This window comes from Streptomyces albus subsp. chlorinus, assembly GCF_013302895.1.
GTDB classification, from domain to species: domain Bacteria; phylum Actinomycetota; class Actinomycetes; order Streptomycetales; family Streptomycetaceae; genus Streptomyces; species Streptomyces chlorinus.
This window is the reverse complement of sequence record NZ_VJOK01000001.1, coordinates 4788804-4830309: the sequence shown is the minus strand read 5'-3', so window position 1 is coordinate 4830309 and position 41506 is coordinate 4788804. Positions and strand designations below refer to the sequence as shown.

The following is a 41506-nucleotide window of genomic DNA, read 5'->3' as shown; positions in this document are numbered from 1 at the left end:
GCCCTTCCGTTCTCTTGCTCGTCCCGCTCCCGGCCGCCCCCGGAAAGGGGCCGGGGGCGCGGACACCGGCGCCGGGTGGCACCCGATGTCACCGCCGCTTGCCCACCTTACGGCAGTTGTGCGCTACCTCACTTCCCGGTCGCGGGCCGCAGATGGACGATGTCACCGGCAGCGACCGGACGCTGTACGCCCTGTTCCGAGGCGATGACCAGCCGTCCGTCGCCGTCCACCGCGACGGCCTCCCCCACCAGGTCGTCCCCGCCGGGCAGCATCGCCCGGACGGTCCTGCCGAGCGTCACGCAGCCGGCCGCGTAGGCGTCGAGCAGCGCGCCGGCCGACGGGTCGCCCCCGGCTTCGGTCCAGCGGCCGTACCAGTCCTCCAGCGCGCGCAGCACCGCCCGCAGCAGCGGGTCGCGGTCGGTGCCCCGCGCGCCCGCCAGCGCGAGGGAGCCGGCGGTGGGCACGGGAAGCTCGTCCTCGCGCAGGGTGACGTTCAGGCCGATGCCGAGGACGACGTGGTGCTCGTCCACCCGCTCCGCGAGGATGCCGCCGATCTTGCGCTCCTCGTCCTCGTGGACGGCCAGGACGTCGTTCGGCCACTTCAGGCCCGTGTCCACCCCCGCCGCGCGGGCGAGGGCGCTCGCGACCGCCACGCCCGCCAGCAGCGGGATCCAGCCCCAGCGCTCGGGCGGCGGGCCGGGCCGCAGCAGTACCGAGAAGAAGAGGCCGGAGCGGGGCGGGGCCGACCAGGCGCGGTCCAGCCGGCCCTTCCCCGCCGTCTGCTCCTCCGCGATCAGCACGGTGCCGGGGGCCGCCCCGCCCTCGCGGGCCCGGCGCACCAGCTCGGTGTTGGTCGAGCCGAGTGACTCGGCCACCTCCAGATGCGTCCACAGGGAGCCGTCCACCACCAGTGCGCGGCGCAGGGCTGTCTCGTTGAGCGGGGGGCGGTCGAGGTCGGACCAGCGAGCGGAATTCATGCCGCCAGGCTAGGACGCCTTCCTGGGGGTGTGGTCAACGACGCACTCCGTAAACGGGCGGGCGCCGATAGCCTACGGGTCGGTAGCCAACCCGCGACGGTAAGGAGCCCTCCCAGATGTCCTCGCCCAGTCCAGACGTCGACGACATCGACATCCACACCACCGCGGGCAAACTCGCGGACTTCGAGCGCCGTACCAGGGAAGCCGTCCACGCGGGCTCGGAGCGTGCGGTGGACAAGCAGCACGCCAAGGGGAAGCTGACCGCGCGCGAGCGCATCGAACTGCTCCTCGACGAGGGGTCGTTCACCGAGCTGGACGAGTTCGCCCGGCACCGCTCGACCAACTTCGGGCTGGAGAAGAACCGCCCGTACGGCGACGGCGTCGTGACGGGCTACGGCACCGTCGACGGCCGCCCCGTCTGCGTCTTCTCGCAGGACTTCACCATCTTCGGCGGTGCGCTGGGCGAGGTGTACGGCGAGAAGATCGTCAAGGTGATGGACTTCGCGCTCAAGACCGGCTGTCCCGTCATCGGCATCAACGACGGCGGCGGCGCCCGGATCCAGGAAGGGGTGGCGGCCCTCGGGCTGTTCGCGGAGATCTTCCGCCGCAACACCCACGCCTCCGGGGTGATCCCGCAGATCAGCCTGGTCCTGGGCCCGTGCGCGGGCGGCGCGGTCTACTCGCCCGCCATCACGGACTTCACGGTGATGGTGGACCAGACCTCGCACATGTTCATCACCGGCCCCGACGTCATCAAGACGGTCACCGGTGAGGACGTCGGCTTCGAGGAGCTGGGCGGGGCGCGCACCCACAACACCACCTCCGGTGTGGCGCACCACATGGCGGGCGACGAGAAGGACGCCATCGAGTACGTCAAGGCGCTGCTGTCCTACCTGCCCTCCAACAACCTCTCCGAGCCGCCCGCCTTCCCGGAGGAGGCGGACCTGGAGACCTCCGAGGAGGACCGGGAGCTGGACGTCCTCATCCCGGACTCGGCGAACCAGCCCTACGACATGCACACCGTCATCGAGCACGTGCTCGACGACGGGGAGTTCCTGGAGACCCAGGCGATGTTCGCGCCGAACATCATCACCGGGTTCGGGCGCATCGAGGGCCGGTCGGTGGGTGTGGTCGCCAACCAGCCGCTCCAGTTCGCGGGCTGCCTGAACATCGACGCGAGCGAGAAGGCCGCGCGGTTCGTGCGCACCTGCGACGCGTTCAACGTGCCGGTCCTCACCTTCGTGGACGTCCCCGGCTTCCTGCCGGGCACCGACCAGGAGTACGACGGGATCATCCGGCGCGGCGCCAAGCTGATCTACGCGTACGCGGAGGCGACGGTGCCGCTGATCACGGTCATCACGCGCAAGGCGTTCGGCGGCGCGTACGACGTGATGGGCTCCAAGCACCTGGGCGCCGACCTCAACTTCGCCTGGCCCACCGCCCAGATCGCGGTGATGGGCGCGCAGGGCGCGGTCAACATCCTGCACCGCAAGAAGCTGGCCGCGGCCGGCAGCCCCGAGGAGACCGAGGAGCTGCGCGCCCGGCTCACCCAGGAGTACGAGGACGCGCTGCTCAACCCGTACGTGGCGGCCGAGCGCGGCTATGTGGACGCGGTGATCCGCCCCGCCGAGACCCGCCGCCACATCACCCGCGGCCTGCGCACCCTGCACACCAAGCGCGAGCAGCTCCCGCCGAAGAAGCACGGCAACATCCCGCTGTGAGGAGGCCGCGATGACCACTCAGTCACCCGAGCCGGCGCCGCAGGGCGCCGAGCCGTCGATCCGGGTCGTGCGGGGCAACCCGACGCCCGAGGAGCTGGCCGCCGCGCTGGCGGTGGTGCGGGTGCGTGCGGCAGCCGTCGAGCCGGGACAGCCGGGCGGACCGGCACCGAGCGCGTGGTCCGATCCGGCGCGCACCATGCCGCGCCGGACCCCCGCGCCCGGCCCCGGCGCCTGGCGCCGCACGTTCTGGCCCGGCTGAGCACCGCGCCGCGGCGACGGGGCGCCCGCTTCTGAGTACGCGTACTCAGGCGCGGGCGCCCGTGCGCCCTCCAGCATGGAGGGATGCTGTGGTCCGACCCCCGGGACGAGCCGCCGCCGGAACTGCGCAGGACCCAGGAGAAGGTGCACCGCCTCGGCTGGGTGCTGCTGGTGGTGACGGCGGTGGTGATGCTGCTGCTGATGTCGGCGGCCTACTCGTGAGCGACGGGCCGGCGTTCCGGGCGCGGGGCCGGGCGCCGGGCGCGGCGGAATCCTTACGATGGCCGCATGAACTCACCGCGTCTCGTTCTCGCCTCCGCCTCCCCCGCCCGTCTCGCGCTGCTCCGCCAGGCCGGCCTGGCTCCCGAGGTCATCGTCAGCGGTGTGGACGAGGACGCGCTCAGCGCCCCCACCCCCTCGGCGCTGGCGCGGGTGCTGGCCGAGGCGAAGGCGACGACGGTCGCGCGGCGCGCCGAGGCCGCCGGGGCGCTGGTCGTCGGCTGCGACTCGGTGCTGGAGCTGGACGGGCGCCCGCTGGGCAAGCCCGCGGACGCCGAGGAGGCCACGGCCCGCTGGAAGGACATGCGGGGCCGCTCCGGCGTGCTGCACACCGGGCACTGCGTCATCGACACCCGCACCGGCGGCGCGGAGGGCACCCGCCGCTCGGTGACGGCCTCCACGACGGTGCACTTCGGCGAGCCGACGGACGAGGAGATCGCCGCCTACGTCGCCAGCGGCGAACCGCTGCACGTGGCCGGGGCGTTCACGCTGGACGGCCGCTCGGGCCCGTTCGTGGACGGTATCGAGGGGGACCACGGCAACGTGCTGGGGCTCTCGCTGCCGACGCTGCGCCGGCTGCTGCGCGAGGTCGGGGTGGCGGTCACCGACCTGTGGGCGGAGCGCTGACCTCGCCCTCCCCCGGGGCCGGCGCGGGCCCTGGGGACGGCGCGGCGCCCTCCATGGCCTCGCCGTACCAGGTCAACGACCAGACGAGGAGGCCGAGGACGGCCATCATGAAGGCGAAGGCCGTCCACCCGACCAGCCCGACGCAGAAGGCGCCGAGGACGCCGTGGACCACGGCGCAGCTGATCAGCACGACGCGCGGGAAGCCGCGCGGCGGCACGTCACGCACCGCCGTGCGCACGAGGACCAGCGCGCAGCCGAGCACATAGCCGCCCACCAGCACGGCGCCGATGACCGCGGAGACCTCCATCGCCCGCGGGTCGATGCCCGCCAGCGACATCTGCTGCACGTCGGCGACCTTGCCGAGGAAGAGATTGAGCCCCACCAGCACGGCCGCCTCCAGCGTCAGCACCAGTGCCGTCACCGCGGCCACCGCCCGCCTGCGCCCCGCCACCGCGCCACCCCCTCCTCGGATGTCCTTCCGTCCCTCATCTCCCCCGCGCCGGGCCCGCGTTGGGGCCCGCGCCGGGGTGCGCCCGCGCGGCGCGCCCGGGTTACTCCAGGTACGCGCTCCGGCAAGGCGAACGCTACTGGTGGGTAGATGCGGGGGCAAGGGAAACGGCGGAAAGCAAAATTTCGCCCGCCGTCTCGTAGGGATTCCACAAAGACAACCGCCTGTGACGCACGACTCGGACAGAGAGCCGGCCCACACCCTCAAGCCGGACGAAACAGCCCCCGAGGCGGCGTACCGTGGGATGACAAGGGGAGATCCGGTTGCGCACGGGCAGCGAGTGACACTCCGTGTGGGCAAGCTCACCCCCCTTGGCGGCTCGGCGTCAGGTGTCGCCAGTACCTAAACTCAGCTTGTTTCAAGGAGGGAGCCATCGTGCGCAAGGTGCTCATCGCCAACCGCGGCGAAATCGCCGTCCGCGTCGCCCGCGCCTGCCAGGACGCGGGAATCGCGAGCGTCGCCGTCTATGCCGAGCCGGACCGGGACGCGCTCCACGTCCGGGTCGCCGACGAGGCGTTCGCCCTGGGCGGTGACACCCCGGCGGCCAGCTACCTGGACATCGGCAAAGTACTCAAGGCCGCCGCCGACTCCGGCGCCGACGCCGTCCACCCCGGTTACGGATTCCTCTCGGAGAACGCGGAGTTCGCCCAGGCCGTGCTGGACGCCGGACTCATCTGGATCGGCCCGCCGCCGCAGGCCATCCGCGACCTGGGCGACAAGGTGGCGGCGCGGCACATCGCGCAGCGCGCCGGCGCCCCGCTGGTGGCCGGCACCAAGGACCCGGTCTCCGGCGCCGAGGAGGTCGTCGCCTTCGCCGAGGAGCACGGCCTGCCCATCGCCATCAAGGCGGCCTTCGGCGGCGGCGGACGCGGCCTCAAGGTCGCCCGCACCCTCGAAGAGGTGCCCGAACTCTACGACTCGGCCGTGCGCGAGGCCGTCCAGTCCTTCGGCCGCGGCGAGTGCTTCGTCGAGCGCTACCTGGACCGCCCCCGGCACGTGGAGACCCAGTGCCTGGCCGACAAGCACGGCAACGTGGTCGTCGTCTCCACCCGTGACTGCTCCCTCCAGCGCCGCCACCAGAAGCTGGTGGAGGAGGCCCCGGCGCCGTACCTGACCGAGGAGCAGAACGCGGAGCTGTACCGCGCCTCCAAGGCGATCCTGCGCGAGGCCGGCTACGAGGGCGCGGGCACCTGCGAGTTCCTCGTCGGCCAGGACGGCACGATCTCCTTCCTGGAGGTCAACACCCGCCTCCAGGTCGAGCACCCGGTCACCGAGGAGGTCACCGGCATCGACCTGGTCCGCGAGATGTTCCGCATCGCCGACGGCGAGGAACTGGGTTACGACGACCCGCCGATGCGCGGTCACTCCTTCGAGTTCCGCATCAACGGCGAGGACCCGGGCCGCAACTTCCTGCCCGCGCCGGGCACCGTCACCACCTTCGCGCCGCCCGCGGGACCGGGCGTCCGGCTGGACGCGGGCGTCGAGTCGGGCTCGGTCATCGGCCCGGCCTGGGACTCGCTGCTGGCCAAGCTGATCGTCACCGGCGCCACCCGCCGCCAGGCCCTGGAGCGGGCCGCGCGGGCGCTGGACGAGTTCACCGTCGAGGGCATGGCCACCGCGCTCCCCTTCCACCGCACCGTGGTCCGGGACGCCGCCTTCGCCCCCGAGATCGCCGGACGCGAGGGCGAGCCGTTCGACGTCCACACCCGGTGGATCGAGACGGAGTTCGTCAACGAGATCAAGCCGTTCGCCGCGCCCGCCGGGGAGACGGACGAGGACGAGGCGGCCGGCCGCGAGACCGTCGTCGTCGAGGTCGGCGGCAAGCGGCTGGAGGTCTCCCTGCCCTCCTCGCTCGGCATGCCGCTGGCGCGCGCCGCCGTCGAGGGCGGAGCGCGCAAGCCGCGGCGCAAGTCCGCCAAGAAGTCCGCCTCCGCCGTCTCCGGCGACGCGCTGGCCTCCCCCATGCAGGGCACCATCGTGAAGGTCGCCGTCGAGGAGGGCCAGCGGGTGGAGGAGGGCGAACTCATCATCGTCCTGGAGGCGATGAAGATGGAGCAGCCGCTCAACGCCCACCGCTCCGGCACCGTGAAGGACCTGCACGCCGAGATCGGCGCCTCCGTGTCCGCGGGCGCCGTCATCTGCGAGATCAAGGACTGACAGCCGTCGGCGGGGCGCCTCAGCGAGGTTCGCAGACCAGCGCCCCGTCCGCGTCCGTCCCCACCCGTACGCCGAACCGGCCGCTGACCCGGTCCAGTACGGCCCGCAGCCACTCCGTGTCCGCGGCCGGGGCGCGGGCCAGGCTCAGGCGGCGGGCCCGGAAGGGGACGAGGCGGACACCGGCCGGCTCCGCCGCGGGCCGGCCGAGGGTGACGGACCACAGCACACGCAGGTCGTCGCGGTAGGTCTCGTGGCCGCCGATGCCCTCGTAGTCGTCGACGAAGTCCCCGCAGCCGTAGAGGACGGGCCTGCCCCGGTACAGCTCGACGGGGCGCGGGTGGTGCGAGGAGTGTCCGTGGACCAGGTCCACGCCGCCGTCGATCAGCGCGTGCGCGAACCGCGTCTGCTCCGGCGGGATCTCGTGGCCCCAGTTCGGCCCCCAGTGCACGGAGGCGACCGCCAGATCGCCCGGGCGCCTCGTCCCGGCGACCTGGCGGGCGATCTCCTCCGCGTCGGCCCGCGAGAACTCCCGCACCAGACGCACGCCCGGCCGCCGGCTCGTCGCGGCCCAGTCGGGCGGGATACCGCTGGACGGCGACCCCATGGCGAAGACCAGGAGCCGCCCGCCACCGGGCAGCGGCACGCTCGCGGGGGCACGGGCCCCCGCCGCGTCCCGCCCCGCCCCGGCGGTCCGCAGCCCCGCGTCCGCGAGGGCGTCCAGGGTCTCCAGGAGGCCGCCGGTGCCGAAGTCGCCCACATGGTTGTTGGCCAGGACGGTCACATCGGGGCGGGCGACGCCCAGCGCGGGCAGGTTGGCCGGGCTCATCCGGTAGTGGACGTCCTTGCCCGGGGCGAAGCCAGCGGTCCTAGCGGCGCCTGGGTGCCAGGTCGGCCACCCTGGGTGGCGCCTGGGCCGAACGCAGATGGGTGGGACCGGCGGGCCCCTGGGGCGGGCTCCCGCTCTGCGGGGCGGCCCGCCGCGGGGTGGGCATGGGGACGTCCTGGCGGCCCCTCTCGGCGGGGGCGGCACCGGTGCCGGCGACCGCGATCTGCACCCCGCGGTCGGCCAGCGCCTGCAGCTCGGTCTCCGCGCGGTCGTCGTGCGCGGGCGGCTCGTCCGTCACCAGCCGGGTGATCACATCGGTGGGCACCGTCTGGAACATGGTGTCGGTGCCCAGCTTGGTGTGGTCGGCCAGGACCACCACCTCCCCGGCCGCCTGCACCAGCGCCCGGTCCACGCTGGCGGAGAGCATGTTGGAGGTGGACAGACCGCGTTCGGCCGTCAGTCCGCTGCCGGACAGGAACGCGCGGGAGACGCGCAGCCCCTGGAGGGACTGCTCGGCGCCGCTGCCGACGAGCGCGTAGTTGGAGCCGCGCAGCGTGCCGCCCGTCATCACCACCTCCACCCGGTTGGCGTGCGCCAGCGCCTGCGCGACCAGCAGCGAGTTGGTGACCACGGTCAGCCCGGGGACCCGGGCGAGCCGGCGCGCCAGCTCCTGGGTGGTCGTACCGGCTCCGACGACGACGGCCTCGCCCTCCGAGACGAGACCCGCGGCCAGGTCGGCGATCGCCGTCTTCTCCGCGGTGGCCAGATGGGATTTCTGGGGGAAGCCGGACTCCCGGGTGAAGCCCCCCGGGAGCACGGCGCCGCCGTGCCGGCGGTCGAGCAGTCCCTCTGCCTCCAGCGCCCGTACGTCCCGGCGCACGGTCACTTCGGAGGTCTGGACGACGCGGGCGAGCTCACGGAGAGAGACGGCCCCGTTGGCGCGCACCATTTCAAGGATCAGTTGACGACGTTCCGCAGCGAACACGAAACTGACAGTAACCCCAACGACCGTCTGCTTTCAGCGGTATGCGCCGATTAACAGAAGTTGTTCGTACGGAAGCCCCGAACGTGGTATAGGAGGCCGTTTCGGACGCCTCCGTCCGTCGCTCTCAGTGCAGCCCGGCCAGCTTACGGGTGTGCAACTGCCGTGCGACCTCGGCGATCGACCCGGTGAGGGAGGGGTAGACGGTGAAGGTGTTGGCGATCTGCTCAACGGTCAGATTGTTGTCAACGGCGATCGCGATCGGATGGATCAGTTCACTCGCGCGGGGCGCCACGACCACGCCCCCGACGACGATCCCGGTCCCCGGCCGGCAGAACAGCTTCACGAAACCGTCCCTGATGCCCTGCATCTTGGCCCGCGGATTGCGCAGCAGCGGCAGCTTCACCACCCGCGCCTCGATGGCGCCCTTGTCGATGTCCGCCTGGGTGTAGCCGACCGTGGCGATCTCCGGATCGGTGAAGACGTTCGCCGAGACGGTCTTGAGGTCGAGCGGGTTCACCGTGTCGCCGAGGAAGTGGTACATCGCGATCCGGCCCTGCATCGCGGCCACCGACGCGAGCGCGAGGACCCCGGTGCAGTCGCCCGCGGCGTAGACGCCGGGGGCGGACGTGCGGGAGACCTTGTCCGTCCAGATGTGGCCCGACTCCTTGAGGCGGACCCCCGCCTCCTCCAGCCCCATGTCCGCGGTGTTCGGCACCGCGCCGACGGCCACCAGACAGTGCGTGCCGGTGATCGTCCGGCCGTCCTGGAGAGTGACCTCCACCCGGTTGTCCTCGGTGCGCTTGGCGGAGGCCGCACGGGACCGGCTCATCACGTTCATGCCGCGCCGGCGGAAGACGTCCTCCAGGACCGCGGCGGCGTCCGGGTCCTCCCCGGGCAGCACCCGGTCGCGGGAGGAGACCAGCGTGACCTGCGAACCGAGAGCCTGGTAGGCCCCCGCGAACTCGGCGCCGGTCACACCGGAGCCGATGACGATCAGCTCCTCGGGCTGCTCCTCCAGGTCGTAGACCTGCTTCCAGTTCAGGATCCGCTCACCGTCCGGCCGGGCGTCCGGTATCTCCCGCGGATGCCCGCCCGTGGCGACCAGCACGGCATCCGCCGTCAGCTGCTCCTGGGAGCCGTCCGCGGCCGTGACGGTCACCACCCGGGAACCGTCGGCCGCCTGCCCCGGCTCCAGCCTGCCGCGGCCCCGCATCACCCGGCCACCCGCACGGGTGACCGAAGCCGTGATGTCGTGCGACTGGGCCAGGGCCAGCCGCTTCACCCGGCGGTTCACCTTGCCCAGGTCCACACCGACCACCCGGGCCGGGTCGTCCGGATCGTGCGTCGTGTCCTCGATACGGATACCCAGCTCCTCGTAGGAGGAGTCGAAGTTCGTCATCACCTCGGCCGTGGCGATGAGCGTCTTGGACGGCACGCAGTCGGTGAGGACCGAGGCGCCGCCGAGGCCGTCGCAGTCGACGACTGTCACCTCCGCGCCGAGCTGGGCGGCTACCAATGCCGCTTCGTATCCGCCGGGGCCGCCGCCGATGATCACGATCCGAGTCACGCCCCCATTGTCCCGCACCCCGTGCGCCCCCACTCGCTGGGGCCTCATTCCCGTGGCCCCGGCCCCCGGACCCCTCCCCCACGCTGGTGCCCCACCACTGAGGGCCTCCACCCTCGTACCCCTCCCCCATGCTGATGCCCCACCACTGAGAGCCTCCGCCCTCGTACCCCTCCATACATCGGGGGCTCCGCCCCCCAGTGCAGGGAAGAGGGGGATTCACGGGGCGGAGCCCCGGTCAGGGGAGGGGGGTGAGCCCCCATTGGTGGGGGTTCCAGGGGAGGGGGGCTCCCGTAGGCTCGGGGGATGTCGCTCTACGCCGCATACGCCGGGAACCTAGACCCCCGCCTGATGGCCCGCCGCGCCCCGCACTCCCCCCTGCGAGGCACCGGCTGGATCACCGGCTGGCGGCTCACGTTCGGGGGCGAGCACATGGGGTGGGACGGGGCGCTGGCCACCATGGTGGAGGCGCCCCGCTCGGAGCTGTTCGTCGCGCTGTACGACATCGCGCCGATGGACGAGGACTCCATGGACCGCTGGGAGGGCGTGGGGCTGGACATATACCGGCGGATGCGGGTGCGGGTGCACACGCTGGAGGGCGAGGAGCCGGCCTGGTGCTACGTCCTGAACGGGTACGAGGGCGGCCTGCCCTCGGCCCGCTACCTGGGGGACATCGCGGATGCGGCGGAGTCCGCGGGCGCCCCGCACGACTATGTGACGGAGCTGCGGAAGCGGCCTTGCTAGCACCGGGTACCGGGGCCGTGGCCCGCATCCGGGTGCCGGTGGCCGCGGGGTTCCGGTGGCGCCCGGGTGCCGGCCGCCGCAGCCCGTCCACATCGGGTGCCGGCCGCGGCGGAACGTCCACATCGGGTGCCGGTGGAACCGGCCCCGTCCGTACGTTCGTCCGGAGTTGCGTCACACGTCTACGCGCGTAGGCGAGAAACGGCTACTCTCGTCGCGTGAACGCTTCAGCCAGTACGCACCTCCCCGATGACCCTTACCGCTCCGCCGAGGAGGCCGCCGCGAAGCTGCGGGCCCTGACCGGCGAGGAGAGCCACGACGTGGCCCTCGTCATGGGCTCCGGCTGGGTTCCGGCGGCCGACGCGCTGGGGGTGGCCGACCACGAGCTGTCGGTGACCGACCTGCCGGGGTTCCCGCCGCCGGCCGTCGCCGGGCACGCGGGCAAGATCCGCTCGCACAGGATGGGTGACAAGCGCGCGCTCGTCTTCCTCGGCCGCACGCACGCGTACGAGGGCCGCGGTGTCGCGGCCGTCGCGCACGGGGTGCGTACCGCCGTGGCGGCGGGGTGCAAGACCGTCGTGCTCACCAACGGCTGCGGCGGCCTGCGGCCCGGGATGCGCCCGGGCCAGCCCGTCCTGATCAAGGACCACATCAACCTCACCGCCGCCTCCCCCATCGTCGGCGCCAACTTCGTCGACCTGACCGACCTGTACTCCCCGCGGCTGCGGGCGCTGTGCCAGGAGATCGACCCGACGCTGGAAGAGGGCGTGTACGTCCAGTTCCCCGGGCCGCACTACGAGACGCCCGCGGAGATCGGTTTCGTCCGCGCCATCGGCGGTGACCTGGTGGGCATGTCCACGGTGCTGGAGGCCATCGCGGCGCGGGAGGCCGGCGCCGAGGTGCTCGGTGTCTCCCTCGTCACGAACCTCGCCGCGGGCATGACCGGCGAACCCCTCAACCACGAGGAGGTCCTCCAGGCGGGGCGCGACTCGGCCGCCCGGATGGGCACGCTGCTCGCCCAGGTGCTCCAGCGGCTCTGAGCACACCGATCCCAGCCCTCCCCTCCCACCGCGAAAGGCAGGACTTGAGACGATGAGCGAGAAGCCCGCCGGGGCCGGCGAGCCCACCGGAGCGCGCGGCGCCGCCGAGGCGCCGGGGTCCGGTGCCGGTGTGCCGGGGTCCGGAGCCGGTGCCGGTGTGCCGGAGTCCGAGGAGGCCCTCCTGGCGCGGGCCCGTGGCTGGCTGGCCGAGGACCCGGACCCTCAGACCCGCGAGGAGCTGGCGAAGCTCGTCGAGGCCCGGGCCACGGACGAGCTGCGGGACCGGTTCTCCGGCACCCTCCAGTTCGGCACGGCGGGGCTGCGCGGCGAACTGGGCGCGGGCCCGATGCGGATGAACCGCGCGGTGGTCATCCGCGCGGCTGCCGGGATCGCCGCGTATCTGCGCGCCGAGGCGGCACAGGGCGCCGGGGCGGCGGCACAGGGCGCCGAGCCGCTGGTCGTGATCGGGTACGACGCGCGGCACAAGAGCGCCGACTTCGCCCGCGACACCGCGGCCGTCATGGTCGGTGCGGGACTGCGGGCGGCGATGCTGCCCGCGCCGCTGCCCACCCCGGTGCTCGCCTTCGCCGTCCGGCACCTGGGCGCCGCGGCCGGTGTGATGGTCACCGCCAGCCACAACCCGCCCCGGGACAACGGCTACAAGGTCTACCTCGGTGACGGTCTGCAGATCGTGCCGCCGGCCGACGGTGACATCGCGGCACGGATCGCGGCCGTCGGCCCGCTGGACGGGGTGCCCCGCGCGGAGTCCGGCTGGCAGGTGCTCGGCGATGAGGTGCTGGACGCCTACCTGGCGCGCACCGGCGCCGTTCTCACCGAGGGCTCGCCGCGGCAGGTGCGGGTGGTGCACACGGCCATGCACGGTGTCGGCCACCGCACGGCGCGGCTGGCGTTCGAGAGGGCGGGCTTCCCCACGCCGGTGCCCGTCGAGGAGCAGGCCGAGCCGGATCCGGACTTCTCCACCGTCGCCTTCCCCAACCCCGAGGAGCCGGGCGCGCTGGACCGGGCGCGGGCGACCGCCCGCGCCTGGGAGGCCGAGCACGGCGAGCGGCCGGACCTGATCATCGCCAACGACCCGGACGCGGACCGCTGCGGTGTGGCCGTCCCCGACGCGGCGGCCGAGGGCGGCTGGCGGATGCTGCGCGGCGACCAGGTGGGCGCGCTGCTGGCAACCCAGCTGATCCGCAAGCGGGCGAAGGGCACGTTCGCGACGACGATCGTCTCCTCCTCGCTGCTCTCCAAGATCGCGGCGGCGGCCGGACTCCCGTACGCCGAGACGCTCACCGGCTTCAAGTGGCTGGCCCGGGTGGACGGGCTGCGCTACGGCTACGAGGAGGCGCTGGGCTACTGCGTCGACCCGGAGGGCGTCCGCGACAAGGACGGCATCACGGCGGCCCTGCTCGTCGCCGAGCTGGCGGCCGAGCTGAAGCAGGCGGGGCGCACCCTGGCCGGTCTGCTGGACGAGCTGGACGTCGAGTACGGCGTCCACGCCACCGATCAGCTCTCGGTGCGCGTGTCGGACCTGTCGCTGATCTCCTCCGCGATGGAGCGGCTGCGCGCGCAGCCGCCCACGGCACTGGGCGGGCTGGCCGTGGAGCGGACCGACGACCTGAGCGCGGGCTCGGAGTCGCTGCCGCCCACGGACGGGCTGCGCTACCTGCTGGCCGGGGCTGACGCGGCCGGCGGTCCGGTGGCCGGCGGCCGGGTCGTGGTGCGGCCCAGCGGTACGGAACCCAAGCTCAAGTGCTATCTGGAGGTGGTCGTCCCGGTGGATGGTGCGGCCGGCCTGCCTCCGGCGCGGGAGCGCGCCGCCAGGGTGCTGAACCTGTTCAAGGACGACCTGCGCGAGGCCACCGGCCTCTGAGCCTCCATGACGCGCACGAAGGCCCTGCCCCGCAGCACCGGGCAGGGCCTTCGCACCACCGAATGCACGACTCCCCTACCGGTTCAGTAGTGTTCGACCGTCTCTCCCGGGGGGACCTTGTAGCAGCCGGAAATCACACTCACGATAAGCATCGGCGGATTTTCCTTCGGGCTACTCGTGATGTCCACACTGAATTTCTTCTCATCATGGTCAGCGACGAGGTTCACATTTTTATTGGCGCTACCATCGGGCCCATACCTCTTGATATCCCAGCCACGCCTGGGTAGTGACTCCTTGAGTTCCCGCACGGCTTCATCCAGTTTCACCGCATCGCTGCCGGACGGAGTTACACTCCAAGTGTGCAGCATGCGGTAATACTTGTCCGCGTTTTTCCCTTCACAAGGGACCACGCCGGGGCCAGGTTTCGACACCGCCCCTTTCAGTGCAACGAGATCCAGTATCTCGCTCGAAATCTTCTTGATTCGAGCGTCGGCATCACCCTGCCGCTGAATCCCGGATGAAGGCACCTCACCAGAGTTCTGCGATGAATTCTTGCCGTGATCACTCATGCTGCACCCTGATAGAAATACAAGACAGGCAACAAGAGCCGCTCCAGCCGCCAGCCGCTTCCCCGCACAATTAGTCGTCAAGGTGTACGTCACCATGCCTTCCCGCAACGACACGGGCCTGGTTCTTCAGACTAGTTGTGTTCTCATCCCAGTAATCGCTGTGTCCGTGCGCGGCTTCGGTCTTGCGCCCGTTCCACTCGTCCGCACCTGTATTCAGCTGATGAGCGCCGAACTCCTCATCGCTTGGGTTCAGCCACACCCCTCCCCCCATCTTCCACTGGCTTCCACCATGTCCATAGCGGCCGATATCCGGCACGACGTCGCCTTCCGCTTCTTCGTTCCAGACGTGGCCTTTCGGTACATCCATCTCCTTCGCAGATCCAACCTGCACTCCCGGGCTGCCCGCGAATATTACGTCGTCCGCGTTGAGATTTCCCTGCCTGGCAGCTGAGCCGATCAGTGTTGTGCCGTACGAGTGGCCGATTGCCGTTCTGTGGGGCGACCCATCCCCTGCGTGAGAGGCTTCCAAACCTTCATTGAACCGATCGAATGCTGATGCACCATCATTCGCATAGCGAGGAGAAGGTGAGTCGGTGACAACGTTTTGAGGCGCATCGTATCCAAGCCACGTGATGGTGGAAACAGGAGCACCACCAGTCAGTGGCTGAGCCTCCCGCCACACAGATTTCATGCGGTCCATATCCTTTTCGATGTCGCCCAGATTCGCCGTCGTTCCGGGTACGTAGACGGCCTGATGTACCGCCTCGTCCGGATTCCCATTCGCGACGATTGCCCGGCCGTGACCCTCAGGTTTGAAACCCAGCAAGTAGGCATCGGGAAGACCCTCCTTACCAGTGGCTTCGAATCGGCCCTCAATTGCACGCATTCCCGAGAGGGAACTCTTCAGATGCCGGTACCTCTCCCCATACTTCTTGTTCCACGCGATCCACTCATCCGTATAGGCCTGGGAGGTAGCTCCGCCGGCAGAGACCGACGAATACTTGTTCCGCGGCTCAGGAGGAAGCTTGTCCAATTCGAGCTGGTATTTCGCCTTCGCCTCCGCCAGCACTGTGCGATTGGCTTCGTCCCGCGCCGCTGCCGGTAGCCCGTCCATACCTCCGATACTCGCCGGGTAAAGCGCTACATAGTCATCCTGCTGTTCCTTGGAGAGTTTTTCCCACCATGCGGCGTTCTCCTTGGGCGAGCCTTTCTTAGGGGGCTTCAGATAGTCGTCCGCCCCCGCCCGAACCCCCCGCATATCCTTCGTTACATCCGTCCAGTCTTTGCGGGACACATGCAGATCGTCATCCGCTTTCAGGGCACGGAGTTTTGGTGCCCACTTCCTGTCGGCTATCGTGGCCTCTTCGAGGGCCTCCGCGATGCGATCGGCGATTTCGACAGCTTTGTGATGGTTCGGGTTGGGGTTCGCCTTGTCCGCCTGCTTCTCCAAGGACTCGGCCAGCATGTTGGCGTCAGCGGCCGGGTCGATGGGGCCTCCAGTGGGCTTGCTCCCGGTCTTCCCGTGCACGGTCCCGCCTTCGGGTTTCCTGCCATCCACCTCTTCGCCGGCGGGTGGATAGGTGACCGAACCATCGAGGTTCACCTTGAAATGCGCAGTGCGAGCGTCTTCTTCTGCCGCATCGAATTTCTTCTTTGCTGCCCGGAGTTCAGCTGCGAGAGCATTTAGCGCGGCTCGCACCAACCCGCATTCAGCCTGCACGTAATGAAAATTATTTCCCAGCCCGCGCAACGCCTTCTTTGCGGCTTTTGCGGCAAGGCCGCCGAGGCCCCGGTCGATTTTCCCGACAATGTGGTCCTGTACCCGTCCCTTGGCCTCGTCCGCCATGCTGCCGAGTACGCGATAGCCATCAGCAGCCTGGCCGAATTGTTCGGGATCCAATTTCCTCATCGCCGCGACGTCAACCACTGACCTTACCGCCCCTTGCCCGCCGAGTGACTGTCCCCGCCCCTCCCGGCTTCAACTGGTTCCACCTTGGTGCGGATATGCTCAAAAGCCGCTTCGATTTCCGCGTCCCCCTTGTACTGATGGTTGCCCGCCTTGTCCAGCTTTTCCCCCAGCTCGCCGCACCGACGGCTCAGTGCCTCGACATACGCCTCCCAGGAGTCGTGGAGTTCCCGCTGGGCCGCGGCACACTCCAAGCCGTCCACCTTGCCTTTCCCGCTCATCCCCCGCTGACCGGTTTCCGACTCGCGCAGGGCCTTTCGTATCCCTTTGCGCAGCCCTGCCACGTCTTCGCCGGCGGCAGCCCACGCGGTCTTCGAGGACTTCACCCAGCCCTGACCGCCACCGCCTGAGCCGTTCCCCCCAGAGCTCGCCAGTCGCATCCTTGCCGCAGCATCCCGCCTGAGACCGGCCCACTCCTCATCAAAAGTCCTCATACCTGACTTCTTGACCCTTCTTCGCCCTGTCCTGCTTCAAGGCTGGTTTTCCGTGTCCCTCGCAACGACTTGCGATTACTGTAACGGGTCCGCAACTCTGCGCTACAGGGGGAGGGAAGTGCGGAGGTACGGTGCTGCGCGCCCTGCCCGTCGATGTTTGTTGTCCGACCGTGGACCTCTCGCAGCCATGGAGATCCGCTCAGGGCTCTGTCCGCCCGTGCCTCCCCCTCCGGGTTGGTCAGCCGGGCGGTGCTGGCGACGTTGTGCGGGGCCATGTTCATGAAGGTAGGGAGTTCCTGGTCACGGCACATGAGTACACGTACTCAGTCGAGCGCGCGGGGCCGGCCGAACTGTGTGGACCGCCGGTCGACGGGGGGTGGCAAGGCATGGAATAGCCGCTGCCCGGATCCCGTTGCCCTGGAACGTTTCCGGGATCCCGAGCGGAAGGGCGGCCGATGTGGCACGGTGAGCAGCTCGACCTGGACGCGTATCTCGCGCGGCTGGGTTACGAGGGGGAGCGCACCCCCACCCTGGAGACCCTGCGGGCGGTGCACCGCGCCCATGTGCTGTCGGTGCGCTGGGACAACCTCGACAGCTTCCTGTACCGGGCGGTCTCGCTCGATCTGGCCGATCTCCAGGACAAGCTGGTGCGCCGGGGCCGGGGCGGCTACTGCTACGAGCACGTCACCCTCTACGCGGCGGCCCTGGAGCGGCTCGGTTTCGACTTCACCGCGCTCTCGGGGCGGGTGCGGCTGGGCGCGGAGAAGATACTCCCGGCGACCCACGCGATGCTGCTCGTCCGCGTCGAGGGCCGCGCGTGGCTCAGTGATGTGGGCTTCGGCGACAGCCCGCTGGCGCCGATCGAACTGGTGGACGGCAACCGTACGGTGATCGAGGGCCGCCCCTTCCTGCTGCGCCGCACGGAGGTCACCCCCGGTGCCGACGGCTGGGCGCTGCACCACCCGGACGGGGCGGGCGGCTGGACGGTGCGGCACAACGTCACCCTGACCCCGCAGTACCCGGTGGACTACCAGGTCGGCAACCACTTCGTCGCCACCAGCGCGCACTCCCCGTTCACCCGCCGCCCCTTCCTCCAGCGCGTCCGCCCTGACCGCCTCGACCAGCTCGACGGCCTCACCTGGACGACGACCCCCGCGGGCGCCACGGAACCAGCCCAGGAGCGCACCCTGGAGCCCTACGAGCTGCCCAAGGTCCTGGAGGACACCTTCGGTCTCGAACTGACCGGCCATGAGGCCGAGTCACTGGTCGAACGGGTCCGCTGAGCCGCGGCACCCACTCCCCGGTGCCGCCCGCCGGGGCGTCAGAGCGCCGTCCGACCGCCGACCGGGACGCTCGCGCGCCAGTGGTCAGACCGCGCCCTTCCAAGCCCTCCCCCGCGCCCGTCGCCAGCCCTCCCCGCGCCCGTCGCCAGTCCGCCGTCCGACCGGCCGCCTTCCGGGCCGCCGTGCCAGGTCGCCGCGAGGCCCGTCGCCAGTCCGCCGTCAGGCCGTCGCCAGCAGGACGGCCAGCAGGACGGCGCCCGCCGCCGCGGGGGCCAGGACCTCGAAGGACCAGCGGACGCTCACCGCGCCCTGGGCGTCCTCCTTCCCGCCGTAGGTCTCGTGCAGCTCGCGCAGCTCGTCCACCGCCTGGTCGGAGGGGGCGCGCCGGGACTGCCTACCGTCCTCGCCCGCGGAGAGGTCGGGCAGACCGCGTCCGCCGAAGATCCCGCCCATCGGCGCCCCGCCGCCACCGGCCCGCTCGTTGTGCCGGGTCGCCTTCTTCCGGGCCCGCAGGGAGACGGGGATCGACCACAGCTGATACTTCGCGCCGCTCGCGACGACCTCGCTGGAATAGCCGGCCCGCACCGACTCGACGGCGCCCCACGGCAGCTCGATGGTGCGGAAGGGGTTGCGTACCCGCATCCGCCGCGTACCGGCGAAGACGGCGGGCCGCAGGGTGAAGGCGACGACGAGTGGTGCGGCGAACAGCAGCCCGGCGAGTGCGAGCCACGGGGTGCGGCCCTCGCCGCCGAAGACGGCGTCGGCCGCGAGCCACACTCCGATGGCCAGCAGGACGACACCGCCCGCCATACCGGCGGGCGACCGGTAGACCCGCTCGGCGGGGTCCTGGCCACCGGTCCCGGTCCCGGGCCCGGACTGCGACCCGGCTCCGGCTCCGGCCCCGGTCCCGTCGTCCGGACCCTGACGCTTGTCCTCGCTCGTCATGCGAACGATTGTGCCCGACCGTCCGCATGGCGGACATTGCGGTACGGCATCGAAACACCCCTCCGGTCCACACGGGCGATGACTTCACGGCTCGGCGGGAGTCACCATTCCAGCGCCCGGCCGACGGCGGACGGGCACGACACGAGGGAGCGGCCATGGGAGCACTCAAGGTGCACGAGTTCATCACGCTCGACGGCGTCATCGAGGCGCCGAGCTGGACGGCGCCCTACCCGTTCGGAGAGGAGATGACGGAGGCCGTCGGAGCGCTGACCGCCTCCAGTGACGCGATCCTGCTGGGCCGCGCCACCTATGAGATGTTCGCCCCGGCGTGGTCCTCACGCGGCACCGAGGACGACCCTGGCGCCCTCTTCTTCAACGAGACGGCCAAATACGTCGTCTCCTCGACCCTGGAGAGGGCCGCCGACTGGAACAACTCCACCGTTCTGGGCCCCTACGGCCCCGAGGCCGTCCGCGAGCTGAAGGAGAACTCCCGGGGCGTCTACGTCAGCGGCAGCGCCACCCTGGTGCGGGCCCTGCTGGCCGACGGCCTCGTCGACGAACTCCACCTGTTCGTCTACCCCCTCACCCTCGGCTCCGGCCAGCGCCTCTTCCCCGAGGGCGCCGCGGCACACACCCTCTCCCTGACCAGGTGCGAACGCTTCGAGGGCGGCGTGGCCCACATGGTGTACGGCCCGGCGGCCTAGACGGGGCCACGCGCGTCCCCTGTCCCCGTGACCTCGGCCCCTGTCCCCGTTGCCTCGGCCTCTGTCCCCACGGACTCGGCCTCCCTCCCCATGGCCTCGGCCTCCGTCGCGCTGATGGTGCGCCGGAGGACGGCACGGGCCGCGTCCATCTCGGCGGCGCGCCGGTCGAGGGCGGCCAGTTGGGCGCGCAGCGCCTCCAGCACTCCGGGGCAGGGGAGGACGGTGGCGCCACCCGTGGTGCAGGGCAGGACCTGGCGGATGACGCGGGTGGGGAGGCCCGCCGCGAGGAGGGCGCGGATGGTGCGCACGGTCTCCTCGGCGTCCGCGTCGTAGCTGCGGTAGCCGTTGGCACGGCGGTGGGAACGCAGCAGCCCGGTCTTCTCGTAGTGCCGCAGCAGCCGTGTCGTCGTGCCCGTACGCCGGGCCAGTTCCCCGATGAGCACCGCTGACGGCTTCCTTCCGCTTGACCTTCCCACTGTGTCAAGGAGCAACGGTGGCGGTACCGGGCGCATTCCGCCGCCCGGTACCGTCCGAGCTGGGAGAATCCGGTGATCCTCGACGCGCACGCCCACGTCCGTCTTCCCGTCCGCGACCACCTGGCGGCCCTGGACGCCGCGGGGGTGGCGGCCTCCGTCCTCTTCGCCACCCGCCCGCACCCCGAGCGCGCCACCGATCTGGCGTCCCTGCGCCGCGAGATGAGTGTGCTGGACGCCGCGCTGGCCGGGCGCGGCAACGGCACCGACGGCTACCGGGCGGCGGTCGGGGAGCTGCACGACACACTGGCCGCCCACCCGGACAGGTTCCTGGGCTTCGGCCCGGTGCCCCTGGACGCCCCGGAGGAGGAGATCGCCGCGATCGTCGCCCGGGACGTGGCCGGGCGGGGGCTGTACGGCATCGGTGAGCTGACGCCGCCCGCCGGGCAGGCGGCCCGTGTCGAGCCGGTGCTGCGGGCCGCCGCCGACCACGGCGGACTCCCCGTCGTCGTGCACGGCTTCGCCCCGACGACGCCGGCCGATCTGGCGACCCTGGCGGACCTCGCCGCCCGCCACCCCTCCGTCCCCCTCGTCGTCAGCCAACTCGGGGGCCTCAACTGGATGGAGGCCATCGCCTACGTCCGGGAGCGGCCCAGCATGTACCTGGAGCTGTCCACCGCCCCCCTCGCCCTCGCCGTCCGCATGGCCGTCCGCGAACTCCCGGACCGCGCCCTCTTCGGCTCGGACACCCCCTACGGCGACCCGGTCGTGGCCCGCACCGTGGTCGAACGCGTCACCTCGCCGGGCGAGACCCGCGACCGCGTCCTGGGCGGCAACCTGGCGGAACTGCTCGGCCTGGACTCCGTCCTGTCGGGCCAGGGCTGAACGTGTGGTGCCGGGCGGCGACGGGACGTACGCGCACCGGTCGCGGCGGCCCGTGCTCGACGACCCGCGTGCGGCGAACGCCTCCGTGAGAGTCTGCGAAGGGGTGCGGCATGACCCGGCGAGACGCCGTCACGGTGGAGCGGTTGGACGGGGCCGCCGCCGCGCGGGCCGAGGACGCGTTCCGGGCCGTCTACGCCGAGGCGTTCGCGGAGCCGCCCTACCACGAGACCGGCGAGGACGTCGTGGCGGCGTTCCGGCGCTTCAGGTCCCTGACCCGCAAATCCACCTTCCGTGCCGCGTTGGCCCACAAGGACGGTGACGGAGAGCCCGTCGGCATGGAGTACGGCCACCTGCTCGGGGAGAAGACGGAGTGGTGGGACCACTTGACCGAGCCGGTGCCCGACGAGCTGCGGCGCGAGGACGGGCGCCGGACGTTCGGCCCATGGAGCTGGCCGACCCCGACCCCTCGGATGCGGCGTCATCGAGGACACTCCCACCCCTGCGACCCCCGTCGTAGGGGTGACAGCGGCTACGCGCGTAGATATGGTGCTCTGGTGAGCATGCCTACCGATGCGGCCCCTCGCGACGCGGGGAGGGGCACCCTCTCCGACGTCGCGAGCTCCGACGCCGCTCTCCGCCGCTTTCTGCACGGGCTCCCGGGTGTCGACGCGGTCGGGCTGGAGGCCCGGGCGGCGGCGCTGGGGACCCGTTCCATCAAGACGACCGCGAAGGCGTACGCGCTCGACCTGGCGATCTCGATGATCGATCTGACGACCCTTGAGGGTGCCGACACCCCGGGCAAGGTCCGCTCGCTGTGCGCCAAGGCCGCCGCCCCCGACCCGGGTGACCGGTCAGCGCCGCGGGTGGCCGCCGTCTGCGTGTACCCGGACATGGCGGCCACCGCCAAGCAGGCCCTGGCCGGTCTGGGCGCGGAGGGGATCCACGTCGCGTCCGTCGCCACGGCCTTCCCCTCCGGCCGGGCCGCGCTCTCCGTCAAGCTGGCCGACACCCGGGAGGCCGTCGCCGCCGGGGCCGACGAGATCGACATGGTGATCGACCGGGGCGCGTTCCTGGCGGGCCGCTACCTCCAGGTGTTCGAGGAGATCCAGGAGGTCAAGCGGGCCTGCGGCCACGCCCATCTGAAGGTGATCTTCGAGAACGGCGAGCTGGCCACCTACGACAACATCCGCCGCGCCTCGTGGCTGGCGATGCTCGCGGGGGCCGACTTCATCAAGACGTCCACCGGCAAGGTCGCGGTGAACGCGACGCCGCCGGGGACGCTGCTGATGCTGGAGGCCGTGCGCGACTTCCGGGCCGCCACCGGCCGCCAGGTCGGTGTCAAGCCGGCCGGCGGCATCCGCACGGCGAAGGACGCGGTGAAGTACCTGGTGCTGGTCAACGAGACGCTGGGCGACGACTGGCTCAGCCCCGACTGGTTCCGCTTCGGCGCCTCCAGCCTGCTGAACGACCTGCTGATGCAGCGGCAGAAGCTTGCCAGCGGCCGGTACTCCGGCCCCGACTACGTAACGGTGGACTGAGCCATGACCGATCCAGTCGCTCCGTCGGCGGCATCGAAGCTGTTCGCGTACGCACCCGCGCCCGAGTCCCGTGCCGTCGTCGACATCGCCCCGTCCTACGGGCTGTTCATCGACGGCGAGTTCCGCGAGGCGGCGGCGGGCAAGGTCTTCAAGACGCTCGCCCCGGCGACCGAGGAGGTGCTGTCCGAGGTCGCCCACGGCGGCGCGGACGACGTCGAGGCGGCCGTGCGGGCCGCACGGGAAGCCTTCGGGCCGTGGTCGGCGCTGCCGGGTGCCGAGCGCGCCAAGTACCTCTTCCGCATCGCCCGCATCATCCAGGAGCGCTCCCGCGAGCTGGCGGTCCTGGAGACGCTGGACAACGGCAAGCCGATCCGGGAGACGCGCGACGCGGACCTGCCCCTGGTCGCGGCGCACTTCTTCTACCACGCGGGGTGGGCCGACAAGCTCTCCTACGCGGGGCTGGGCCCCGACCCCAGGCCGCTGGGCGTGGCCGCGCAGGTCATCCCGTGGAACTTCCCGCTGCTGATGCTCGCCTGGAAGATCGCCCCGGCGCTGGCGGCCGGCAACACGGTGGTGCTCAAGCCCGCCGAGACGACGCCGCTGTCCGCGCTGTTCTTCGCGGACATCTGCCGCCAGGCGGGGCTGCCCAAGGGCGTCGTCAACATCGTGACGGGCGACGGCGCGACCGGCGCGGCGCTGGTGGCGCACCCGGACGTGAACAAGGTGGCGTTCACCGGTTCGACCGCCGTCGGCAAGGAGATCGCCCGTACCGTCGCCGGAACGGACAAGCGGCTCACGCTCGAACTCGGCGGCAAGGGCGCCAACATCGTCTTCGACGACGCCCCCCTCGACCAGGCCGTCGAGGGCATCGTGAGCGGCATCTTCTTCAACCAGGGCCAGGTGTGCTGCGCGGGCTCCCGGCTGCTGGTGCAGGAGTCCGTGCACGACGAGGTGCTGGACGCGCTCAAGCGGCGGCTGGCCACGCTCCGTGTCGGTGACCCGCTCGACAAGAACACCGATGTCGGTGCCATCAACTCCGCCGAGCAGCTGGCCCGGATCACCGAGCTGGCCGACTCCGGGGAGCGGGAGGGCGCCGAGCGCTGGTCGGTGCCGTGCGAACTGCCCGGCCGGGGCTACTGGTTCGCGCCGACCGTCTTCACCGGCGTCGGCCAGACGCACCGCATCGCGCGCGAGGAGATCTTCGGCCCGGTGCTGTCCGTCCTCACCTTCCGCACCCCCGACGAGGCCGTCGCCAAGGCCAACAACACCCCCTACGGGCTGTCCGCGGGCATCTGGACGGAGAAGGGCTCGCGCATCCTCGACATGGCGGGCCGGCTGCGGGCCGGTGTGGTGTGGGCCAACACCTTCAACAAGTTTGACCCGACCTCCCCGTTCGGCGGTTACAAGGAGTCGGGGTACGGCCGCGAGGGCGGCAGGCACGGTCTGGAGGCCTACCTTGAGCACGCCTGAGACACGCGGGTCCGAGGCGCGTGGCGCACGGCTGTCCGTGCTGAAGACCTACAAGCTGTACATCGGGGGGAAGTTCCCCCGTTCCGAGAGCGGCAGGGTGTACGAGGTGACGGACGCACAGGGTCAGTGGCTGGCCAACGCCCCGCTCGCCTCCCGCAAGGACGCGCGGGACGCGGTGGTGGCGGCCCGCAAGGCGTTCGCCGGGTGGTCGGGCGCGACCGCCTACAACCGCGGTCAGGTCCTCTACCGCGTCGCGGAGATGCTGGAGGGCCGCCGCGAGCAGTTCGCCGCCGAGGTGGCGGCGGCGGACGGCCTGCCTGCGGCGAAGGCCCGGGAGGTCACGGACGCGGCGATCGACCGCTGGGTGTGGTACGCGGGCTGGTCCGACAAGGTGGCCCAGGTGGTGGGCGGCGCCAATCCGGTGGCGGGCCCGTTCTTCAACCTCTCCACGCCTGAGCCGACGGGCGTGGTGGCGGTGCTGGCGCCGCGGCGGTCCTCGCTGCTGGGCCTGGTCTCCGTCCTGGCCCCGGTGATCGTCACCGGCAACACGGCGGTGCTCGTCACCTCGCACACCGCCCCGCTGCCCGCGCTCTCCCTCGCGGAGGTGCTGGCCACCTCGGACCTGCCCGGCGGTGTCGTCAACATCCTGTCGGGTGACACGGCGGAGCTGGCCCGGCCGCTGGCCGCGCACAGGGACGTGAACGCCCTCGACCTGGCGGGGGCGGACGGCGAGCTGGCCGCCGAACTGGAGGCCGCGGCGGCGGAGAACCTCAAGCGGGTGCTGCGCCCGGCCCCCGGCGCGGACGACTGGTCGGCCGACCCGGGCCTGGCGCGGATGACTCCTTTCCTGGAGACGAAGACGGTCTGGCACCCGGTCGGCGCCTGAGCGTTCCGGTGAGGTGCGCAACCGCGCCGAGCCCGGTGCGCTTCGCCTCCCGGTCACCGGTCCGGCGCTGACCGCGTACCCGGCCGAGTCCGCATGCCGAACCACTAGCCGATGTGGCCGGCCAGCCACTCCAGAATGCGGTCCGGGTCTTTCTGGAAGTGCAGGTATCCGTCCCAGCGGCGGGTGGTGCCGTGGATCCAGAACAGCTCCTTCGGCACGTCCGAGGGGATGGCGTCGAACATGGACCGGACATCGGCCGGGTACGTCATGAGGTCGTCGTGGACCTGGTAGACGAGCGTCGGCACCCGGACACTGCCGGCCGCGCCGGTCTCGACCGGGGACATCTCGTCGAGGCCGAAGCCGGTGCGGAGCCTGATCAGCCGGTCCAGTTCCTCCATCCGCCCGGCCGGGATGCGGCGCCGCTCCAGCGTTCGCTCCAGAACCGCGCGCGGCGACAGCGGCTGGCAGGCGACCAGGCAGCGGACGTCCGTGAACTCCTGCGGGGCCCGCTGCATCGCGAACAGCGTGGCATTGGCGCCCAGGCAGCGGCTGAACAGCGCGATCCGCGCCCCGCGCAGGTCAGGACGCGACCGCGCATACCGCAGGGAGCCGACGACGTCGCGCGACTCGAATCTGCCGCTGGTGGTCACGCCGCCGTTGGCGGCGCCGCTGAGGCCGAAATTGCGCAGGTCGTAGGCGAGGACGTGGTGGCCGGCGGCGTGCAGGATCGCGATGTCCGGCACCAGGTCGACCTCGATGTCGTTGCCGGTCTCGCCGTTGACCGACCGCCAGGGCTCCAGATGGGACGGCAGCCCCGAACGGCTGAAGAACCGCGGGTGGTTGACGATCACGAGCCGGTCGGAGCCGGGGGCCGGCACGAACCAGCCTTCGAGCGGAATCCCGTCCTCGGAGGGGAACGTGACATCCTCGAAGTCCAGCCCGTGCTCGGCGGGGGAGTGCAGTACGGGCGAGCGTGGCGAGGTGCTGAAACGGTCGGCGATGGCTTCGAGCATGTCAGGCTCCCGTACGTGTCATGCCGCCGTCGACGTGCAGGATCTGGCCGGTGATGAAATCGGCGTCGTCGGAGACCAGGAAGCCCAGGGCGTTACCGAGGTCCGCCGCGACCGACTGGCGCTTGATGGTCTGCAGGGCCGTCACACGGGCGAACACCTCGTCGGCAGTCGGGCCGCCCGGACGGGCCCGGCCCAGGAAGCCCTGGGTCGCCACCAGGCCGGGTGCTATCGCGTTGACCGTGATGCCGCTGTCGCCGAGTTCGTTGGCGAGCGCCCGGGTCAGCACGTGGACGGTGCCCTTGCTGGTCATGTACGCGAGGTCGCGGTTCTGGGTCAGGGTGATGCCCGAGCCGGTATTGACGATGCGCCCCCACCCCGCGGCCCGCATCCCCGGCGCGAACGCCCGGGCGAAGAGCAGGATCGACTCGACGTTGACCGCCTGCACCTTGCGCCACAGCTCGATCGATGTGTGCTCAAGGTCGGTGTAGGGGAAGATGCCGGCATTGTTGACGAGGATGTCGCAGCGCCCGTACCGGTCGAGGACCGTGCGGGTCACGGCGTCGACCTGCGACGGTTCACTGATATCGCACACCAGTCCCAGCTTGTCGCCGCCGCCCGTCAGCTCGCTCACGGCGTCCGCCGGGTCGTCGATGTCGACGGCGACCACGTGCGCGCCGTCCGCGGCGAGCCGCCGGCAGTACGCGTATCCGATGCCCCGGGCCGCCCCGGTCACCACCGCCGTCTTTCCGTCAAGCGCCACGGGTGAACTCCAGTCCGATCTGGGTGGCGATCGAGAAGTAGTCCTCCAGGTGCCAGGTGCGCACGATGCGGCCGTCGGCCACCTGGTGGAAGTCGGCCGCCCGGAACTCGACCTCGCGGCCGGTGCCCTCGACGCCGAGCAGCTCGCCGGTGTGCTTGCCGCGGCTGACCGCCCGTACCGCGACCATGTCCCGGTCCACGACGACGTGCTCGATCTCGACGGTCAGGTCACTGAACACCCCACGAAGGTGAGCGATGCTCGCCTTCCATCCCTCCGGGCCGCCCCCGGTGCGCAGGGGCGGGACGGCCTCCCAGCCGGCGGCCAGGGCCTCGTCGACCAGCGCGGTGTCACCGGTGGAGAGTGCCTCGTAGAAGCGCCGGACCGCGATTTCCTTGTCGTTTGCCATGGCTCTCACGGTAGGGACGCAGGCTCCCGGCCATCAAAGACCTGTTTTGGACCACGTCATACCCTTGAGGCATGACGGATCTCGACCTTCGGCTGGTGCGCTACTTCACCACCGTCGCGTCGCATCTGCACTTCGGCCGCGCCGCCGCCGAGCTGCACATCGCGCAGCCGTCGCTGAGCCGGCAGATCAGCCGGCTCGAGGCCCAGGTGGGGGCGCGGCTTTTCGACCGGACGCGGCAAGGAACGCGGCTCACCGAAGCGGGAGAGGCCTTCCTCCCCCACGCACGCGCCCTGGTGCGCTCGGCCCAGCGGGCCACGGTCGCCGCCCGGGCCGCCGCGCGGCCCACCCGGATCACCGTCGGCTACACCGCGGGACTGATCGTCACCCCGGTGGTGCGGAACCTGCGGCACAAACACCCCGACGCCGAGGTACGCACGCTGCACCTGAAGTGGGACGAGCCGCGCCAGGCCCTGCTCGACCGGCGGGTCGACGCGGCGATCACCCGGCTGCCGCTGCAGACGGACGGCCTGGACGTGACGGTCCTCTACGACGAGCCGAGGATGCTGCTCGTACCGGTCGGGCACCGGCTGGCGGGCAAGGAGTCGGTCACGCTCGACGACATCGAGGGCGAGCCGATCCCCCGGTTCCCGGATCCGGAATGGGACGCGTACTGGCGCATCGACCCGCGGCCGGGAGGCCGCCCCGCACCCGGCGGACCCCCGGTCGAGACCATCGAGGACAAGCTCGAGTGCATAGCCGCCGGGCAGGCCGTGGCCATCATCCCGGCCGCCCTGCACACCGGCGGCACCCGGCCCGACCTCACCACCATCCCGCTGGACGGCGTCGAACCGAGCCGCGTCGTCGTGGCAACCCGGGCCGCGGACAGCAGCCGGCTGGTGGCCGCGTTCCGCATGTCGGCCCGAGACTGCCTGAGCGGTTGATCGCCACCGACGGCGCGTGGAGAATGCCCGGTCGACGATGCGAGACGGGCCACCGGCCGGCTCTCCGCCTCCGCTCCCCAGTGCCCGCGCTCCCTCCCGTCCTCCTTTCCGTCCTCCGGACCGGGAGGTCACCCCGACCGGGAAGTCACCTTGACCGGGTGGTCATCCGGACCGTCCCCGCCCGTACCGCGTCCGTGAGCGTCAGCGAGCCCTCCGCGAGGGACACGCAGGCGTCGGCGTCCAGTTCGAGCCGCGTGCCGGCGCCGTGCGGTGCGGGGCCCTCCGCGTACACCGGTCCGTGCGCCGCCTCCCCGCCGGCGTCAGGGGCGGCGAGCCGCAGGTGGAACGTCCCCTCCGGCAGTACGACGTCCACGAGGCCCGCCTCGCTCCCCAGCTCCGCGATCAGCACCTCCCGCAGGGGCAGCGCCCACCAGTGGGCGCGTACCGCGTCGGTGGGCCGCGGCTTGCCCAGGGCGGGGGCGCCCCAGGTGGCGAGGGTGGAGAGGACGGGCAGCAGGCCGCGCCCGCGCCCGGTCAGTTCGTAGACGTGGCCCGAGGCGGGGCGCGGCTGGCGGCGCCGTTCGACGAGGCCCTCGGCCTCCATGTGCTTGAGCCGTGCGGCCAGCACGTCCGTGCTGACGCCGGGCAGGTCGGCGTGGAGATCGGTGTAGCGGCGCGGGCCGGCCAGCAGTTCGCGGACGATGAGCAGCGTCCAGCGGTCCCCGACCGCGTCGAGGGCGCGCGCCACGGCACAGAACTGGTCGTAGCTGCGGCGGGATCGGCTGGTGCTGGTGGTGGTCGCATGGCTCGGCATGCCCGTCAGTCTAGACATGTGGTTGGACTTTCCAAGTGCCAGCTTGGTAGAACCAAGGAATACATTCGGACCAGGAGGGCGGGCGAGCATGGAGTTCCGGCAGTCGAACAAGCTCAGCGGGGTCTGTTACGAGATCCGGGGTCCGGTGATCGAACAGGCCGACGCGCTGGAGGAGGCCGGGCACAGCGTGCTGCGGCTCAACACCGGCAACCCCGCCCTGTTCGGCTTCGAGGCGCCGGAGGAGATCATCCAGGACATGGTGCGGATGCTCCCCCAGGCGCACGGCTACACCGAGTCGCGCGGCATCCTGTCCGCGCGCCGCGCCGTCGCCCAGCACTACCAGCAGCGCGGCTTCCCCGAGGCCGACGTGGACGACATCTACCTGGGCAACGGCGTCTCGGAACTGGTCGCGATGGCCGTCCAGGCGCTGGTCGAGGACGGCGACGAGGTCCTCATCCCCGCCCCGGACTTCCCGCTGTGGACGGCCGTGACCACGATGGCCGGCGGCAAGGCCGTGCACTACGTGTGCGACGAGCAGTCCGAGTGGCTGCCCGACCTGGACGACATGGCCGCCAAGATCACGTCCCGCACCAAGGCCGTCGTCATCATCAGCCCCAACAACCCGACGGGCGCCGTCTACCCGCGCGCACTGCTGGAGGGCATCCTCGACCTGGCCCGCCGCCACGGGCTGATGGTCTTCTCCGACGAGATCTACGACAAGATCCTCTACGACGGCGCCCAGCACCACCACGTGGGCGCCCTCGCCCCCGACCTGGTCTGCCTCACCTTCAGCGGCCTGTCCAAGGCGTACCGGGTGGCCGGCTTCCGCTCCGGCTGGCTGCTGGTCTCCGGGCCGCAGCAGCACGCCCGTGACTACCTGGAGGGCCTGGGCATGCTCGCCTCCATGCGGCTGTGCCCCAACGCCCCCGCCCAGCACGCCATCCAGGCCGCCCTCGGTGGCCGCCAGTCCATCGAGGACCTGGTCCTGCCCGGTGGCCGCCTCCACGAGCAGCGGGAGGTCGCCTGGCGCAAGCTCAACGAGATCCCGGGCGTCAGCTGCGTCAAGCCCAAGGGCGCGCTGTACGCGTTCCCGAGGCTGGACCCCGCGGTGCACAAGATCCACGACGACGAACGCTTCGTCCTCGACCTGCTGCTCCGCGAGAAGATCCAGGTCGTCCAGGGCACCGGCTTCAACTGGGCCGCGCCCGACCACTTCCGCATCCTCACCCTCCCCCGCGCCGAGGACCTGGACGCCGCCATCTCGCGCATCGGCCGCTTCCTGGAGGGCTACCGGCAGTGAGCCTCTCCGGACGGGACCGGGCCGGTTGCTCGCCGGGCCCCGTCCGAAGGGCGGCCGGGCTACACGTTGGCCGTCTCGGCGCCCACCGTCGTGCTGTCCCCGTGGCCCGTGCGCACCACGGTCTCCAGGGGCAGCGTCAGCAGCCGTTCCCGGATGGAGCGGAGGATCGTCGGGTGGTCCGAGAAGGAGCGCCCGGTGGCACCGGGACCGCCCTGGAAGAGGGTGTCCCCGGTGAAGACCGTGCCGAGCGCGGGTGCGTAGAGGCAGACGGCGCCGGGGGCGTGGCCGGGGGTGTGCAGAACCGTCAGCCGGGCGCCGGCCACCTCCAGGACGTCACCGTCGGCCAGTTCCCCGTCGGGGACCCGGTCCGGATGGGTCATGTCCCACAGCACCCGGTCCTCGGGGTGCAGCAGGATGGGCGCGCCGGTGCGGGCGGCCAGTTCGGGCGCGGCGTCGATGTGGTCGTTGTGCGCGTGGGTGCACACGATCGCGCGCACGGTACGGCCGCCGACCGCGGCGGCGATGGCGTCGGCGTCGTGGGCGGCGTCGACGACGACGACCTCGCTGTCGTCGCCGATCAGCCACACGTTGTTGTCGACCTGGTGCGTCTCCCCGTCGAGCCGGAACTCACCGCTGGTGACGAGGCGGTCGATACGGGCGGCCATCAGAACACCACCACCGAACGCAGCACGTCGCCCCCGTGCATGCGCGCGAACGCCTGCTCGATCTCGTCCAGCGCGATGGTCTCGGTGACGAACGCGCCGAGGTCCAGCCGCCCCTGCTGGTGCAGGTCGATCAGCATGGGGAAGTCCCGGGAGGGCAGACAGTCGCCGTACCAGGAGGACTTGAGAGCCCCGCCCCGCCCGAAGACGTCCAGCAGCGGCAGCTCCAGCCTCATCTCCGGCGTGGGCACCCCGACCAGCACCACCGTCCCGGCCAGATCGCGGGCGTAGAAGGCCTGCTCGTACGTCTCCGGGCGGCCGACCGCCTCGATGACGACGTCCGCGCCGAAACCGTCCGTCAGCTCACGGATGGCCGCGACCGGGTCGGCGGTGGAGGAGTTGACCGTGTGCGTGGCGCCGATCTTCTCGGCGGTGGTCAGCTTGCGGTCGTCGATGTCCACGGCGATGATCTTCGCCGCGCCCGCCAGCCGCGCCCCCGCGATGGCGGCGTCCCCCACCCCGCCGCAGCCGATGACGGCCACCGAGTCGCCGCGGGTCACCTGGCCGGTGTTGACGGCCGCGCCGATCCCGGCCATGACGCCGCAGCCCAGCAGCCCCGCCACGGCGGGCGACACCGCGGGGTCGACCTTGGTGCACTGCCCGGCCGCCACCAGCGTCTTCTCCGCGAAGGCGCCGATGCCCAGCGCCGGCTCCAGCACGCTCCCGTCCGACGCCAGCGACATCTTCCGCGCCGCGTTGTGGGTGTCGAAGCAGTACCAGGGCCGGCCGCGCTTGCAGGCCCGGCACTGGCCGCAGACCGCGCGCCAGTTGAGGATGACGAAGTCACCGGGCGCGACGTCCGTGACGCCCTCGCCGACCGCCTCGACGACACCCGCCGCCTCGTGCCCGAGGAGAAAGGGGTAGGCGTCGCTGATCCCGCCCTGCTTGTAGTGCAGGTCGGTGTGGCACACGCCGCACGCCTGCACCTGAACGACGGCCTCGCCGGGGCCCGGATCGGGCACGACGATCGTCTCGACCCGCACGGGTGCGTTCTTTCCCGGTGCGACGACCCCGCGTACTTCCTGTGCCATACGTGCGGGCCTCCCTCTTCCCTCGGGTGCTGTGGAGCGCCATTCTCGCTGTCCAGGACCGGTTTTCGGGAGGGGCGGGCGCGGGTCGCGGCGGAGGATTTGCCTCCGCGCGCCCGGCCGGGGCCTCATCCGGCGATACTTTCCGCACGCACCTTCGAACACGCCGGGCCGATGACGGACAATCGTGACCCGTGACCGACTCCAGCGACGCACGCGGCGTCCCCGCGAGAACCGCCTCCGTCCCGGCCGCCGCCCCGCCCCGGCCCGCGCCCGCCCGGGTCATCCTGCTCACGGGCCCCTCCGGCTCCGGCAAGACCCGCCTGGCCACCCGCAGCGGGCTGCCCGTCCTCCACCTGGACGACTTCTACAAGGAGGGCGACGACCCCACCCTCCCCCTCGTCGGGGCCGAGGTGGACTGGGACTCGCCCCGCTCCTGGGACGCGGACGCCGCCGTGGACGCCATCACCCGGCTGTGCCGGCGGGGCACCACCACGGTGCCCCGCTACGACATCGCGCTCAGCGCCCGCACCGGCGAGGACCACCTCGACCTCGCGGGCTCCCCCCTCTTCCTCGCGGAGGGCGTCTTCGCCGCCGACATCGCGGCACGCTGCGCGGCCCTCGGCGTGCTGGCCGACGCCATCTGCCTGCGCGGACGCCCCACCACCACCTTCCGCCGCCGCCTGCTCCGCGACATCCGCGAGGCCCGCAAACCGCTCCCGGTCCTCCTCACCCGCGGCTGGCGCCTCCTGCGCGCCGAACCATCCCTGATAGCCCGCCACCGCGCCCTGGGCGCCACCCCCTGCGACCACGAACAGGCCGCGACCCGCATAGCCCGGCTCCGCACCACGACGACGGGCCCGCCGGACACGGCGGTGGCGGCGTGAATCCGACGGGCATCACGGCAGCCGAGTAACAGGACGACTACACTCGGATGCTTTGCCCATACACATGTTGCGAGCATGCCGAGCCGTAGGAGCGCGATGTCCGCCCCGGAAGACCGCCCCGTGCACACGCGGATCAACCACACGACCAGCTCGGACTACAGTGCGGGAGCAGGCAAGGGCGGCATGGTCCTGGGCATCGCCGTCCCCGAACTCAAGGTCGCGGCCCCGGCTTTCGGGAAGCAGGGCAAGAAGCTCAGTGGGGCCCTGACCACGCTCGTCACCACGTTGGACGGGCTCGGCAAGCCATGGGGGAAGGATGCGGGGTCCCAGTTCGAGGAAAAGTACACGTCGAACCAGCGGGCAGTGGAGAGGGCGGCCGGGACGCTCGTACTCGGACTCGTGAGCATCCATGAGGCGATGGACGACCTCAAGGACGGCCACGTCGACAACGACGAACTGATCGAGGGCATCTTCACCGAGGCCAGGAAGGGCGATCACCGACACCACGACGCATCCGGTGCCGAGGGCCGGGACGCCGGCAGGTGAGCGTCAAGGAAGAGGCCCGCGCCATCCTGGAGAAGATGGGCCTCCACTGGCCGGACGGCGATCCCGACAAGCTGCGGGAGGCGGCGAAGGCCTGGCGGGCGTTCGCCAAGACTGTCGACGAGGTCAAGCGGGAGACCGATCACAGGGCCCGCACCCTCATCGAGCTGAACAGCGGTGAGGCCATCGATGCCTTCGACACCTTCTGGTCCCGCTATGTCGGCAAAGGCGAGAAGGGCTGGCTGAAGGACCTCGCGAAGTCGGCCCGGTCCATGGCGAAGGCCCTGGACGACCTGGCGGAGGAGATCGACAAGGCGGTCGAGAGGCTGTGGACCGAGATCGCCGCCTGTGCCACGCTGATCGTCACCGGAATCGTCCTGACCGGACCCACCCTCGGCGTCTCCGACGCGGCAGCGGGCGCGGCGGCCGAGGCCATCATCGCGCTCGGGGAAACCCTGAGCGTCACCATTTCAGCCACTGCGGCACGCCTCGTGGCCAGCGCGCTGATCGGGGCCGCGTTCGGCGGTGTCGAGAGCGTCGCGATGGATCTCGCCGTGGCCCAGCCGGCCCGGATCCTCGCCGGACACCAGAGCGGGATCAGCCTGGAAGAGGTCAACAAGGCCGCCGAGAGCGGCATGCTGCTGGGCGGGGTGTTCGGCGGAAGCCGGGTGTTTCTGCCGAAGACGCCTCCGGCTCTGCAGACACCCTCCCTCCGGCCGAACCTCATCGACGAAGGGGTCGCCTCCCGCACCCCCGGCCGTACTCCTACCAAGGGTGAGCCGGTGGACGTGGCGACGGGTTCGATGCTCATGGAGCAGACCGATCTGTCGCTCCCGGGCGCCCTGCCCCTTGTCCTGACCCGGACCCACCTCTCGTCGTACCGGGGCGGTGTGTGTTTCGGCCCCAGTTGGGCGTCCCTCCTGGACGAACGCGTCCAGATCGATGCCGACGGTGTGGTCTTCGTCGCCGCGGACGGCATGCGCCTGGTCTACCCCGTCCCGGAACCGCACGAGCCCGTGCTGCCCTCCAAGGGCCCACGCTGGCCGCTGGAGTGGGACGGCAAACCGGACGGGACGCTCACCCTCACCGACCCGGACAGCGGACGTGTCCGGACCTTCGCCGACCCGCTCCCCTGCGGTGAACCCACCGTCGCACAGCTGCCCCTCGTCTCGCTGAGGGACCGCAACGGCGCCTGCCTGGACATCGACCGCGGCCCCTACGCCACGCCTGTCGCCCTTCGGCACTCCGGCGGCTACCACCTCAGCGTCGAGACCGAGAACCAGCGGGTCACAGCGCTGCGCCTGCTGCACGAGCCACCGGATCCCTACGCCCCCGACAACGGCGCACCGGCACCGAGCACACTGGTGATGCGCTACGGGTACGACGAGGCGGGCAACCTCGCCGAGGTCGTGAACTCCAGTGGCAAGGCCCTGCGTTTCACCTACGACCACGAGGGCCGCATGCTTTCGTGGACCGACCGCAACGGCACGACCTTCCGGTACGAGTACGACGCGGCCGGCCGTGTCGTCCGTACCGCGGGCCCGGACGGCATCTACGACGGCACCTTTTCCTACGACGAGGCAGCCGCCACCACCGTCTACACCGACTCGCTCGGCCACCGCACCGTGTGCCGCTGCAACGCCGACGGCCAGGTCGTGGCGGAGACCGACCCGCTGGGCAACACGACCCGTACGTAGTGGAACGACCGCGGCACCGCCCCGCTGTCGGTGACCGACCCCCTCGGACACACCACGCGCTACACCTACGACGCGCAGGACAACCTCACCGCCGTCGAACTCCCGGACGGAACCGTCGCGTCCGCGACGTACAACGCTCTCCACCAGCCCGTCGAAGTGGCCGAGCCGGACGGCACGGTGTGGCGGCACGCCTACGACGACCGCGGCAACCTCACGCAGACCACCGACCCGGGCGGGGCCGTCACGCACTACGGGTACGACGAACGCGGGCATCTCACCGCCATCACCGACGCCCTCGGGAACGCTCAGCACCTCGTCTGTGACGCCGCGGGCCTCCCGACCGCTGTCACGGACGCTCTCGGCCACACCACTCGTATACGCCGCGACGCCTTCGGCCGGGCCATGGAGATCACCGACCCGCTGGGTCACACCACGCGCATGGGGTGGACCACGGAGGGCAGACCGAGCTGGCGGGAGAACTCCGAAGGCGCCCGGGAGACATGGGTCTGGGACGGGGAGGGCAACCTTCTCCGCCACACGGATCCCGCGGGCGGCACAACCCGTCACACGGCCGGGCCGTTCGACTCGGCGGCCACCCGTACCGACCCCGACGGTGCACGCTACGCCTTCTCCTACGACACCGAGATGCGCCTCACCCGGGTCACCGATCCGCAGGGCCGGGACTGGGTGTACCAGTACGACGCGGCGGGACACCTCATCGCCGAGACGGACTTCAACGGCGCGGCCCTCACCTACGAGGTGGACCCCCTCGGCCGGCTCGTCGCCCGCACGAACGCGGAGGGTCAAACGCTGCGCTACAAGCGGGACCCACTCGGCCGCGTCACGGAGCAGCGCGACGAGACCACGGGCGAGGTCACGAGCTTCACCTACGACGCGGCGGGGGAGCTGACCGCCGCCACAGGCCCCGGCGCCGAGCTGGAACTGTCGCGGGACGCCCTGGGCCGCGTGGTCTCCGAAACCGTCAACGGCCGTACGACGACCTTTGCCTACGACCCCCTGGGCCGCTGCACCGGACGCACCACCCCCTCGGGCCTCACCTCCTCATGGCGGTACGACGCCGAGGGGCGCCCGGCCGAACTGGTGACGGACCATGGCGGCCTCGCCTTCACCCACGACGAGGCGGGGCGTGAGACGGAGCGCCGCACGGGTGCGTTGCTGCTGCGCCAGTCATGGGATCGCGCCGACCGGCTCACCGGACAGGTGGCCCACGCCGGATCAGCGCTTCTCCAGCACCGCGACTACGCCTACCGCCCCGACGGGCACGTGACCGAGATCCGCGAACTGGCCTCCGGCACCCGCCGCTTCACCCTCAGTCCCTTCGGCCGCGTCACCGGGGTCAGCGCCCACGGCTGGCGGGAGACGTACGCCTACGACGCGACCGGTAACGTCACCACAGCGGAAGCCCCCGACCACCCCGCCCCCGGCAAACGCACCGTCGAGGGCACCCTTCTGCACCGCACCGGACGCACCTCCTACACTCACGACGCCGCCGGCCGCCGCACCTCCAAGACGGTCCGTCTGCTGAACGGCCAGAAGCGCACCTGGACCTACACCTGGAACGCGGAAGACCGGCTGACCTCCGCCACCACCCCGGACGGCGCGGTATGGACGTACACCTACGACCCGCTGGGCCGCCGCATATCCAAGGCGGGCCCGGACGGCACCACTCTCTCCTTCTCCTGGGACGGCACCCGCCTGGCCGAGCAGACCACCACGGGGGGCCGCACCACCACCTGGGACTACGCTCCCGGGACCCATCGCCCCGTCGCACAGACGGACCACACCCCGCTCATCCACGAACCGGGCACGTCACTCCTCACCAAACTCACGGAACCCACCGCCGTCCGGCCCCGCTTCCAGACAGTCCTCACCGACCTGGCGGGCACCCCCACCGAACTCATCACTCCGGCCGGCGACATCACCTGGCAACTCCGCACCACCCTGTGGGGCACTCCCCTCCCCGGCACAACCCCGGCCGACACCCACACCTGCCCCCTCCGCTTCCCCGGCCAATACGCCGACCCGGAAACCGACCTCCACTACAACTACTTCCGCTACTACGACCCGGAGACGGCGCGGTATCTAGCCTGTGACCCCCTCGGCCTGGGACCAGCACCCAACCCCTACCTTTATGTCACCAGTCCTCTCATCGAGACTGATCCACTCGGCCTCGCGTCCTGCGGGAACGCCTCTGTACCCAAGGAACCTCCGAAGGTCCCCGGCGGGGCCGCGAACGCAGCGCATGCCGCCAAACTGAAGAACTACTATTCACAAGCGGCGAAGTACGGGAAGGGAAGCCACCGAGAGCTTCCCGATGGACGGTACAGGTTCTACGGAGATGTGAAAGAGGCGCAGAAGCCAGGCGTGATCGCAGGAAGACGCCTGGTACGTGAATGGGACCCCGACAGTGGGCGGACACGTATTTGGCATGAGAGCGTCGACCATGAAGGCAGGGTCCGCATAGTCAGGCCAGATGTCGCTGTGACGGGCGGCAAGAAGGTGCACTACAGATTTGACGAGCACGGGAACTTCACAGGGACTTTCTGATGAGGGGTGACCATGACCATCACGCAGGAAATCGCCGAAAGGCTTCAAGCGCTGGCCACCGGTGAAGGGTCACCGGAAGAGGCTTCCGCATGGGCTCTGGCGATGATGGAGGGAGACGCGCCAGAGCTCGAAGATGAAAACGTTTGGAACGCGTTGGATCAGCTCAGCGGTGCCGATCTCATGATGGACCCGGAAACCCCGATGCACAGCGAGGAACAGTATCGACAGTGGCTTCAAGAATTCCGGGAAAAGGTGTCCATCACATAGCGTTGATCGCCAGCAGCTGACGCAACACCTCTATGAAGACGTACCGCTCACCCAATAGCGCCGTGCTGTGGAAATACGGGGCAGGGAGAGCAGCCACGCAAAAGAGCGGTTCCGTCAGGACCCCCTGTCCTGGCGGAACCGCTCTCGTTCCCCGTATTTCCCCGTGTCCCCGTTGTCCCCCGTATCCCCCTGTGCCCCATGTCCCCGTGGGGTCAGGTGGAGTGTGGTGTGGTCGCCGGGTCAGGCGACCAGTTCGTCGAAGCTCTCTTCCTGGCTGCGGCCGAAGCTGAGGACCTCGTCGTCGCGCAGGCGGCGCAGGGAGCGCCAGATGCTGCTCTTGACGGTGCCGACGCTGATGCCCAGTATCTCGGCGATCTCCGGGTCGGTGCGGCCCTCGTAGTAGCGCAGGACCAGCATGGTGCGCTGGAGTTCGGGCAGGCGCGCGAGCGCCTGCCACAGGACGGTGCGCAGTTCGGTGCCCCGCATCGCGTCCTGCTCGCCGGCGGTCTCGGGCAGCTCCTCCGTCGGGTACTCGTTCAGCTTCCGGCGGCGCCAGGCGCTGATGTGGAGGTTGGTCATGGTGCGGCGCAGGTAGCCGCCCACCGCCGCCTTGTCGCTGATGCGGCCCCAGGCGCGGTAGGTGGAGAACAGGGCGCTCTGCAGCAGGTCCTCGGCCTCGAAGCGGTCACCGGTCAGGTGGTAGGCGGTGGCGTACAGGGAGGCACGGCGCTCGCGTACGTACGCGGTGAACGCCGCCTCGGCCTCCGCGTCCACCCCGGGGACGCGGGACTCCTCGACGGGGCCCAGCGCCGCCGCCTCCCTGTATGCGCCACTCTCCCGGGAGCCCCCCTCGCTCCCGGTCTCCCCCGTGTTCCCCCTCTCCCCTCGGGCCGTCTCCCCCCGGACCGTCTCCCCGCGGTCCCGCGTGGTCCCCCCCGGAACGTCCCTGCGAAGTCCCTCGACCGCGGGACCGAAGACGGTCCGCGGACGCGGGCGGCCCGTGCCACGGGCACAGCTCCGGCCGCCCAGGAGGTCCCGGTTGCGCTCCAGCAGGGCGGTGCCCGTCTCGGCACCGGTCTTCTCCGGCCGCTTCGCGGAAGCGGGAACCGAAGGGACGTGCAGACGCGTGTGAAGGACTGCGCTCGTATTCGTGCCGTGCAGTGTGTTCATCTCGCGCCCCCTTGGAGCCAACCCGGTCGCTTGCTTGATGCGGACAACCCTGCCGTCCTGATTTCATGACGAGGTCCCCCGTCTGTCACAGCGGTGTCACAAGCCTCGGCGGATCACACAACGCGCAGGCCACAGCGCGTGTCGTTGCCGGGCCGGGACCGCCGGTCGAAGTATGTCGGCGCCATGGGCCAGAATGGCGCGCGTGCCTTTCCTGTTGCTGATCGAGGACGACGACGCCGTCCGTACCGCCCTGGAGATGGGTCTGACCCGCCAGGGCCACCGCGTGGTGACCGCCGCGTCCGGTGAGGACGGTCTGAAACTGCTGCGCGAACAGCGCCCCGACCTGATCGTGCTGGACGTGATGCTGCCCGGCATCGACGGATTCGAGGTGTGCCGCCGCATCCGCCGCACCGACCAGCTGCCGATCATCCTGCTGACGGCCCGCAGCGACGACATCGACGTCGTGGTCGGCCTGGAGTCCGGCGCCGACGACTATGTCGTCAAACCGGTGCAGGGCCGCGTGCTGGACGCGCGGATCCGGGCGGTGATGCGGCGCGGCGAGCGGGAGTCCACCGACTCGGCGACGTTCGGCTCGCTGGTGATCGACCGCGCCGCGATGACGGTCACCAAGAACGGCGAGGATCTGCAACTGACCCCCACGGAGCTGCGGTTGCTGCTGGAGCTGAGCAGGCGGCCCGGCCAGGCCCTGTCCCGGCAGCAGTTGCTGCGGCTGGTGTGGGAGCACGACTACCTGGGCGACTCGCGCCTGGTGGACGCCTGTGTGCAGCGGCTGCGCGCCAAGGTCGAGGACGTGCCCTCCTCCCCCACCCTGATCCGCACGGTGCGCGGCGTCGGCTACCGGCTGGACCCGCCGCAGTGAGGCACGGCAACGCCCCGACGGTGCGGCGCCCGCTCGTCGGGTGCGCCGCACCCTTCCGCACACAGCCCGGGGGAGCCCCCGAGTGACCGACGCTCCCTCCCCGGGCGCGCGCGTGCGCTCCCGCCTCGCTGGCATGCTGCCCTCGCTGCGGCTGCGCCTGGTCGTCGTCTTCGCGCTGGTGGCGCTCACGGCGGCCGTCTCCGCCTCGGGCATCGCCTACTGGCTCAACCGTGACGCCGTCCTCACCCGCGCCCAGAACGCGGCGCTCAACGACTTCCGCAAGGCGATGGAGGACAACGCCGGCAACCTGCCCCGCAGGGTGGGCTGCCAGGAACTGCGGGAGGCGGCGGCCAAGATGGCGCGCAGCTCGCAGAACTACCAGGTGCTGCTCGTCGACAGGACGGAGAACGGCAAGCGGTGCGCCGCGGCCTCCAACGAGGACGACTTCACCCTGGCGGACGTCCCCGGCCGGCTCAGCAGCGCGGTCGCCAGGAAGCGTCCCGTCACCAAGCAGAACAAGCACCCCTACCACCTGTACTGGCAGCGGATCACGCTGGACGGCGACCCCTTTCTGGTCGGCGGCGCCAAGATCACCGGCGAGGAGCCCACGCCGACCGGCTACATGCTCAAGTCGCTGGCGCCCGAGCGGGACGACCTCAACTCGCTGGCCTGGTCGCTGGGCATCGCCACGGGACTGGCACTGATCGGCGCGATGCTGCTGGCGCAGGCCGCCGCGACCACCGTGCTGCGGCCGGTACGGCGGCTGGGCGAGGCCGCCCGGCGGCTGGGCGAGGGCAAGCTGGAGACGCGGCTGCGCGTGTCGGGCACGGACGAGCTGGCACAGCTGTCGCGGACGTTCAACGACGCGGCGGCCTCGCTGGAGCAGCGCGTCGCGGAGCTGAGCGCGCGCGAGGCCTCCAGCCGCCGGTTCGTCGCCGACATGTCGCACGAGCTGCGCACGCCGATGACGGCGATCTCCGCGGTCACCGAGGTGCTGGAGGAGGAGCAGGACAACCTCGACCCGATGATCGCGCCGGCCGTGCAGCTGGTCGTCAGCGAGACCCGGCGGCTCAACGACCTGGTGGAGAACCTGATGGAGGTCACCCGCTTCGACGCGGGCACGGCCAAACTGGTGCTCGACGACGTGGACGTGGCCGACCAGGTGACCGCCTGCATCGACGCGCGGGCCTGGCTGGACGCGGTCGAACTGGACGCGGACCGCGGCATCATGGCCCGGCTCGACCCGCGCCGCCTGGACGTCATCCTCGCCAACCTCATCGGCAACGCCCTCAAGCACGGCGGCTCCCCGGTGCGGGTCTCGGTACGGACCGAGGGCGGCGGCGGTGACGAGGGCGGCGCCGACGAGAGCGGCGCCGACGGGAGCGGCGCCGACGGGGGCGGCGAGCTGGTGATCGAGGTCGCCGACCAGGGCCCCGGCATCCCCGAGGACGTCCTGCCCCATGTCTTCGACCGCTTCTACAAGGCGAGCGCCTCCCGCCCGCGTTCCGAGGGCAGCGGCCTGGGCCTGTCCATCGCGCTGGAGAACGCGCACATCCACGGCGGGGAGATCACCGCGCACAACGCCCCCGGCGGCGGCGCGGTCTTCACCCTCCGGCTGCCCAGGGACGCCCGCCGGGTCGCCGAGGAGCGCGAGAACGGAGACCGCGATCCCGACCGGGGCCGTGACCCCGACCGGAGCCGTGACCCCGACCGGGGCGGCGGGGACGGCGCCGGGGAGGCGAAGGGCCCGGGGAGCGACCGGGGACCAGCGGCGGACGGCAAGCGGAAGAAG

The 41506-nt window shown here is 71.2% G+C and carries 38 protein-coding genes and 1 pseudogene; 22 read left to right on the top strand and 17 right to left on the bottom strand.

Going from position 1 to position 41506, the window contains the following annotated elements; all coding sequences use genetic code 11:
* Positions 1 to 128: 128 nt before the first annotated feature.
* Positions 129 to 977, bottom strand: a complete 849-nt coding sequence (locus FM076_RS21170; protein ID WP_173872544.1) for a biotin--[acetyl-CoA-carboxylase] ligase — start codon at positions 975 to 977, stop codon at positions 129 to 131.
* A gap of 116 nt (positions 978 to 1093) precedes the next feature.
* Here FM076_RS21170 and FM076_RS21165 point away from each other — a divergent pair, with 116 nt between their 5' ends.
* The 4 genes from FM076_RS21165 to FM076_RS21150 all read left to right on the top strand — a co-directional run bounded on the left by FM076_RS21165 (position 1094) and on the right by FM076_RS21150 (position 3862).
* On the top strand, positions 1094 to 2698 hold the full coding sequence (locus FM076_RS21165; protein WP_173872542.1) for an acyl-CoA carboxylase subunit beta: 1605 nt from the start codon (positions 1094 to 1096) through the stop codon (positions 2696 to 2698).
* Between the two features lie 10 nt (positions 2699 to 2708).
* Positions 2709 to 2957 (top strand): acyl-CoA carboxylase subunit epsilon, encoded by a 249-nt coding sequence (locus tag FM076_RS21160; protein WP_173872541.1) that lies wholly within the window; start codon positions 2709 to 2711, stop codon positions 2955 to 2957.
* Between the two features lie 83 nt (positions 2958 to 3040).
* Positions 3041 to 3178, top strand: a complete 138-nt coding sequence (gene mmpB, locus FM076_RS21155) for a morphogenic membrane protein MmpB (protein ID WP_173872540.1) — start codon at positions 3041 to 3043, stop codon at positions 3176 to 3178.
* 66 nt (positions 3179 to 3244) lie between these two features.
* Positions 3245 to 3862 carry a Maf family protein gene (locus FM076_RS21150; RefSeq protein WP_173872539.1) on the top strand — a complete coding sequence of 206 codons (618 nt, stop codon included), beginning with the start codon at positions 3245 to 3247 and terminating at the stop codon, positions 3860 to 3862.
* On the opposite strand, the gene FM076_RS21145 is transcribed toward FM076_RS21150, so the two are convergent.
* Positions 3837 to 4313 carry a hypothetical protein gene (locus FM076_RS21145; protein ID WP_173872538.1) on the bottom strand — a complete coding sequence of 159 codons (477 nt, stop codon included), beginning with the start codon at positions 4311 to 4313 and terminating at the stop codon, positions 3837 to 3839. The genes FM076_RS21150 and FM076_RS21145 overlap by 26 nt on opposite strands.
* Positions 4314 to 4745: 432 nt before the next feature.
* Here FM076_RS21145 and FM076_RS21140 point away from each other — a divergent pair, with 432 nt between their 5' ends.
* Entirely contained in the window at positions 4746 to 6527 is a 1782-nt protein-coding gene (locus FM076_RS21140; RefSeq protein WP_173872537.1) for a biotin carboxylase N-terminal domain-containing protein, read from the top strand.
* A gap of 19 nt (positions 6528 to 6546) precedes the next feature.
* Here the strand turns inward: FM076_RS21140 and FM076_RS21135 are convergent, their stop codons facing one another.
* The 3 genes from FM076_RS21135 to FM076_RS21125 all read right to left on the bottom strand — a co-directional run bounded on the left by FM076_RS21135 (position 6547) and on the right by FM076_RS21125 (position 9953).
* Complete coding sequence (locus FM076_RS21135; protein ID WP_345945441.1) at positions 6547 to 7452, bottom strand: CapA family protein; 906 nt, start codon at positions 7450 to 7452, stop codon at positions 6547 to 6549.
* Positions 7394 to 8338: a DeoR family transcriptional regulator gene (locus FM076_RS21130; protein ID WP_173872535.1), complete on the bottom strand. Its 945-nt coding sequence runs from the start codon at positions 8336 to 8338 to the stop codon at positions 7394 to 7396. The genes FM076_RS21135 and FM076_RS21130 overlap by 59 nt, the downstream gene beginning before the upstream one ends.
* Positions 8339 to 8462: 124 nt before the next feature.
* Positions 8463 to 9953 carry an NAD(P)H-quinone dehydrogenase gene (locus FM076_RS21125; protein WP_173872534.1) on the bottom strand — a complete coding sequence of 497 codons (1491 nt, stop codon included), beginning with the start codon at positions 9951 to 9953 and terminating at the stop codon, positions 8463 to 8465.
* A 255-nt stretch (positions 9954 to 10208) separates the two neighbouring features.
* On the opposite strand from FM076_RS21125, the gene FM076_RS21120 reads away from it, so the two are divergent.
* From FM076_RS21120 to FM076_RS21110, 3 genes are all read left to right on the top strand, one after another.
* Positions 10209 to 10646, top strand: coding sequence for a gamma-glutamylcyclotransferase (locus FM076_RS21120; protein ID WP_173872533.1), 438 nt, complete (start codon positions 10209 to 10211; stop codon positions 10644 to 10646).
* 215 nt (positions 10647 to 10861) lie between these two features.
* On the top strand, positions 10862 to 11683 hold the full coding sequence (locus FM076_RS21115; RefSeq protein WP_173872532.1) for a purine-nucleoside phosphorylase: 822 nt from the start codon (positions 10862 to 10864) through the stop codon (positions 11681 to 11683).
* Between the two features lie 52 nt (positions 11684 to 11735).
* Positions 11736 to 13565: a phospho-sugar mutase gene (locus FM076_RS21110; protein WP_173872531.1), complete on the top strand. Its 1830-nt coding sequence runs from the start codon at positions 11736 to 11738 to the stop codon at positions 13563 to 13565.
* Positions 13566 to 13648: 83 nt separating this feature from the next.
* Here FM076_RS21110 and FM076_RS21105 read toward each other — a convergent pair whose 3' ends face one another.
* From FM076_RS21105 to FM076_RS21095, 3 genes are all read right to left on the bottom strand, one after another.
* Positions 13649 to 14134, bottom strand: a complete 486-nt coding sequence (locus tag FM076_RS21105) for a hypothetical protein (protein WP_180217823.1) — start codon at positions 14132 to 14134, stop codon at positions 13649 to 13651.
* A 70-nt stretch (positions 14135 to 14204) separates the two neighbouring features.
* Positions 14205 to 16061 (bottom strand): alpha/beta hydrolase, encoded by a 1857-nt coding sequence (locus tag FM076_RS21100; protein ID WP_345945138.1) that lies wholly within the window; start codon positions 16059 to 16061, stop codon positions 14205 to 14207.
* Positions 16062 to 16066: 5 nt separating this feature from the next.
* Positions 16067 to 16534, bottom strand: coding sequence for a hypothetical protein (locus FM076_RS21095; protein ID WP_173872530.1), 468 nt, complete (start codon positions 16532 to 16534; stop codon positions 16067 to 16069).
* 455 nt (positions 16535 to 16989) lie between these two features.
* Here FM076_RS21095 and FM076_RS21090 point away from each other — a divergent pair, with 455 nt between their 5' ends.
* Complete coding sequence (locus FM076_RS21090) at positions 16990 to 17817, top strand: arylamine N-acetyltransferase family protein (protein ID WP_173872529.1); 828 nt, start codon at positions 16990 to 16992, stop codon at positions 17815 to 17817.
* 219 nt (positions 17818 to 18036) lie between these two features.
* On the opposite strand, the gene FM076_RS21085 is transcribed toward FM076_RS21090, so the two are convergent.
* Positions 18037 to 18762, bottom strand: coding sequence for a PH domain-containing protein (locus tag FM076_RS21085; protein ID WP_173872528.1), 726 nt, complete (start codon positions 18760 to 18762; stop codon positions 18037 to 18039).
* A gap of 155 nt (positions 18763 to 18917) precedes the next feature.
* On the opposite strand from FM076_RS21085, the gene FM076_RS21080 reads away from it, so the two are divergent.
* Positions 18918 to 19466, top strand: a complete 549-nt coding sequence (locus FM076_RS21080; protein ID WP_173872527.1) for a dihydrofolate reductase family protein — start codon at positions 18918 to 18920, stop codon at positions 19464 to 19466.
* Here the strand turns inward: FM076_RS21080 and FM076_RS21075 are convergent.
* A complete protein-coding gene (locus FM076_RS21075) occupies positions 19463 to 19909 on the bottom strand; it encodes a MerR family transcriptional regulator (RefSeq protein WP_173872526.1) in 447 nt (148 codons plus the stop codon). The genes FM076_RS21080 and FM076_RS21075 overlap by 4 nt on opposite strands.
* Positions 19910 to 20014: 105 nt before the next feature.
* Here FM076_RS21075 and FM076_RS21070 point away from each other — a divergent pair, with 105 nt between their 5' ends.
* The 4 genes from FM076_RS21070 to FM076_RS21050 all read left to right on the top strand — a co-directional run bounded on the left by FM076_RS21070 (position 20015) and on the right by FM076_RS21050 (position 24718).
* A complete protein-coding gene (locus FM076_RS21070; protein WP_173872525.1) occupies positions 20015 to 20824 on the top strand; it encodes an amidohydrolase family protein in 810 nt (269 codons plus the stop codon).
* A 560-nt stretch (positions 20825 to 21384) separates the two neighbouring features.
* Positions 21385 to 22362, top strand: coding sequence for a deoxyribose-phosphate aldolase (gene deoC / locus FM076_RS21060; protein WP_173874900.1), 978 nt, complete (start codon positions 21385 to 21387; stop codon positions 22360 to 22362).
* 3 nt (positions 22363 to 22365) lie between these two features.
* Positions 22366 to 23832 (top strand): aldehyde dehydrogenase family protein, encoded by a 1467-nt coding sequence (locus FM076_RS21055; protein ID WP_173872524.1) that lies wholly within the window; start codon positions 22366 to 22368, stop codon positions 23830 to 23832.
* The gene (locus FM076_RS21050) at positions 23819 to 24718 is read left to right on the top strand and encodes an aldehyde dehydrogenase family protein (RefSeq protein WP_243274588.1); all 900 of its coding nucleotides are present in this window, start codon (positions 23819 to 23821) and stop codon (positions 24716 to 24718) included. Before FM076_RS21055 ends, FM076_RS21050 begins: the two co-directional genes overlap by 14 nt.
* A gap of 104 nt (positions 24719 to 24822) precedes the next feature.
* On the opposite strand, the gene FM076_RS21045 is transcribed toward FM076_RS21050, so the two are convergent.
* The 3 genes from FM076_RS21045 to FM076_RS21035 are packed head-to-tail and all read right to left on the bottom strand — an operon-like array spanning position 24823 to position 26897.
* Entirely contained in the window at positions 24823 to 25731 is a 909-nt protein-coding gene (locus FM076_RS21045; RefSeq protein ID WP_173872523.1) for an alpha/beta hydrolase family protein, read from the bottom strand.
* A 1-nt stretch (position 25732) separates the two neighbouring features.
* Complete coding sequence (locus tag FM076_RS21040; protein WP_173872522.1) at positions 25733 to 26491, bottom strand: SDR family oxidoreductase; 759 nt, start codon at positions 26489 to 26491, stop codon at positions 25733 to 25735.
* Complete coding sequence (locus FM076_RS21035; protein ID WP_173872521.1) at positions 26481 to 26897, bottom strand: ester cyclase; 417 nt, start codon at positions 26895 to 26897, stop codon at positions 26481 to 26483. The genes FM076_RS21040 and FM076_RS21035 overlap by 11 nt, the downstream gene beginning before the upstream one ends.
* Positions 26898 to 26968: 71 nt before the next feature.
* Between FM076_RS21035 and FM076_RS21030 the strand changes: the two genes are divergently transcribed.
* Entirely contained in the window at positions 26969 to 27838 is an 870-nt protein-coding gene (locus FM076_RS21030) for a LysR family transcriptional regulator (protein ID WP_173872520.1), read from the top strand.
* Positions 27839 to 27983: 145 nt separating this feature from the next.
* Here FM076_RS21030 and FM076_RS21025 read toward each other — a convergent pair whose 3' ends face one another.
* Positions 27984 to 28652, bottom strand: coding sequence for a winged helix-turn-helix transcriptional regulator (locus FM076_RS21025; RefSeq protein ID WP_173872519.1), 669 nt, complete (start codon positions 28650 to 28652; stop codon positions 27984 to 27986).
* Positions 28653 to 28740: 88 nt separating this feature from the next.
* Between FM076_RS21025 and FM076_RS21020 the strand changes: the two genes are divergently transcribed.
* Positions 28741 to 29952 (top strand): pyridoxal phosphate-dependent aminotransferase, encoded by a 1212-nt coding sequence (locus FM076_RS21020; RefSeq protein ID WP_173872518.1) that lies wholly within the window; start codon positions 28741 to 28743, stop codon positions 29950 to 29952.
* A 59-nt stretch (positions 29953 to 30011) separates the two neighbouring features.
* Here the strand turns inward: FM076_RS21020 and FM076_RS21015 are convergent, their stop codons facing one another.
* Together FM076_RS21015 and FM076_RS21010 are read right to left on the bottom strand one after the other, a co-directional pair.
* On the bottom strand, positions 30012 to 30617 hold the full coding sequence (locus tag FM076_RS21015) for an MBL fold metallo-hydrolase (protein WP_173872517.1): 606 nt from the start codon (positions 30615 to 30617) through the stop codon (positions 30012 to 30014).
* Positions 30617 to 31705: an S-(hydroxymethyl)mycothiol dehydrogenase gene (locus tag FM076_RS21010; RefSeq protein ID WP_173872516.1), complete on the bottom strand. Its 1089-nt coding sequence runs from the start codon at positions 31703 to 31705 to the stop codon at positions 30617 to 30619. The genes FM076_RS21015 and FM076_RS21010 overlap by 1 nt, the downstream gene beginning before the upstream one ends.
* A gap of 191 nt (positions 31706 to 31896) precedes the next feature.
* Here FM076_RS21010 and FM076_RS21005 point away from each other — a divergent pair, with 191 nt between their 5' ends.
* The 4 genes and pseudogenes from FM076_RS21005 (at position 31897) to FM076_RS20985 (ending at position 37664) form a co-directional block, all read left to right on the top strand.
* Complete coding sequence (locus FM076_RS21005) at positions 31897 to 32589, top strand: ATP-binding protein (RefSeq protein ID WP_173872515.1); 693 nt, start codon at positions 31897 to 31899, stop codon at positions 32587 to 32589.
* Positions 32590 to 32685: 96 nt separating this feature from the next.
* The gene (locus tag FM076_RS21000; protein ID WP_173872514.1) at positions 32686 to 33135 is read left to right on the top strand and encodes a hypothetical protein; all 450 of its coding nucleotides are present in this window, start codon (positions 32686 to 32688) and stop codon (positions 33133 to 33135) included.
* A pseudogene (locus FM076_RS35345) lies at positions 33132 to 37031 on the top strand (DUF6531 domain-containing protein); the annotation flags it as partial. The gene FM076_RS21000 and the pseudogene FM076_RS35345, both read left to right, overlap by 4 nt.
* Positions 37032 to 37409: 378 nt before the next feature.
* Positions 37410 to 37664 (top strand): DNA-binding protein, encoded by a 255-nt coding sequence (locus FM076_RS20985; RefSeq protein WP_173872513.1) that lies wholly within the window; start codon positions 37410 to 37412, stop codon positions 37662 to 37664.
* Positions 37665 to 37904: 240 nt separating this feature from the next.
* On the opposite strand, the gene FM076_RS20980 is transcribed toward FM076_RS20985, so the two are convergent.
* Positions 37905 to 38834, bottom strand: a complete 930-nt coding sequence (locus FM076_RS20980) for a SigE family RNA polymerase sigma factor (RefSeq protein WP_173872512.1) — start codon at positions 38832 to 38834, stop codon at positions 37905 to 37907.
* Positions 38835 to 39036: 202 nt separating this feature from the next.
* Between FM076_RS20980 and afsQ1 the strand changes: the two genes are divergently transcribed.
* Both afsQ1 and FM076_RS20970 read left to right on the top strand, forming a co-directional pair.
* Positions 39037 to 39714: a two-component system response regulator AfsQ1 gene (gene afsQ1, locus FM076_RS20975; RefSeq protein ID WP_173872511.1), complete on the top strand. Its 678-nt coding sequence runs from the start codon at positions 39037 to 39039 to the stop codon at positions 39712 to 39714.
* Positions 39715 to 39796: 82 nt separating this feature from the next.
* Positions 39797 to 41506: ATP-binding protein (locus tag FM076_RS20970; protein WP_430625930.1), on the top strand; the 1710-nt coding region annotated here is incomplete at its 3' end.

Coding starts and splice junctions, on each gene's coding strand:
- FM076_RS21170 (WP_173872544.1), bottom strand. CDS start 977: ATGAATTCCGCTCGCTGGTCCGACCTCGACCGCCCCCCGCTCAACGAG.
- FM076_RS21165 (WP_173872542.1), top strand. CDS start 1,094: ATGTCCTCGCCCAGTCCAGACGTCGACGACATCGACATCCACACCACC.
- FM076_RS21160 (WP_173872541.1), top strand. CDS start 2,709: ATGACCACTCAGTCACCCGAGCCGGCGCCGCAGGGCGCCGAGCCGTCG.
- mmpB (WP_173872540.1), top strand. CDS start 3,041: ATGCTGTGGTCCGACCCCCGGGACGAGCCGCCGCCGGAACTGCGCAGG.
- FM076_RS21150 (WP_173872539.1), top strand. CDS start 3,245: ATGAACTCACCGCGTCTCGTTCTCGCCTCCGCCTCCCCCGCCCGTCTC.
- FM076_RS21125 (WP_173872534.1), bottom strand. CDS start 9,953: ATGAGGCCCCAGCGAGTGGGGGCGCACGGGGTGCGGGACAATGGGGGC.
- FM076_RS21120 (WP_173872533.1), top strand. CDS start 10,209: ATGTCGCTCTACGCCGCATACGCCGGGAACCTAGACCCCCGCCTGATG.
- FM076_RS21110 (WP_173872531.1), top strand. CDS start 11,736: ATGAGCGAGAAGCCCGCCGGGGCCGGCGAGCCCACCGGAGCGCGCGGC.
- FM076_RS21105 (WP_180217823.1), bottom strand. CDS start 14,134: ATGAGTGATCACGGCAAGAATTCATCGCAGAACTCTGGTGAGGTGCCT.
- FM076_RS21095 (WP_173872530.1), bottom strand. CDS start 16,534: ATGAGGACTTTTGATGAGGAGTGGGCCGGTCTCAGGCGGGATGCTGCG.
- FM076_RS21090 (WP_173872529.1), top strand. CDS start 16,990: ATGTGGCACGGTGAGCAGCTCGACCTGGACGCGTATCTCGCGCGGCTG.
- FM076_RS21085 (WP_173872528.1), bottom strand. CDS start 18,762: ATGACGAGCGAGGACAAGCGTCAGGGTCCGGACGACGGGACCGGGGCC.
- FM076_RS21080 (WP_173872527.1), top strand. CDS start 18,918: ATGGGAGCACTCAAGGTGCACGAGTTCATCACGCTCGACGGCGTCATC.
- deoC (WP_173874900.1), top strand. CDS start 21,385: ATGCCTACCGATGCGGCCCCTCGCGACGCGGGGAGGGGCACCCTCTCC.
- FM076_RS21055 (WP_173872524.1), top strand. CDS start 22,366: ATGACCGATCCAGTCGCTCCGTCGGCGGCATCGAAGCTGTTCGCGTAC.
- FM076_RS21045 (WP_173872523.1), bottom strand. CDS start 25,731: ATGCTCGAAGCCATCGCCGACCGTTTCAGCACCTCGCCACGCTCGCCC.
- FM076_RS21035 (WP_173872521.1), bottom strand. CDS start 26,897: ATGGCAAACGACAAGGAAATCGCGGTCCGGCGCTTCTACGAGGCACTC.
- FM076_RS21030 (WP_173872520.1), top strand. CDS start 26,969: ATGACGGATCTCGACCTTCGGCTGGTGCGCTACTTCACCACCGTCGCG.
- FM076_RS21025 (WP_173872519.1), bottom strand. CDS start 28,652: ATGCCGAGCCATGCGACCACCACCAGCACCAGCCGATCCCGCCGCAGC.
- FM076_RS21020 (WP_173872518.1), top strand. CDS start 28,741: ATGGAGTTCCGGCAGTCGAACAAGCTCAGCGGGGTCTGTTACGAGATC.
- FM076_RS21015 (WP_173872517.1), bottom strand. CDS start 30,617: ATGGCCGCCCGTATCGACCGCCTCGTCACCAGCGGTGAGTTCCGGCTC.
- FM076_RS21010 (WP_173872516.1), bottom strand. CDS start 31,705: ATGGCACAGGAAGTACGCGGGGTCGTCGCACCGGGAAAGAACGCACCC.
- FM076_RS21000 (WP_173872514.1), top strand. CDS start 32,686: ATGTCCGCCCCGGAAGACCGCCCCGTGCACACGCGGATCAACCACACG.
- FM076_RS20985 (WP_173872513.1), top strand. CDS start 37,410: ATGACCATCACGCAGGAAATCGCCGAAAGGCTTCAAGCGCTGGCCACC.
- FM076_RS20980 (WP_173872512.1), bottom strand. CDS start 38,834: ATGAACACACTGCACGGCACGAATACGAGCGCAGTCCTTCACACGCGT.